A 57,671-nucleotide genomic window follows, 5' to 3' on the forward strand; every position below is an offset into this window, starting at 1 on the left:
TTATGCTTTTGTTCCTGTTGTGGTTTGATGTAAAATGACCAAGACTTTCAACCAAAAGGCTTAATGGGAGTAAACGCCGCGCGTTGTGGTTTGATGTAAAATGACCAAGACTTTCAACAACATTTTAAAAACAAAAGAGTAATTATAAGTTGTGGTTTGATGTAAAATGACCAAGACTTTCAACAACCAGTAAATTGCTGTATGTATCAATCACGTTGTGGTTTGATGTAAAATGACCAAGACTTTCAACACTTTGTTTCTGAATACCCCCAAAGATTATGTTGTGGTTTGATGTAAAATGACCAAGACTTTCAACGATAACGGGAAATGGTCAGGATTCAATGCCGTTGTGGTTTGATGTAAAATGACCAAGACTTTCAACTTCGTTCTTCGTCCTGCTTTAACTTTACAGTTGTGGTTTGATGTAAAATGACCAAGACTTTCAACCAAGATGATGTATTAGATTTAGCAAATTCAGTTGTGGTTTGATGTAAAATGACCAAGACTTTCAACTCCAGCAGCATGTTTTCGCGCGTTCCTATAGTTGTGGTTTGATGTAAAATGACCAAGACTTTCAACTTTACGAAGACTACAATGAGCTTGACAAGCGTTGTGGTTTGATGTAAAATGACCAAGACTTTCAACGAAACGAGAGGGCGCTCTGGGCGTGAAGGGGTTGTGGTTTGATGTAAAATGACCAAGACTTTCAACTGCCTCCAATCACGGGGAGTATCGGGTGTGGTTGTGGTTTGATGTAAAATGACCAAGACTTTCAACTTTGTGGTCAACATTTGGTTCATCCCAAAGTTGTGGTTTGATGTAAAATGACCAAGACTTTCAACAAGGACTCGATCATCCCCGAGTTTGTCGAGTTGTGGTTTGATGTAAAATGACCAAGACTTTCAACATTATACCAATTACATATCCATGCTCTTCAGTTGTGGTTTGATGTAAAATGACCAAGACTTTCAACTTCGTCATACTCTAACAGATGTTCCTTCGTGTTGTGGTTTGATGTAAAATGACCAAGACTTTCAACTCCAGGTTGACAGCCACCTCCTCCGGACTGGTTGTGGTTTGATGTAAAAAAAAACCAGCCTTTATTGAGCTTCGATCACATCGATAGCTTTTTGGACGGAATTAAATCGCTACACGCGCACACTTATGCTGGGCAATAGCGCGTGGGACTTTAAGCTGATTAAAGTGTTTAATTGCAGTGGAATACGTATATTTATAGCTTTCGCGATTTGATGAGCTGTGTCTTTTTAGTTTCAGCCAAAACTGGTTATAGTATAAGACTGGCGTTATCCCGCCTCTGAAAAAACCGTGAAAACGAACTATTGGTGAGCCAGGAAAACAGGTTTTCGAATTTCTGTCGATTTTTATTGCCGAGGGGTTTGCATTTGCCTTGAAAAAATGGAATTAATGACAGGCGAAATGGTAATTTTGAAGTTAACGATTAGCAACTCTTTTAATACAGTACTACCATGGAAAATAATAAACTAACCGGAAAGAATGTTCTTATAACCGCAGGTGCTCAGGGAATTGGTGAGGCAATTACCAGACATTTTATTGCTAGTGGAGCCAATGTTGCCATCCATTATTTTTCCAGTGCTGATACCGCTAACCAATTGATTGAATACGCAACTGCCAAAGGACAAAAAGCGGTCGCTATAAGTGGGGATCTGACAAAAGAATCCGATGCGAATGCAATGGTCGGAAAAGCGGTTGAAGCTTTGGGGAGCCTGGATATCCTGATCAATAACGCAGGTTCGTTGGTTGCGCGTAAAATGCTGAGCGAAATCGATGCTGCATTCTGGTATAAGGTAATGGACATCAACCTTACCTCGATGATGTTTGTCACGCGAGCCGCAACTCCTTTTCTGGTAAAAAATGAAAATAGCAGTATTGTTAATTTGGCATCGCTTGCCGGGCGTAAAGGGGGGCACCCAGGGTCGCTGGCTTATTCTGCCAGCAAGGGAGCTATTCTAACATTCACACGAGCACTATCTGCCGAATTGGGGCCTCAGGGTACACGAGTCAACGCCGTAGCTCCGGGACTCATTCTTGGTACTTCATTTCACAACACTCATACAACAAAAGAATCAGCGGATGCAACAATCGCCGGTATTCCAATTCAGCGAGCAGGCAATGCCGACGATGTAGCGCGAGCGGTTTTATATCTGGCTTCTGAATACGACGGCTTTATTACAGGTGCTACACTCGACATCAACGGCGGAGTTTATAATATGTAGCTCCTCGTTAAATTGGATGTGAATAAACGCTAAACCAACGATAATTGATCGTTATGAAACTGAAAACACAAGGTGCTATTTAGCTCCCTGTGTTTCTGTATTTAATTGTTTAAAAGATAAATTTATGCTAAAGACTCCGGTAATACACCCAACAATTATGGAAGTGCTTGCACGTTCAGGCCATTTTGCACAAGTCGTCATTGCAGACGGAAATTTACCAGTCGGTGCTATGACCGGCCCGAACTCTACCACCGTACATCTCAACTTTCGTCCGGGACTACTGGACGCTCTCACCGTGCTTGAAGGCATTCTGGAAGTCTGTCCTGTTCAAGGTGCAATTGTCATGGAAAAGCCTGCTGAAGCAAACGCAGAGATCCATGATGCTTATAAACAATTATTGGGCGACGTAACCTGGGACGAGATGGAACGCTGGGCTTTCTACGACAAAATCAGAGAACCTGCCACCACATTAATCATACAAACAGGCGAACAGCGTCGTTTCGCTAATTTGATTCTAACCGTCGGTGTCGTGAAAATGGCCGAAGAAAGTAACTTTTAGCGGATCTTTCGGTTCGGTAAAAGTCCAACCGGAACTCAACCGGAGTTAGATATTCCGATTGCTGAATGCGACCTGCAAGATTGTTTTCATTCGTGCCTGAAAATGGCGAATTCGTGCTTAAAATCCTTCAGAACATAAATTGTATTTCTGATTGAGCGTTGGTTGTTGTTCATTTACTATGATTTTAATTTCAACTGATTTTTCAATGTTGATTCAAGCTATAAACGAATGAAAAGAATACAGCTGATAATTGGTGCGATTCTGTGCATAAGCACTCAATTGCAAGCCGAACGAATATATGTAAATGGTAGTGCTCGAGGCAACAATAACGGAAGCTCGTGGCCGAATGCCTACACCGATTTGCAGAAAGCGATCGAAAAAGCTACACCCGGCGATGAAATCTGGGTTGCCAAACACACCTATTATCCTACCGATGGAAATGACAGAACCGCTACTTTCAGACTGAAAGAGAACGTAAGTGTTTATGGTGGTTTTAACGGGACGGAAAAAGAGCTTGTTCAACGAAACTGGGAGTTAAATGCATGCATCCTTAGTGGGAACATTGGCGATAAAACGATAAAAACGGATAATTCGATGCATGTGGTAAGCACGGCCAACAATGCAGTGCTGGATGGCTTCATTGTTGAAGATGGCTATGCGATGGCAGAACGGGGAGCCGGAAGAATGGGTGTTGGTGGTGAAGGAAGGAAAGGGCCGGAGGGCGGAAAGCCTCAAACCCATACCACTCCGGGAAGCATTGCTCAATCGTCGAACACGAACGCGGGAGGTGGGATCTTAAACTTTAAAACCTGTGCTACGATTCGAAATACGGTTGTTCGGAATTGCTCGGCCGGTAAAGGCGGTGGTGTTTATAATATGACCAATACATCTGAACGCCCGGATAACAATTCGCCATCACCGGTGTTTATCAATGTAAAATTCCAAGGCAACTACGCCACGATGCGGGGAGGAGCGATGCAAAACGATATGGGAACCAACCCGGTCCTCATCAATTGCGAATTCACCCAAAACGAGTGTGGTGCTAAAGGTGGAGCGCTTTACAACGATTTTACCTGCTCGCCGATTCTTATCGGCTGTGTTTTTGAAAACAACAAAGCCCATGATGCCGCAGCCATTGGCAACGATGGATCTTCGTCGCCAATTATTGTCGATACCAGGATTGTGAACAATGTTGTCGAATCGCAAGGGGCGGGCTTGTATCAGGGGTCGTACAATGCCAATATGCGAGGAAGAGGAAATATGCCGTTGGTGATTAATTCGGTTGTCAAAAACAATCATTCTACCACCAACGGACTGGATAACATCATTAATTGGGGCGAAGACTGGATCTATTCCTGGAATTCGGAAATTGAGGGTTTCAGTCATTCTATTGATAAGCTGGATGCCAAATATGCCGGATTACTAGAGATCGCTGAGAAGATTAAAACACAAACAGCCGAAGACATTGATCGGCTTTATACCGATAAAGTAAAAGCATACCTGAATATAAATACAACTCCCGGATCCAACGGGAAAGGAGGTCGCCAGGGCTTTGGCACTGATCGTAAACTTAGCAAAACGGCAGAGATTCCTCAGCATGTTGTTTACGTAAAATCGGGCTCTGAAAACGGGAATGGGAAAAGTTGGGAGAATGCTTTCAATTCGCTGCAGGATGCTATTGATAAGGCGTATACAGATGGCGGAGGTGAAGTGTGGGTTGCTGCCGGAACATACAAACCCACCACAAAAGATACCCGTAGCGCGAGTTTCGCGATGAAAAGCGGAGTGGCCGTTTACGGTGGATTTACCGGAGATGAGCAAAACAAAGCGGAGCGTAATTACGAGCGAAACAAAACCATTTTAAGTGGCGACATTGGCTGGGCGGGTCGAATGGAAGACAACAGTTACCATGTAGTTTTAGGTAGCCTAAACTCCATTATTGATGGTTTTACAATTGCTTATGGTTATGCCGATGGCAAATTGATTGATCGATTTGGTGGCGGGCTCTATTGCTGGGGAAACGAGAGTTCCACCATCGTGAAAAACACGGTATTTACAAATAATTATGCCGAAGATGGCGGTGCCGTTTTTTGCTTTGCCGATGTGCTTTCGTATTTCGAAAATGTTCAGTTTGTCAAAAACAAAGCGTTGCTTGGCGGAGCTGCTGCTTTTCGCTTTGGTTCTTCGTGCGAACTGCAAAATTGCTCGTTTAGTGCCAATACCGCGAGCTCGCGGGGTGGTGCAATGGTTATAAATTATGGCTCGAATGTGATTGTTAATCAATCCTCTTTTTCTAATAACGAAACCCATGGCAATGGTGGCGCGATATGGGTCGACGATCAGGCGTCGCAATATGGTGGTACAAGTCCGGTGATTACCGATTGTACCTTTGCCAACAACATAGCCGGTTTTTATGGTGGCGCAATTCACAATTATAACGTGGCCACCACGCAAATAAAAGATTGTCTTTTTAACGGCAACGAAGCGAAATATGGCAACGACATTGCCAATACTCTTCGCTGCCAAGTGAGCATATCGGGTAATAAAAACCCGAACACAGATATTTACGACGACAATGGCGGCAATGGTGAACCAATGGTACGCGCGACCAGTCAGCCCAATAGAACGCTGACACTTGATGATGTCGACTTTAGTGTGACGATAATTGGTTCGGGCAGTCCGGTGTATAACCCTGAACGTTCGCAACCATCGGCACTGGTACAATACAAAGGCACAACGATTTTGGTAGATATGGGAAACGGCACAAAAACACAACTGGAAAAGCTGGGTTTGACAGGTCGGAATTTGCCCGACGCCTTGTTGCTCACTCATCACCACATCGACCACAACGATGAGTTTATCTCGCTGGTACATGATAAGTTGATGACGCGCAACGAATTTTTGGTGGCGGGTCCCTCGCCAATTGATGAAATGACCCAATATGTCGCTAAGTTTTATGCTGAAGATTTGAACTATCGGATGAGTGGTGCAGGACGTACATTTGATGAAAACACCATCAACGCCAACGTTAAAGTATTGGAAGGAGGCGAGCAGTTTGAATACAAAGGCATTAAAATATCGACCATTGAGGTGCCTCACAGCATTAAAACCATTGCCTATCGGTTTGATGTTGATGGCCAGTCGATTGTTATTACAGGCGACCTGACCTATACGCCAGACTTGCAAAAATTGGCGGAAGGCGCCGACATCATGGTCATTGATGGCAAGGTTTCAACAGGACGAACGTCAGGCACCGGCACGGCAAAACGGAATAACTCAGCTTCATCCTCAGTCTTAGCGCATGCATCATTAGCCGATGTCGCTAAAATGGCCGTGGAATCAAATCCAAAAATGATGGTGCTGACCCATTTGGGAAATCAAAAAGCAGACGAAAGTGCTACGAAGGAGAGCTATGCCGAATTAGGATACAAAGGCGAAGTGGTCATCGCTGCTGATTTTCTGACGATTACACCGGATGGCCAACGTTTTATGTTGCAGAAGCAAGATACAACGGGTAAAAGCAATCAGTCAAAAGGTTGGAAAAGTTCCGGAAAGGACGCGAGATCAGGTATTAGGAATCAAAGCACGAACCAACAGGGAACCCCGATGGAACGTTTCGATCGTAACGGCGACAACCGAATTAGCCGGGATGAAGCGCAGGGGCTTATGCTGGAAAACTTCGAGAAAATTGATCTAAATGGCGATGGCTATATTTCTGGCGATGAACTGCTAAACAGAAGAAAAGGCCGATGAAAAGCAGCTTCCTAATTCATCGAATTACGATCTAAATAGGCTTGAAATTTGGCTTTATATTGCTCGCTGACGTTGATGCGAACTTTCCCAAAAACGATCTGTCCGCGTTCAATTAGGCTTATTTTATGAAGGTTGACCAGGTAAGAGCGATGGACGCGCATGAACTTTGCCGGCGACAATTTTTCCTCTACGCTTTTCATGCTTAACAAAGTCATTATGGGGTTGCTGCCTTCAATATGAAATTTTAGATATCCACCCTTACCTTCAATAAAATTGATCTGATCCACAGCTACCCGCACCATTTTAAATCCCGACTTTAGAAACAGATATCGATCGTTCAAACCAGCGTTTTCCTCGTCAACTTTAAATCGTTCGAAGTAGGCTTTCGCTTTATTGGCCGACTTTAAAAAAGTAGCATAATCCAGTGGTTTCAATAGGTAATCCAGCGCTTCCACCTTAAAACCTTCTGCAGCGTATTGGCTATAAGCCGTTGTGAAAATAATTTTAGGAGCGTTCGTCAACGATTTCACAAAATCCATCCCGTTAAGGTTGGGCATTTCTATATCAACAAACATCAAATCAATAGCCTTGTCGTTCAAAAAAACGAGGGCTTCGAGCGCACTCTCAAAAGTACCCACCAATTCAATGAAAGGCGTTTTATCAACGTATAGTTCCAACTGTTGTAAGGCAAGTGGTTCGTCATCAATAGCAATGCACTTAATCATGACCGATTGGGATTTTTAATTGAATATTGAATTGATCTGGCTCGTCTGAAATGCTTAAATCATAAGCGGTTTCGTACAGTAAATGCAATTGTTTTTGAAGATTTTCCAGGCCAATCCCGGTTTTCTGCGCTGTTTCAATTTGAATGTTTTTACTGTTTCGGCTTTTAAAAATAAGATAATCATCAACAATCGTTGCCGAAATTTCAATAAAGGATGGCTTCGAATAATCCACTCCGTATTTAAAGGCATTTTCAACGATCGATACAAACAAAAATGATGGAATCATCCGGTCGCTGTCTTCCACTTGGAAAGCAACGTCGATCCTCACTCTTTTTGAACAACGCAGCCGCATTAAGTTAATATATGAATTTAGAAACCCGAACTCCGCTTTTATGCTTGCTTTTTCCTTGGTTCCTTCGTTGAGCATATGCCGCATCAACTCAGATAGCCGGATCACAGATCTTCCGGCTTTATCGGGATCTATCGCAATTAGAGCATGAATATTATTCAACGTATTCATGAAAAAATGAGGCCCAATTTGGTTTCTCAGAAAAGATAACTCGGTTTGCAAAAGGAGCTTCTTTTGCTCCTCGTGTTGTTTATCTTCTTTTTGTCGTTGTATTAAAAGTTTGATGGTGTTGTTCAATCCAATAATAAGAATCGCCATGATGAGCCGTTCGCCTAACAAATCACTTTTGGCTTTAATTGGTCTACGAGGCAAAACCGATCCATTCGGGTGGTCAAACAGCCAACTGATAAGCAGGTGCATTTGAGTGCTTAGCAAAACGATAACAGTTACCAGCACCGAAACAGAGATCAGGTAGTATACCAGTCGTTTTTTTAGCAGAAGATAAGGCGCAAGAATAGTTGTGTTAATCAGGAAAATAATGATAAAAGGAGTCAAACGAATCCATTCAATATAGATTCGCGACCATCGAAGTTCGCCTAAGTTGCTGAGGATGGAAAACAAGGAACCCGTAAACATGAGAAGCCACATCAGCAAATAGATGATACTTTCGGTTCTGTTAATTTGGTCGATCTTAGTTAACCACTTTCGCATTCTCTGTTGAATTAAATTCCGATTGCTGGAACAATTTTCATGGTCGCTTATTTTACAATTTTTGCGGAACTTACCGTGCCGAACCGGAAGCAGATAATACACCTTCGACAAGATCGCCTGGAATTAGAAGGCATTCGATGTTGTCGGCCAGTAGGTAAGGAATCATTTCGGCAATCGTATCCGACGATCCTACGTGGGTGTCACCAACAACGGCAAAACGCCATGTCTGACAGAACCCAGCTGGCTCAATAAGCAATATAAACAGTGCTATTGCTAAGCCTTTCCTGAATGATTTTTGCACCCTCATTTTAGTTCCTCTATTCGCCTGCAAATAAGCGAACATATTAGACAAACCCGAAATTAAATTGATGTTATCGGTGATTTTGCCAATGAATTGGACGATTATGATAATAATTGTCGGATCTAATCAAGAACGCGATTGTCGGCTATTGCCGCAAAAACGCTGCGGTTACATGCCGCTTTTTTCATTGGGGGAACAAAAATGCTGATGAAAAATCTGGTTTGCATAGGTTCTGTTTCAGAGATTTTGGGTAGTTTTAAATCTCCTAAATAAACCAAAATAGAATCAACCATGACACAACAATCCAAACACTTCGTTTTATACGGATCTCTAAACAGCATACTCTCAACATCTTCTTGATTAGACGATGAGAACTAGTTGTTTCAGAATGTCTTTTCTTGGGACAATAAGAATAAAATAATACCGTCCTGAAACGGATTCAAATAGAATGTTTAATAATGAAAGCGGATAAGGTGATCAGAATGCATTTACCCTATTTTGATCGCTGAAAATGGTTTGATATCCCTTGTTATATGGAAAAAGGTACGATTGTCGCCTTGTGAAACCATAGACAGGTAAATATCACCACCGGCAGAGAAATCAGATGATAGAAAAATGAAACGAAGAGATTTTTTAAAGGTTACAAGCTCCACCACTTTAGCCATGGGGGTTGGGCTGTACGCGTGTACGAATGTATCTAAATTTAAGTTGGATCTTGTTCCCGACAACAAACGACTTCGAATTGGAATAATTGGAGTCGGGGAACGGGGAAACGGAATATTGGAGGTGCTGCAAAATGTACCCGAGTTTAAAGTTGTTGCTATTTGCGATGTTTTTGATTACCGAATGGATGCTGCCGAAAAACGGATTGAAAACGAGGTAAAACGCTATAAGAAATTTGAACATATTCTTGACCACAAACCGCTGGATGCCATTATAATTGCAGTGCCGCTTCACGAGCATTATCGTATTGCGATGGCAGCACTCGATTGTAATCTGCACATCCTTTGCGAAAAGGCTTTAGCCTATAGTATAGCGGAGTGTCAGGAAATCAAGCGCAAAGCAAAAAGTTCTGCCAAACTGTTTCAAATATCGTATCAGTACCAGTTAAATCCGATGTTTCAAACCCTAAAAGAACTGATTGATCGGGGACACGTTGGACAAATAACCCGTATTGATGCTCTTTGGGACAGAAACCACAATTGGCGCCGTAAATTGCCGGATGAATCGTTGGTTCCGGGTGTTGACAGAGCAGAGTTGGAGCGCAGAATAAACTGGCGGATGTATAAAGAATACTCCGGTGGTTTGAATGCCGAATTGGGATCTCATCAGTTTAATATGATCGATAATTTATTGGGATCGCATCCGCTTAAGGTAATGGGAACCGGTGGAATAGATTTTTGGAAGGATGGAAGAGATACATTCGACAATGTGCACATGCTATTTGACTATCCTGACGGTGCTAAAGTCGGATTTCACTCCGGAACAACCAACAAGTACGAGGGCTTTCAACTAAAAATATATGGGAAAAAAGCCACTCTTGTATCGCATAACATGTCGTCGGCTTTTATTTACCCCGAAGATGATTCCCTGGATAAAAACTGGAAAGAAGAAATTGATAGCGTAACAGGCGCATCCATTAAAATTATTGATAACGACAAAAAGCGGAACATTAAGCCAGTAGAGAAAAATATCGCTTATCCGTCTGATAATTTTATGTATAATGCAACATGGTTGTTGTATAAAAACTTCGCTGCGGCAATTAACGGAACCGAAGAACTGAAGCTGGGCATTGAAGATGGCTACCGGAGCGCCATTGCCGTACATATGGCTAATCGGGCGGTACGTCAATCGGAAATAGTAAACTGGCTTCCCGAATACGATGTGTAAGTTTTTTATTGAAAGACACAAATGCGATTGCGTAGCTTTTGGTTATGCTTGAACATGAAATGGTTTATGTTCCTATCAACTAGGAGATGTACAGATCGCTGTTCAAGTTTCGAATTCGTTTGAAATCAATAACGCTGGAGATGGAACAAAAATCAGTTAAAGTCGGACTAACTCAACAGCGCAGAAACAAAAACAGTAATTTTGAGAAACTCAAGGTTGTATTGAGTGTGATTTCAAACCAATAACTTAACTATTTCGGCGTGAAGAAACTCTATCTATCTATCGTCATTTTATTACATAGTATTTATTCTTCCGCGGTGGGCAATATCGTTCCCGGAAACCAAAAAATAGAAAAATTCGTTAGTGAACAAGGTTTTTTTCAAAATACAGTACATGCCATTACGTCCGACAACAACGGGTACTTGTGGATTGCAACGCCCAATGGTTTAGCGCGCTATGATGGTTATTCGTTCGAACATTTTTACCACGATTTTCACAATGCTGAGTCTATTCCCGGCAACAAAGTGAGACATCTTTTAAATGATTCGGCCGGGAGATTGTGGATTGCTACAAATCAGGGTTTGTGTATTTATCATACCGGAAATGAGCAATATGTTCCGTTTACCCATCGCATACTGGACGGAACTTTTATGAAGGAAGATGCTCAGGGGAGAGTGTGGATTGGGAAAGACTCGAAACTGCATATTTTCAATTCTAAACTTGAGATTACAGAGATTGAAAAAAACTGTGTGGTACTTGATTTTCAAAAAGAATTAGAGGGCGAAAAAATTGTCGATATCGAGTTCTATAACGATTCTGTTTTCTTGCTTGCAAGCCCGTCTGGCATTTATCAGGTGACTTTGAACGAGCGTCAACCCGATTCATTTACAGTTCGAAAACTGTCTTTCGATTATATCGGGAATGGGATCTCCAAACTAATCAAAACAGATCAAACGATTTGGGTAGGCACCGATAATGGGATCTATCAAACACTGCTCGAAAATAACCGCTTAACCTCAATCCGACTGTTTTTCAATTCCTCTAAACCGAATCAGGAAGACCAAATCAATGTGCAGACCATATTTTTTGACAAGGAGAAAAATTTATGGATTGGGACCAAACGGAATGGGATTCTGAAATATAATAATGAAACAGAAGGTTTTGTAGCTTACAAATTCGACCCCAAAAACGTATTTGGTTTAACCAGCAACCGGATTAACTGCTTTTATGAAGATGTATTTGGCGTATTGTGGATTGGTACAGCACAAGGAGGATTGAATAAACTCGATAAAAATCAAAAACCTTTTCAAAACTATACACACAACCCATATGATAACGAATCGCTATCGAGCAACTTGATTAACGATATCATTGAGGACAAAAAAGGGCATATCTGGATTTCATTTTTCGACAACCTAATTTGTCGATCGAATAATGAAATAGATATAACTGAAGGACACCGCATTCAATTTACAAGGCAGGATAATCAGCTTGGGAAATTAAGAAACAGTGTTGTTGTCAGGCTTTTCCAGGATTTAAAAGGCTATTGGTGGATTGGATGCCTTGATGGCTTGTACTTCTATGATGAAACCAACGATAAGTTGAGAAAAGTACAACTAAAATCAACCGACGGAATTTTCACAACGCAGGGAAATCGCGTTATCGAGCAAATTAATTCCAATCAGATTTTAATTGGTGGTTCGCATGTTTATTTACTCGATGAACCTTGGAATTGGATATTAGATGATAAACCGGTTCCGGTAGGTGACAGTCTTTTTGATATTGGAGAAAATAATTCAGTGATAGCTTTTAAAAAGGATGATTTTGGAAATTTGTGGTTTGGGACACAGAATGGAATTTATCGGGTTTTAGAGCAGGATAAAAAGTTTGTTGTCATGAATCATCTACATTCCGACTCAGAAGACGATAAGCTTAGGCTCAGTCATAATTTCATTTTTTGTGTCCATTATAGCTCGGGTAAAACGATTTGGATTGGAGCATTTGGTGGTGGGTTGATGAAATTGGATTTGAATGAATCGGGAGATCCGAAGGAGATTAGAACCTACCATAAGAATGATGGTTTGCCCGATGAGGTTGTTTACGGGATTCTGGAAGATGACGACGGAAAATTATGGATGAGTACTGATATGGGGATTTGCCGTTTAGATCCGGTTTCAGGAAAATTCGATGTTTACGATGTGAGCGATGGAATTATGAACAATAATTTTCGTCAGTCGTCCTTTTTTAAAACAAAGACCGGATTAATGCTGATGGGCGGTTTGAATGGATTAACTGTTTTCAATCCGAAACAAATTACGAAAAACGAGATTCTTCCTAAGGTTTTGATTTCCAGATTGAAAATCAATGATCAACAAATAGTCGCCGGAGAAGAATTTAATAAGGAAGTTATTTTAACTAATTCGATTACAGACACCCGGAAATTGGTTCTAGACTATCAGAACAGAAATATTTCCCTAGACATTGTCGTACAGCACTATTCAACTCCTAAGAAAAACCGTTTGTCGTACATGTTGGAAGGAGTGAATGCCAATTGGATTGAATTTGGTGGCGGAAAAACAACAGCAACCTATACTAATTTGAATGCCGGAACCTATCGCTTTCTTTACAAAGGTACGAATGGCGATGGTATTTGGACCGCAAACACTGGAGAGCTGATAATCCGTGTGTTGGCTCCCTGGTATTTCCGATGGTGGAGTCTGACAATTTGGGCTGCTTTCGTTTTATTGGTGATTTACGGGGTGTTCATGTACTTAGTTAGGTTAGAAAAATTGAAGCAGAACCTAAAATTCGAACAGTTGGACAAGGAGCGGATTCACGAAATGGATCAAGCCAAATTGCGTTTCTTTACAAATATTACGCACGACTTTAAAACGCCGCTTTCACTAATTATCGGACCGCTAGAGAAAATCGCTGACCGCTATCAGCGCAAAGAGGATCAGAAATATGTCTCGATCATTCAAAGTAATATTTCGCGCCTTCAAAAGCTAATTGAACAACTTATTTCATACCGGAAAGCCGAAACGGGGCACTTGGATTTGAAATATACGAATACAAGCTTAGGGAATTTCATTTATCCGCTATTAGAAGCTTTTGAGGAAAATGCAAAGCGAACGAATGTGAACTTCTTTTATAAAGTGAATTCTCCCAACCGGCTGGTGACCATTGATATTGACAGTACCGAACGCATATTGATGAATCTGTTTTCCAATGCTGTTAAATTTACCGGGCAAGATGGAGAAGTTAGTATTGAAGCTGGTTTTCGGGAAGTTGAGAATACTGAGGTTTTGTATATTGAGGTGAGTGATACCGGAATTGGAATTCCGCAGGCACAACTTGAAAAAATATTCGATCGCTTTTATCGGGCTGTCGATGATCGTGGAAGCTGGAGAGGAACCGGAATTGGTCTGGCTTTATGCAAATCGCTGGTTGAATTGATGAAAGGCAAAATAGCGGTGGAGAGTATTCCGGGCGAAAAAACGGTCTTTAAAATTGATTTGCCGTTCGATATTGTGGCAAAGGCAGATGCAGATGCAGGTGAGGATATGATCAAACACCGGAAGATTGTTACAGATTGGATGCCGTCGGAATTGAGTGAATTCCAGGAAAGTGATGGAGATAGTTCGCTACCTTCTATTTTGATAATTGATGATGAACAAGATGTACGTTCATTTTTACACGAAGCGTTTAGCAGTAACTACAAAGTTACTCTTGCTGTTGATGGAGAAGAGGGATTAAAAAAGTTAGCCGAGTGTGACCCTCTTTTGGTTATTTCCGATGTCATGATGCCAAAACTAAGTGGGTATGAGCTTTGTGAGAAAATAAAATCAGATCCTAAAACCTGCCACATTCCTGTTATTTTACTGACAGCTTTGGATGATGATGCCAAGATGATTGAAGGACTGGAACTGGGAGCTGACGACTACATTAAAAAACCATTTTCGATAAAACACCTGGAGATTCGGGTAAAGAAACTCATTGAAAGCAAAAAACGGATTCTTGAATACTTCGCCAATAGTCGTGTTATCCCCGCAGAAGATCTGGGAATGCCGGAAAGAGACCGTCATTTCTTGCAGTGCATTATTGCGCTAATTGAAACCAATATGTCCGATTCAACCTTTGGGGTTGAAGAATTGGCAAAATCAGCCGGGATGAGCTCAACACACCTGTACCGAAGACTAAAGCAGCTAACGGGGCAAGTTCCGAATGTTTATCTGCGGAATTTTCGTTTGCAAAAAGCGGCCGAGCTGCTGAAATCGAACAAAGATATTAACGCCGTAGAAGTGATGTATGAAATTGGAATAGAATCACCATCCTACTTATCAACTGCTTTCAAAAAGTTGCATGGCGTGTCTCCTTCCGAATTCCAAAAAAGGAGCTAGTGCTACTTGAACTGATTCAAGTAGAAGAGCATTTTTTAGTCTTTTGCCCAATGCGCATTGTGGTTGAAGCTTTAAAATGCACTTTTGTCGGCAGGGCTTTTGGCAGTAAAATTTTATTTTTCGAATCTCGCAAAGTAGGATGCGATGATTTATTTTTTGCATTTCTTATAGTCCGGACGTGATTGCGTAATATAATCACCAAAATATTTCGTGAACCAATTTGTGTTGGTATGCTTTTCGTGACAAATCGTAAGAATGTGCCGCTCCATTGGAAATTTTCTCGCTCGTTTTAGTATCTCAAAAGTCGATCGGCCTAATTAGCAAAATATTAATAGGTTACGTTGTTTTGTGTTGTTGGCGGAAGTCTCTCCAGTACTGTTCTTTTGGTAAATTTAAAAGTAAAATGCGTTGAGCTTAATATGTTTGATTTGAGCAATGATGGGCTTTAATGAGCTTATAAACAGGTAGTAATACTTTCTCTATTCATGTGTTCGATTGAAGCAAGCATTTTATTTTTTTGAGAAATAGAGAATTCGTGTGTTCGATTAGTTTTGGTAGCATCTAATTAAACAAGCATTCATCGAGTTTACGAACGAAGATCAAACCTAATTGATTTCATTATGAAAAAAATCGTTACAATTTTTTTATGGTTTATTTCTGTTTCCGTTTTTGCACAAACGCAAAACATTACAGGGAGAGTAATCGACTCTGCGGGAGAACCACTCCCAGGGGCAACAATCGTTGTTAAAGGTGCGACTACGGGTACAACTACCGATATTGATGGTAATTACAAATTACCCAATGTATCAGTTGAAAGTATTTTAGTTTTCTCTTTTGTGGGAATGGTCTCGCAGGAAATTAAAGTCGGAAACCGATCAACAATTTCAGTAACACTGGTTGCCGATGCGATTGGACTTGACGAGGTTGTTGCTATCGGATATGGAACTGTCAGAAAAAAAGATTTGACAGGTTCAGTATCAACGGTTGATACAAAAGACGATAGACTTCTTTATAAAGTACAAATAAATTGAGCGATATGAAATATTTGATGCGATTAGCAATTTCCTTCCTCCCGGTGGCTCTGGTTGCCCTGGAAAGCACAGGGCAAAAGCCCAACATTATTTACCTGATGGCCGATGACCAGAATGTTTTATCGGTTGGATGCTATGGTAACAGTGAAGTCAAAACCCCCAATATGGACAAAATAGGGAATCAAGGGATTATTTTTGCGAGACATTACAATACCACGGCGATTTGCATGGCCAGTCGGGCAACCGTTTTTACAGGGATGTACGAATACAAAACGGGAACTAATTTCGACCATGGAGATATGAAGCCGGAAGTTTGGAAAAAGTCCTATCCTGTGCTTCTTCGGGAAGCTGGTTATCTAACTGCTTTTGCCGGGAAATTTGGTTTCGAAGTGGAAGAACTGGGTTTATGCGAGGACGATTTTGATATTTGGGGAGGTGCGCCGGGACAATCTGGATATGTTACGAAGAAGAATAGCTCGATGGCTAAATATGCTGAGGATTATCCCCATTCAACTTTGTCGTATGGTGCATTTGGGCAGGACGTAATACGTGAGGCTGTAAAGCAAAATAAACCTTTTTGTTTGTCCATAAGTTTCAAAGCGCCTCACCGCCCTGTACAGCCTGATCCAAAATTTGACGATGTGTATGCCGGAAAGACCTTCACCAAGCCAGCGAATTTTGGTCGCGAAGCTGGTGAACACATGTCAGCGCAAAGCAAGCAGGGAAGGCAATACGCACGTTTCCATGAATGGCACTACGATACCGATTACGACGGTGTGATGGCTAAATATTATCAGCTTGTTTATGGGATCGATGTCGCGGTTGGAATGATAATGGAAGAGCTGGAGAAACAGGGGATTGCCGACAATACAGTTATTATTTATACGAGCGACAATGGTTATATCTGTGGTTCGCACGGATATGCTTCAAAAGTACTTCCCATGGAAGAGGCATCGCGTGCCCCTTTAATGATCTACGATCCGAGAAGCGCCAGTGCTGGTAAAAAGCTGACATGTGCGGCGCTTACCGGAAATATCGATTTCGCACCAACAATTCTCGATTTGGCAGGTGTGCCAATTCCTGAAAACATGGATGGGGAAAGTATGGTTCCACTTTTAAGAAAGCCTAAAAAAGATATTCACGAACAGTTAGCATTTATCAATGCATGGGGAGTTGTGCCCACTCAAAGCCTTACTTGCCTTACAAAAGACTGGAAATATACATATTGGTGGTATGGCGATTCAGAAATGAAGCCAACCGAAGAATTGTATAATTTGAAAAGTGATCCTTTAGAGATGAAAAATCTTGCAAAAGATCCAAAATCATTTTCAACGCTCAAAACCATGCGTGCTAAATACGATGCCGAATTAGAGCGATGGAAACAAGAAACCGTGAGTTATAACAACTATCAGCAATACACGACCTTGTTTGATCGTACGATTCCATGGGAACAAAAAAACTTCACGAAAAGCAAAAATACAGATGAATCAAATCATTAAAATAAAATTGGTTTTCCTTGCCTTAATTGCATTCACAAGCCTACAGGCACAGGAGCAAAAAAGTGAACCTAATATCATCTTCATCTTTGCCGATGATTGGGGCTATGGCGACCTTAGTTGTCATGGAAGTTCTTTTGTAAAAACACCAAACCTCGATAAAATGGCAAGCCAAGGCATGGACTTTGCCAATTTTACAGTGAATAGTCCGGTGTGCTCTCCCAGTCGGGTTGCAGTAATGACCGGACAGTTTCCGGCGCGGCAATGTATTCATCAGCATTTTCAGGGGGTCGGTGCGCACATAAAGAGAGGTATGCCCGATTGGCTGGATGTGGATGGAATGTCGTTGCCGCTAGAATTGCAGAAGGCCGGTTATGTTACAGGTCACTTTGGAAAATGGCATCTTGGTTCAGATACAGGAATGCCTACTGAAGATCAATACGGATATGATGAATACGCTACATTCAATGGATCAGGAACCATTGAAATCCCCAAGGCTGGTTCTGTTGGTGTCGATTATGCTGAAAAGTTTATAAACAAGCATAAAGATCAGCCGTTTTTTGTCAACTTATGGCTTCACGAGGCTCATTTAAACCACTATCCACAAGAGCGGTTTATGAAGCAATTTAGTTATTTAGACGAGCAGGAGCGGGTGTAGCATCCGTAATTGCCGAAGGCGATGAAGCGGTAGGTCGAATTTTAAACCTGCTGAAGGAACTAAATATCGACGAAAACACCTTGGTCGTTTTTTCGACCGAATGCTGCCGGTAAACCAGACAACTCAGCTAAAAATCTTCCTGAAAATATTTTATTCAACCTGAAAACCGACATCAGTGAAAAAGAAAATTTGGCAGAAAGGTATCCTGAAAAAGTGAAGGAATTAAAGGAGTTGCTTATCAAGCAGATTAATGACGGAAGAAGCACTCCGGGTAAGGTTCAAAAGAATGATGAAATCGCTTTTCCATGGGTGCAGGCAGCGTTTGCCGTAGAACCTAACTAAAACAAAAAGTTATTATGGATACATCCTGTTATATTGTACATCACATGACCAGAATTAAAACTTTAATATTCGTCGTTTTTATACTTATCGGACAATTGAGTTATTCTCAAAATCCAATTCTTAGGGATAGCGAGCCTGGTTTTTTATATGTGTGCGATCCTTCTGCGGAGGTATTTAACGGCAAAGTTTATCTCTATTGTTCGCACGATCAGCCCGACGCTGTTAATTATGAATCGATGAAGGATTATGAGATTCTCGAGTCGTCGGATTTGGTAAATTGGATAAATCATGGCGTGGTACTGGATCCCCAACTGGATCCTGGGTTTGAATATGCCCATTCGAACATGAATGCGCCCGATGCTGCCTATAAAGATGGCTGGTACTATTGGTATTTCCCATGCGATATAACTGAAGTCGGTGTGGCAAAAAGCCGCACTCCCGTTGGACCTTGGGAATCTGCGGTTAATACGGAGATTACAAAGATTTTTGATCCCACAGTATTCGTCGACGACGACGGACAAGCATATATTTATGGCAACGATCATTGGGTAGATATTGGTGAACCAGGTCGTTTTATGATGGGTGCTAAACTAAAAGACAATATGGTGGAATTAGAAGGGCCATGGGTTCGGTTGACTAAAGAAGATGTTAACGAAGCGGTTCATGTATTTAAACGTAACGGTATATACTATTTCAATGCCCGGGTTGGTAAAGAAACAAAATATTGGATGGCCGATTCTCCATTGCCCCAGTATGCAGAATTAAAAGGAGTCCTTGCGCCTGATTCTCCACAGTCACCTAACCATGTTTCAGCAATTGAGTTTAACAATGAGTGGTATCTCTTTTATCATCGTGGCGATGTGAACAATGGAAGTGGATGCAAACGCTCGGCCTGGCAAATAACAGGAAGAGCAAATAAAATCGTGGTGAAATATATTTGAATCAGGAGATCAATCGAGAAAGCTTTCCCTGGTGCGAATAGCCGGGTCTGTAAAAACGGCATTCCATGTAATTTCGTAATTAGAGCCATTTATCGATCCTCATTTTCAATACTATGCACGAATCGAGCATGAAAACGACCGTTTAGAGAAAAGTGATAAACAGATTTTAAGTACCTTCAACATTATAATCAAACCACTAATTTTGAAGAATACGATTACTCGATTAGCCTTTTGGGCCGTGTTTGTTTTGTTATGGCAAATCTCGTTTTCTGAAACATTGAAGTTCGAGCATTTTTCGAACAAAGACGGTTTTAATCAGAATACGATCAACGCTATTGTAGACGATAAATATGGATTTTTATGGTTTGGCACACCTAACGGTTTGATTCAATATGACGGGTATGATTTTATTAATTTCAATCACGATCCGCTAAATGAAAATAGTATTTCCAACAATTATGTGCAGAGCCTCTTCACTGATTCGGATGGAAATCTATGGATTGGAACCTGGGCTGGAATTAATGTCTATATTCCGCGTATAGAGCGAATCATTAGGGTGCCGGCTTATCCCAATCTGGTGGTTAACCAAATAACTGCCGATTCCGATGGCCTCGTCTGGATTTCGGGAACAAATGCGCTTTTTACTTGTCGTCTGAATAATGTCGACAACACGATTTCTTTTGACGTTTCTGATAACTTATTCAAAGCTGAACCGAGTATTTTACCAAATTCTGAAATCTGTTTCATTGATCGAAATCGAATTCTTTCCTTTAACGAACGTGGATTGTTTACCGTTAAATTTGAAACAGATGCTTCAACCGGAAATGTTAGCTTAACCTCCGTTCACAATTATTCGGAACTTGCTAATTTGGAAATAAAGGCGATTCATAAAGCCGACAATCTATTTTGGATTGGAACAAATAGCGGTCTGTATAAAATCATTATAGACGGAGAACGGCTTCGAATTATGGAGAAATTTGAGCTGACCACCTGGGATAATCGAGTTATATCGGATTTGGACGTACTTTCTATTTTCGAAGACCAAGAAGGGAATGTTTGGATCGGTTCTATCGACGAGGGGATTTTCAAATATAACTACCAAACAGATAGTTTCGAGAACTATGGTTACAATCCGAAGGATGAAACCGGAATTAGTAACCCGCGCATCAACTGTTTTTTTCAGGACCGTTTTGGCGTTTTATGGATAGGTACAGCGCAAGGAGGCATAAATAAACTGGATGTCAGACAAAAGCAGTTTATAAGTTACTTCAATAACCCATACCATGCCGCTTCAATCTCGGGTAACCTAATCAACAGCATTTTAGAAGATAGCAAAGGATATCTATGGGTTGCAAATTACAAAGAACCGATTTGTAGAAGTATTGCACCGGTAGACGTGAATAATATCGGACAACTAAATTTCGAGTGTGCTGAAGGCCAGTGCAATAAAGAACGAAATAACGTTGTTAGTGTAATTTACGAAGACCGTAAAGGATTTATTTGGTTTGGCGGGAACAAGTCGGTTTACGTTTTTAATCCGGGTACAAAACAATGTAAAAAGGTTGAATTTGAAGAGGATGGAGTGAATTTTTCGTTGACTTCCTGTCGGGTTATTAATCAAATTAACTCAAACACCGTTTTGTTGGGTGGGAACAGCGTGTTGCTCGTTAAAAACCCTTGGGATCAATTTCAGAAGTCGAACAATCCGATATTTAACATCAGCGATGTTTTTGGAGAGCTGGGACTGATTCAGGCTTTTGTAAAAGACCGATTCAACAGGCTGTGGTTTGGTTCTAACAACGGTTTATTTTTATGCGACATTAACGATGATAAAATCACTGCCAATAAAGGGTATTCATCTGATGAAGGTTCTGATATTAAGCTGAGCCACAATAATATTTTTTCACTTTATGAAGATCGTAAAGGCCAAATTTGGGTCGGTACCTTTGGTGGAGGATTAAACAAAATAACCCTGGATAATGAGGGCTTACCACTGCATGTTGAGCATTTCAGAAAAAATGGAATTTTACCCGACGATGCGGTGTATGGAATTTTGCAGGAAGATGACCAACATCTTTGGTTGAGTACAGACATGGGCTTGTGCCGGATGAATATCGTTGAAAATAAAATCGACTTGTTTGACGTACGAGATGGTCTGATTAATAACAACTTCAGGCAGGGCGCTTACCACAAGGGCAAATCAGGATACTTCTATTTTGGTGGCTTAAACGGACTGACCATATTTAAGCCCGAAAACATAAAATTAAACGATGTGTTGCCCAATTCGCTGATTTCGGGGGTTGATATTAACCATAGTTCAATAAAAATCGGTGACGAAGTAAACGGCAAAATCATATTAAATAAATCGGTTTTCGAGACCAATGAAATTACAATAAAGCATCAGGCTAAAATTGTTAGCTTCCATATTGCGACTCAGCACAATGCAGCTCCCCGAAAGAACAAAATAGCCTACATGCTCGAAGGTTTTAATAACGACTGGATGGAAAGCCGCGACGGAAAAACAACCATTACCTATACCAACCTGCCCGCCGGTGAGTATATCTTGCGTATAAAAAGTGCAAATGGCGATGGTCTGTGGAATACTGAAAGCCGTGACCTGAAAATTACTGTTCTGCCTCCATGGTATCAAACGATCTGGGCTATTATGGCATTTATTTTTGTGTTTATTGCCCTTATTATTGGCGTGGTGGTTTATTTTATAAATCACGAAAAATTGAAACAGCGACTAAATTATGAGCAAATCGACAAACGTCGCATTGATAGCATCAACCAGGCAAAACTTCGGTTTTTCACCGATATATCTCACGAATTCAGAACACCTTTAACACTAATCTCGGGCCCGCTCGAACACCTTATACAGCGTAATACCGACAAGGAAAATGTCCGCGATTTAACCTTGATTCAAAACAATGCCAAGCGGCTTTTAAGGCTTGTCGACCAGCTGGTAACCTTTCGGAAAGCTGAGCAGGGATATTTAACGCTCAATCAAACTAACGTTACGCTAAGTGATTTTATTTACCCCACAACCGAGGCTTTCGAAGATTATGCGATTCAAAAAAATATCAACTTCTTTTATAAAATAAACTCTCCGAATGAAGAGGTGGTAATTGATGTTGAAAAAACCGAGCGGATTATTTTTAACCTGCTTTCCAATTCATTCAGGCATACCCCGGCACATGGCAACATCAGCATCGAAACCGATGTCGTATTGCCGGCCGGACAAAAGATGATAAGCATTAAAGTTATTGATACCGGCAGAGGTATTCCAAAAGATAAACAAGAACGAATATTTGACCGTTTCTACCAGCTCGAAAGACGAAATGAAAATGTGGGAGGTACAGGAATTGGTCTTGCGTTTTGCAAGTCGCTTATCGATTTAATGGGGGGGACAATTACTGTTGAAAGTGAGCCTGATAACCGAACTTGTTTTACGATCCTAATTCCATCGAAAGCAATTGAAGATAAGAATGCAAAAATGACATTAGGCGCTCAATCATTTATCAAAGACTGGATTCCGACCCAAAGCAATGGCGCCGAACTCACAATTGCTGCATCGAACGATGAAACAAAGGAATCAACGGTCGTTATTGTGGACGATGAAGTTGATGTTCGTGATTTTTTATTGAATTTATTTAGCGAAAAGTATTCCGTAATTCTGGCCGAAAATGGGGTGGATGGGTTGAATAAAATAAGGCAATACAACCCCGATTTAATAGTAAGCGACGTGATGATGCCCGAAATGAATGGCTTTGTACTTTGCGAAACAATAAAATCAGACCCTGAATTGTGCCATATGCCGGTAGTTTTGCTGACGGCATTGGATGACACGGAAAACCAGATAAAAGGTCTTGAATTTAGGGCCGACGATTATATTGGCAAACCGTTTTCACCAAGACATCTCGCAATCCGGGTTGAACAACTGATTGAGAACAAGAAGCGTTTAAAGGAATATTTTTCAAAAAACAGTGATATTCCTGACAAAACCATACAGATTTCTACCCGCGATAAGGATTTCTTGAACCAGGTGGTTTCTGCCATCGAAAATAACCTTTCCGACTCAAGCTTTGGAGTGGAAGAGTTGGCCAATGAAATCGGATTGAGTCCATCGCAGTTTTATCGTCGGTTAAAACAATTAACCGGTCAAATACCAAATGTGTATTTGCGTAACTATCGGTTACAAAGGGCTGCCGAACTCCTGAAAAGTAACGAAGGCCTTAACGTAGCCGAAGTCATGTATCAAATTGGCATCGAATCGAATTCATATTTCTCAACATCGTTTAAAAAGCTACATGGTGCTTCTCCTTCTGAATTTATAAAGCGGCACATTTCGTAGGAAAAAAAATGTTAGGCGTTAAGTGTCTGACTCTTGGTTTTTTTCTTGCACACTATTTCAGCAAATAATTGCCCGAATTGAGAAAGCTGTTTGCCCATATTTTGGCGTTTTTTGTAGTGGTTATAATTTATAGAAAGTAATTCTTACTTCAGGGCAAAACGAATAAGGTCGTATATAGAGCTCTGGGGTAGCTTTTCAACGAAGACAAACTAGACCACTTATGAAATTCATTTTCTCATTCTTAGTATTTTCCGGATTCTTGTTTTTTCTATCGTGTGAAAACGATAACGCTGAAAAGCAACTCTTACAAACCATTGAAGACTACGAAAATGCTTGGGCTGCCGGCGATTTTTTAACCGTAGAATCGTTTTTTGCCGATAGTGCCAAGCGGCTTCATACCGAACCTTATGTTTGGGACAGAAAAGAGATTAAGCGATATTTTGAAGAACGCGCAGCACAAAAACAACCCAATACAACTCCGCCTAAAAAAAATGACTGGAAAAAAGACCGCGAATACCTCGAAATTCGTGTGGAATGCAACATTGCCTACGATGTATTTACCACCGAAAAATTTAAGGCATTGCATATTTGGGAAAAGCAGAACGACGGTTCCTGGAAGATTATTTACGACATGGGAATGTTGAATTATCCCTGCGAAAATTAAATTGATATAAACTTCTCCAACTAAACCGAATGACAAAATTATCTCAACTTGTTCTGTTTATATTATTCGTAGCATGGATTTCATGCCAAGCAAAAAACGAGGAGACTTTTGCTCCTATAACAAATGGGGTAGTGCCTCAAACTGTCGATGAACTATGGGCTGACTTCGACCCAAGAGCAGAGTCACTCGATACTGAAATCCTTTTTGAATGGGAAGAAGATGGAGTGATATTGCAAGTATTACGTTATCGGATTGGCCTATTTAAAGGGCAGAAAGCCAAAATTGCCGCCATTTACGGATATCCCAAAGGAGCTGTTAATCTTCCAGGCTTGTTGCAAATTCATGGAGGAGGACAATACGCCGATTATAGGCCGGTGCTTACAAATGCGAAAAGGGGGTATGCAACCTTGTCGATTTCGTGGGCAGGGCGGATAAACGCCCCCGATTACAAGGTTACACCCGATGAAGTGAAATTGTTTTGGGAAAACGATACAGCCAATGCCAATTATAAATTAACAACCGATTGGGGCGCACTTGACGCTTACCATGCGCCTTGCCGAAATGCAGCGAATAATTTTGCTTCCGTTGAAGCTAACTCATGGACACTCGACTCCATTGAGTCACCACGAAATAACAGTTGGTTTCTGGCTTCTGTTGCAGCTCGGCGAGGTTTAACTTTTTTAGAGCAACAGCCACAAGTTAACCCCGATAAATTGGGTGTATACGGGCATTCCATGGGAGGAAAACTTACTGTGTTGACAGCTATTGATCCAAGAGTGAAAGCTGCGGCTCCATCGTGCGGAGGAATTAGCAATAACGATAATGAAAATGCTCTTTACCAAAAAACCATCGCCGATAATGTTTATTTGCAAAAGATAAATTGCCCTATCATTTTCTTGAGCCCAACCAATGATTTTCACGGGCATTTGCAAGATGTTCCCAAAGCCATCGACTTGATTAAAACCAACGATTGGCGTGTGGTTAGTTCTCCGCACCAAAGTCATCAGGATCATGGAAATTTTGAGGTAACCGGCCTGCTTTGGTTCGACCAGTATTTGAAAGGTGAATTCACATACCCGGAAACACCAAAGACAGAAATGGCACTAAAAACTCAAAGTGGTATCCCTTCGTTTTCAGTTATTCCGGATTCATCAAAAGAAATTTTGGAGGTGGAAATCTATTATACGCAACAGGCTGACTTTGTAGATGATGTTCCGGAAAGGGAACACCGGAAAAGTCGCTTCTGGCACTATTCAAAACCAACAAGAAATGATAAAGTTTGGACGGCAGAACTGCCCCTGATCGATAAGGAAAGCACACTATGGGCTTATGCTAATGTGCGTTACAAGTTAGATGTTCCGGTTACCGGGGCAGGCTACTATTACAGGATTTATACCGTAGATAATTTCAATCTATCAACTCCAATCGAAATTGCAACTTCTGAGCAATTACAGGCAGCTGGGACTATTGTAACTGAAAAGCCATCGCTATTAATCGAGGGTTTTGAAGCCAACTGGCAAAAAGACTGGTTCGCCTACAAACCCGAAAAATGGGAGCTGGCAACGCATAAAATATATTCCAGGAAATGGAAAGCTCCGGAAAACGCCATGCTGGAATTTAGTATTCGATCGGTTAACCCAAACGCGTTGGTCGTTAGCTCTAATTCTTACGCAACAGAAATTCAACTAAAAGGAGGGAATGAATGGCAAAAAATCACGGTACCTGCAAAGAGTCTTAAAAATGCACTCGGCGAGGCTTTAACAGATTGGTCTCTTGCTACTGAACTAAAATTTAGTGCCAACGAAAGTTTCAGGGAAAAGGCCGATGGACAGAACCAGGATATGGAATTGGGTACCGAATGGAAAGGTGAGAAACCTGAGTTCAGAAACTTGAGATGGATAAAAAAATAACCTATAAAAACAATCGAATAAAATGAGACATTTATTTTTTGTATTGGTACTGCTTATTGTTGGTGCAGTTGTCAATGGGCAGACGATTAAAATAGACGGTGATACTCCCTGGGTAATCAGCGAGGCAGACTATGAAAACATACCCATTCAAAAAGCAATACGCGATGCCGAGCGCGATTGGTACAAAGTCTTTGGTTATCCACCTGTGATATTCAAAAACAAACCCGCTTCCAGTTGGGATGGACCTGTGGTCGTGTTGGGATCAGCCCAAAACACCAAAGAGTTGCTTGAGAGTCAAGTGCCCGGCGGGAACGAACAATATCATATTTCGGTCGATAAAGTAGCAGGGGGAAATAAAGCCGTACTAGCCGTAGGTTCAGACACAAGGGGAACTATTTATGCCATTTATACTTTTTGTGAAGAGGTGCTTGGAATTGACCCCATGTATATTTTCACTGACCACAAACCGACAAAGCAAACTGAAATTGTTTTGAATGCAGACTTTGACATCCGTTCTAAAAAACCAACGTTCGAATATCGGGGATGGTTTATAAACGATGAGGAGCTGCACGATGGAATGCACCGCGACCCGCTGGGAGGCAATGTTATTTCAATGGAGTGGATGGACAAAATCCTCGAAACGTTGTTGCGTTGTAAGTGTAATATGATTGCGCCGGAATCGGCTCCATACTCCGATGCAACGGTTTACGAACTCTGCAAACGCCGCGATGTAGTAATTACCTTTCACCATATCCTTCCCGTTGGTCTGAACATGATGGACTGGCCCCAAGGAGTACCATTTTCGTACATCACACACAAAGATATTTTGGAAGATGCCTGGCGTAAATCAGCGAAAGTTTTGGCAGACAAGAAGGTGGCCTGGACAATTGGTTTTCGGGGTGAATCCGATGGAGCATTTTGGAATAGCGACCCGGCCGCGCCAACCGATGATCAGGGGCGAGCCAACGTAATTTCAGAGGCCATGCACAAACAAGTGGAAATCATTCGCGAAGTGGACCCCGATGCAACGATAATAGCCGCTCTTTGGAATGAACTGGGTGAGTTTTACAACAAAGGAATTCTAAAAGTTCCTGCCGGCGTTTGTAAAATGTTTGTCGACGACGGTCGTGGTTTTATGCGCGATAAAGGCGATGGCTCGGACCTTGACCCGGGCGATGGACTTTATTACCATGTAATGATGCAGATGCTAACACAAAACCGCACCACCGAAGCGGTTCCTCCTGCACGCATTTACAGCGAACTAAAAAGATACGTTGACAGAGGAGCAACAAAATATGCCATAATAAATGTAAGTGGAATTCGCCCGGCAGCTATGTCGGTTGAAGCGATAAGCGATTTCATGTGGGATGCTGAATCGGTTTTAAACAAAGCACCTGAAGAAGCAATGGAAGAATATCTCCTTGATTGGTATGCCAAAGAATTTTCGCCCGAGCTGGCACAAACGCTAACAGACTTGCGCCTGAAATATTACGATATTCCGTACATGCGCGACAAAATGCCCGTGCAAGGTCGCTGGCGTGGTGCACGAGCGGAGCATTTGTTACTGTTTCTTACTCAGAGTCTGCTACAAAATATTACGCTTGCCTTGGACGAGGGTAAGAGTCTCGATGATGTGAAGGAGCAATTAGAGGCAGGAAGACGATACATTAGTTTAGACATGGCACGCGAGCCTCTTGCCGGAAACGCAGAATTTTTCCCCGAACTTTGGGACGAAACATTAGCCTGTGCAAAAGAAATTCCTCAGGAACGTCAGGACTACTACCAATTCCATTTTACCTATCAGGTAGCAGTTCATATGTATTCCAGTAAAATGCTGACCATTGTGTGCGATGCTTACGAAGCTTTTGAGAAAAACAATGATGCCCGGGCCTTTGCTCTGCAGATGGAAGAAGCGCTGGGATTAATGGAACGAATTATAGCAGAGGCTCATAGGGCTGAATATGGTATTTGGGATACGATGTTTATGCATGTTCGTTTAATGGATTTGTTTAAAACACGTTTGATGCTGAAAGCTACCATCGCAAAAATTAACAACCAACCTTTTACCAACGAAAGTAGAGGATATTGGGGTGGTTCATTCTGGGGTGCAGCTCAAGAGTACATGCAGCATGGCGATGGAACATTCCCGTATTTTTATAAAAACTCCGGATCTGGGTTGAATGTATTAGAAGAAAAGAATCAATAGAAACACGCATAAATCATGAAGAACCTAACATTAACACTTTTTCTGCTTGTTTTTGCAACAGTTGCAAACAGCCAACAAAACACAAGTGTATTCAATATAAAGAATTTTGGGGCGAAAGGGGATAGTATCACTAATGATACCAAAGCCATACAGACAGCCATTGATGCCTGTACCGAAGCCGGAGGTGGAAAGGTGTGGGTTCCGGCCGGAGATTATGTTATTGCACCTATTCACCTTAAAAGTAATGTTACCTTTTCCCTGGATTATGGCGCAAGTTTGCTGGGAAGCCAGAACATAGACGACTATAAAACGGATAACATGATTCCATCACGTGAAGGAAACAGCGAATGCCTTATTTATGCGGGTAATGCTTCTAATATTACTTTGGAAGGTTTGGGAACGATTGATGGACGCGGAACACCTGAGGCATTTCCCCGATTTGCAGGTCCGGGAGGCAAAGACAACCGTCCTCGTCTGGTACGGATTGAAAACTGTAAAAATGTAACCTTTTCGGGATTAACCTACCGTCGGCCGGCATTTTGGGGAATACATCTTGTTGATTGCAAAAAACTTCATATAAACGGGGTGAAAATTGACTTTAGAAACAACGGTGCTAACAATGATGGTTTAGACATAGATGGCTGCGAAGATGTGTTGGTTGAAAACTGCGACATCAATTCAGGTGACGATGCTATTTGTTTGAAGAGCTCGCTAAATCCGTGCAAGGATTTTATTGTGCGAAACTGCATTGTATCAAGTCACACAGCGCCCTTAAAATTTGGCACATCATCAAGTGGTGGTTTCATCAATATTAAAGTAGAGAACTGCTATTTTTACGATTGCCCAATGGGGGCTATAAAACTCCAAATAGTTGATGGTGGCACAATGGAAAACATTGACATCAGTCGTATTAAAGTTGTAAATGGAGGTTCCCCTATTTTTATCCGCCTGGGAAACCGAGGTAGGATTTATACTGCTAACACCTATACCGGCACAGATAATATTAATGGTGTGAAACCGGAAGGTGCACCGGTTGGCTCGGTAAAAAACATCCGTATCAGCGATGTTGTTGCCGAGGTAAACTTTCCTGATCGGGAACAAGATAAAAAAGCGAGTTATAAAAATGCCGATTACAAGACCGAAGAATTGACTGAGCGCGAAAAAGCGCAAGCCGGACCCATAATGATAGCCGGAATCCCGGGGCATTACATCGAAAATGTAACGCTCGAAAACATTAGCATTTCATATCCCGGCGAAGGAACAAAAGCAGAAGCTAACGCAGTTGTTGCCGAAGACATAAATCGTTATCCCGAGCAGTATTTCTTTGGAGTTTTACCGGCTTGGGGGGCCTACATCAGGCATGCAAAAAACATTCAGTTTAAAAATGTAAAAATGACTTCCCGCAAACCCGATGCCCGCGAAATGATTGTGCTGGTAAATGTCGATGGCTTTGTGAATGAATAAAAGCCCCTCCCAGCCTCCCCAAAGGGAGAAGTAGGAAATAGATATGTAAAAAATTAGATACAAGAAATTGAAAACCACTCCAGTTCTCCCCCTTCGGGGGAGTTAGAGGGGGCTTAATTACAAAATATGAAACCAATAAAAACCTTAAGCTTATTACTGGTGGCACTTTTGGGGGTAAGCCAGTTAATTGCCCAAACCAACGAAGCCAAACATGTCGATTATTCCGTAAGAACTCCAATTCCACGACGGAATTTAAAACTCGATCCTTCAGGTATTATTTATTACGTTGCAAAAAATGGGAACGACCAAAATCCTGGCTCAAAAGAACAACCTTTTCTAACCATTCAAAAGTACGCCGAAATTGCCCAACCCGGCGATGTGGTTTTGGTGCGCGAAGGAACATATCGCGAAACCATTCAGCCTAAAAACGGTGGACGAACAGGTGACCCAATTCGATATGCTGTGTATCCGGGCGAGAAAGTAACCATTAGTGGCACTGAAATAATTGATGTGGAATGGAAAAAGTTCAAAGGTCCCATTTACCAGGCGAGAGTTGATTTAGAAAATGTGGAGCAACTTTTTGTTGATGGCGAAATGATGATTGAAGCACGCTGGCCCAACATGACTTTTGAGCAGATTTGGGAACGCGACTCGTGGGCAAAATCGGATAAAGGAAGTGCATACGAAAGTATGGTTGACCCGGAATTGGCCAAAACCAATATTGATTGGACAGGTGCCATTGCAACTTTGAATGTAGCCCACCAGTTTCATACCTGGACACGCAAAGTAAGCAAACACGTAAAAGGTGGCGATACCTTTGAGTATGTGGGCAACATGGGAAAACTTTCAGGTACAATCGGTATTCCATGGCATTGGGAAAACGATTATTATTACCTTTCAGGAAAACTGGAAGCGCTCGACATCGCAACCGAATGGTTTTACGATGCTGAAAATAAAATGCTTTATTTGTGGACTCCCGATGGCAAAAGTCCGGAGAAACATACGGTTGAGGTAAAAGCTCGCGAAAATGGATTTGTGGTGGAAAACTTAAACGAAATTCATCTCATTGGTTTTAACTTTTTAGCCTGTACTTTTCAGTTTAAAAATACAGTACACAGCGTGGTTGACGATTGCCATTTGCTTTTTCCAACCTACCGAAGAGAATTGGGTGACGAAGGAACCGGCGATCCAATTACCGGTATGACCGGCTCGCATAACCTGATTCAAAATACAACACTGGGATATACTCCTTTAAGTGGACTGGCCATGGAAGGCGGCTACAACACTTTAAGAAATAACCTAATCCACGATGTTTGCTGGAATGGCTCACTGCGTTACCCGGCCATAAAAATGTCGGCAGGCGATACACCCAACAACCAGTGGAATCCGACAGTTGTATGCGGAAATACTGTTTATAATGCGGGAAGTGCAGGCATTGGTTTTCGCCACCAATGTTACATTGTTGAATACAACTATGTGCACCACTGCGGAATGATGAGCCACGATGTGGCCGCCATTTATACCAGTGGTTCCAGCATTGCCGGAAGTACTGTTCGGTACAACTGGGTGCACAACTGCCATCCCGAAATTGAAAATGGGCAAAACATTGGGCTTGGAATCCGTGCCGACGACCAGTGCCGCAACATGACCGTTCACCACAATGTAGTATGGGATGTGGGTCTCGATGCAATTGTTATGAAAGGAGAATACCATAAAGTTTACAACAATACCACTTTTCATACCCAGCCTGAATTTGAGTTTGCCAATTCCATACGAATGGATACTGAACCAGAACCTTACAAAGCATGGCGAATGGATTCACCTTTATTTAACGAGCAGAATGCTCATTCACTAGTATTTAACAATGTAACAGGCTTAATTCGTGCCGAGCATAAAAAATCAACGCCTTTGGTAAATGCAAGCAATGTTGTGCATAATCAGTTAAATTATAGTCCTGACTTAAAGGATATTAAAAACTTCGATTTTCGCCCGGTCGATAATTCAACTCTTATTGATGGCGGTATAGCAATGCCAGGTTTAACCGATCATTTTGAAGGCGATGCTCCTGATATTGGCGCCTATGAACATGGAGGAGTAAATTGGGTGCCGGGTTATCAGCCGCAAAAGGCCCTGTTTTATCTTAATCGTAAAGCCTATGATAAGTTAACCGACTGACTTTAAATAATTTCAAATATTGTTATGTGGATTATTAGTGTTTTAATAATTGTATTGCAGTTTGTTGTAAATACCGTTGAGGTTCCTCAAAGTTTTACCAAGCAGCCCAACGTAATTTTCGTTTTTGCCGACGACCAGTGTTCCAATTCACTAAGTATGAAAGGCGACGCGGTTATTCAAACTCTAACTATTGATAAGCTGGTTTTAATTTGAAGGAAGATCCAAGGGAATAAAATAATTTAGCGCGAAATTCAAAATAACAAACCATTCATGAACGTTACCGCGAAAGATGTGCCGAGTTGCGCGTTGGTTTGGAGAAGTGAGGAATGCAAAATAAGGTGCTGAAGTAAAGTTTTCACTTTTTTCTGTTCTTTTCGTTTTTAGGTATGATTAAAGCAAAAAGTTGACAGATTAGAGAATTAAACCCTGTTGTTTTTCATCAATATTTGTTGGGTAAAACCAATAAACCTAATTTGAAATGGGAAGAACAACTCTATTTGCCTTATTTTTCTTCCAAAGTCTGATCTTCCAACTTTCAGCACAAGAAAATCCCCCAAGTTATAAGCATGGTTTAACGATGATAACTCCCGCTACCCAGTGGCGCGAAGCCTTGCCATCGGGAAACGGTACCATTGGCGCTTTAGTTTATGGAAATATTCACCAGGAACGGGTGTTGTTTAATCATAATGAACTTTGGTATGGTGGTCGTGTGGATGAAATTCCCGATATGTCAGCAGAGCTTCCCGTAGTGCGAAAATTAATGCTTGAAGGGAATTATCTGGCGGCAAATGATCATTATACCAATACCTTACGGGAGACGGGATTTAAAGGGCAAAATGCACGTTACCATCCCGCATTCGATTTGGTTTTGACTACCGATTGCAAATTTCTGTTTGAAGATTATTCCAGAACAGTAGATTTTGAAAGCGGCGAAATTGATGTGAAATGGCGCGATGACGACACCCGTTTTTCGAGGCGATTATTTGTTTCCATTCCCGATAATATTTCGGTAATGTCGATAACTGCTGATAAACCAAAGTCGGTAAGTGGTGAGCTTACAATCGATATTCATGATTTAAAAGATGCAATTGAGCAAAACGGGGCTCTTTTCGACCCTGGATTTACTTTTGAAACAGTGGTTGACAACAACTTTGTAATTTTTAAAGCCGATGGATCGGATGGAGGGGAGTTTGGTGGCGTAGTTCGGGTAATTGTGAAAAATGGTCAAACGGAAGCGCATAACAAAACGGTTAAAGGAGGTAGTAGGTCGATCACTTATCAGGAGGCCGACGAGGTTTTGTTGATCGTGGGCTTTTATGCCAACGAAGAAAGCGATCGTGCTGTTTCCAGGTTGAAAAAGGAGCTCTCTTCTTTTGACGGTGATTACAACACGTTGTTTAATCGGCATAAACCATTGCAAAGCAAACGATTTAATACCGCAAGTATCACCTTAAATCCGGGTGGGAAAAATGATACACCCAATGAATATTTGTTGTTGGATGCTTACCAGAATCCTGCCTCGCCCGAGTTAATGCAAAAACTGTTTAACTATGGTCGTTACCTTTTAATTTCAAGTAGTCGTGCCGCAGGTTATCCCGCAAATCTTCAGGGAATTTGGAATGGCGATTACCGCCCGCCCTGGAGCTCGTTGTACGGCATCAATGAAAACCTGGAAATGAATTATTGGCAGGCACTTCCCGGAAATCTGCAGGAGTCAATGATGGCATTTTTTGATTATTTCGATTCGAAAATAGCCGACTTCCGCTACAATGCCAAACAGCTTTGGGGCTGCCGTGGAATTTATGTTCCACCGTTTATGTCGCCTGAATCAGGAATTTTGCGAATTACAGCCCCACACGTGATCAATTGGACCGATGCAGCTGGTTGGCTGGCCTCGTTCTATTACGATTATTATTTGTTTACAGGCGATGAGGTATTTTTAAGAGAGCGAGCCATTCCTTTTATGAAAGAAGTAGCCTTGTTTTATGAGGACTTTATTGTAAAAGGTGAAGACGGTAAGAATATGTTTTTGCCATCGCAATCGCCCGAAAACCAACCTGCCGATAAAACCATTATCGATCCTGAAACCGGAAGGGAAAAACGAATTAAAGTTCAGATAAATTCAACCATAGCTGTGGCCATTTCAAAAGAAGTTTTCAGCAATTTGATTGAAGCTTGCGAGTTGCTTGATATTGAGAAAGCAGGAGTAAAGCGCTGGAAACAATTTGTGAAAGATATGCCGGAATATGAAATTAACGAAGATGGCGCTTTGAAAGAATGGTTGCATCCCGATTTTAACGATAACTACGAACACCGCCACCAATCGCATATTTATCCATTATTTCCGGGTAATGAAATTGCTGAAGAATCGAATCCTGAGCTGTATGAAGCAACTAAAGTGGCTATTGATAAACGACTGGTAATTGGATTGCAGTCGCAAACCGGGTGGTCGCTGGCGCACATGGCAAATGTGTACGCACGCCTTGGCGATGGCGAAAAAGCCAAGGAAGCCTTAAATATTCTTTCGCGATGTTGCCTGGGACAGAACTTTTTTACCTACCACAACGACTGGCGTGCCATGGGGGCTACAATGCCTTTTTACTGGGGACATTCTGCTCCATTTCAAATGGACGCAAATTTTGGAATTAGTGCTGCTGTTATCGAAATGTTGTGTGGCTCAACTTCAAATATGATCCGGGTTTTGCCTGCGCTTCCTGACGAATGGAAAAGTGGAGAATTCAACGACTTGCTTACCCGAACAGGTGTGAAATTGTCGGCAAAATGGGATCTGGATAAAAATGAAATTGAACTTACACTGCGAGCTGAAAGAGATACCGATTTTGATTTGAAATTTGCTGGTGAACCGGAAATATTGGAATGCAGTAATCCACAAAGTGTAAAGGATTCTGAGTTCGGTGAAAATTATCGCTCGCTAGTAATGAAAAAGGAGCAGGATTTGAGTTTGAAATTGAAACTTAAAAAATAGCCATACGATGGAAAATAACAAAGCTCAGAAGAACAGACTAATCGTAAGAGAACTTTCAATTATTCTTGTTCTCACATTGGTCGTTGGATTTTCAAATGCTGAAACAAAAAGTAATCAACCCAATATCATTTTAATTCTAACCGATGATCAGGGGTATGGCGATTGCGGACGACATGGGCATCCATTGTTGAAAACACCAAACATGGACCGATTGTACGACGAGAGTGTCCGCTTCGATAATTTTTATGTCAGTCCATCGTGCTCGCCAACCCGGGCCTCGCTTTTAACCGGTATGCATGAGTTTAGAAATGGGGTGACCCATACAATAAATCCAAGGGAGCACCTGAATATTGATGCTACAATAATTCCTCAATTGTTAAAACCGGTTGGATACAAAACAGGCTTTATTGGGAAATGGCACAATGGAGGAGACAAAGGTTACTCACCAGAGGACAGAGGCTTTGATTTTGTTCCTCAAGTCCCGGGTAATGGGCAGGATTTTACCAAACATACTTTTCGGGATGGAGTTCATCGCGAAGCCTTTCGCGAAGACATTTATTTTGATGTGGCCATGCAGTACATGGAAGAAAATCAGGGCGATCCTTTTTTCCTTTATCTGGCAACTTTTGCACCTCACACACCACTTGTTGCGCCCGAAGAAGATATTGCTCCTTATCGGGTTGAAGGAGTAACCGAAGCACAGGCAACTTATTTAGGCGAAATTGCCAATATTGATAAGAATCTCGGAAAACTTTTAAACTTCCTGGAAGAAAAGGAGATGGAAGAAAACACCATCATCATTTTCATGAACGACAATGGCGTAACCATGGGGTTGGATGTCTACAATGCCGATATGCGGGGGTGTAAATGCACGATCTGGCACGGTGGCTCGCGTGCTATGTCGTTTTGGCGATGGCCTGAAAAATGGCTGCCACATACTGTCGATAATCTTACTGCACATCTCGATGTTTTACCAACCCTGTGTGAAATTACAGGCGCTGATATTCCGAAAGACATTCAAACTAAACTGGACGGTTTTAGCTTGGTGCCATTGCTGGAAACAGCGGAACCAATGGATTGGCATAACGACCGACTAGTATTTCAACATGTGGCACGCTGGCCTGCAGGAATGGCTTTGGCGCATAAATATGCCATGTGTGGGGTGCGGCAAGGACATTATTTGCTGCTCAGAAGTCGGCATTGCGACACTGACCCCTGCCTCAAACAATTAAGCCAGTGTACTTTCCTGCGAAAAACAGAAGCCGGTGCAACGTCGGAAACCTACACCGATGGGAATGCACAATTTCATTGGGGCGTTAGTGCCAAAGACCGCTGGGCTTTGTACGACACTAAAAACGATCCCGGCTGCACCGAAGATCTTTATTTCGATGAATATGAGCTGGCCTTAAAACTTGGGGCTGCTTACGATTCGTGGTGGGACGAAGTTTTTCCAACCATGATTGAACTTGGTGGAGATGTAGGTAAGTTCAGACCGGTTGAGAGTTATGTGAAGAATAAATAGAAAGAAGCAGGCTGAAAGCCTAAAAAATACTAAATCAATAATCATGACTAAACGTTTAGAAATCAGTATAATACTGGGTGTTTTGATGTTTTTTGTTGGGCTCCTACCATCTCACAAAACCTGTGCCCAGCAACTTCCAAAAAAGGTTTATCAAAATCAAAGCGACTATTCCTTCATGTGGTGGGAAAAAACCATCAAAACAGGGAACCAGGTTTTTGCTATAAAAACAAGCAACTATTCGTTGGAATTTGACAACCTGGATCTCAGCATTCTGAATCTCAGCATTAACAAAGACCAAAAATCGGAAGAAATGGCGCTCCGAGAAACCAATGCTCAAAGTTTCCCGGAAAAGATCCCCTGCGAACTAAATTTTGGCTTACATCGGAGAGGATACCAGTTTATGGTCGAAACCGGTTCGGGGAGTGTGCATGATTGTCAGCTTATTGAAACCGGTAAGTATTTTCAACGCAGGTTTATAAACCGGTTGCCCCAACCCGGAATGGCAAACTGTGGTGAATATAACAGCGGACTTGAAATCTCTTCCTGGCCCGACCGACTGTCTTTTGTGCTCAAGGCAATTCCCGAGTCAGACCTTAATGATGTTGGAGCTGAAATGAACCTTATATTTCCCGCGAACTACCGTGTTGAACTTAGCGAGGGGGACATTAAGGCGATAAAAGACCCTTCCGATGGCAGCGGATTTATTTTTCTTAAAACAAAGGATGCTAACAGTATATCGCTTGATGGAACAACGGTTAAGGTGCTTTTGGATCCAGGGTTCCATTGGGCCTCGGGATTGGAAAAAAACATCGGATTGATTATTTATCCCGTAGCCGAAAACATTGATTCCAAGCTTGCTGAAATTATTGAACAGGAACAGCAACCACTACTTGTAACTGCCAAACAGATTGCTCCTAAAAATATTCCTCTACAGGTAGAATACGACCAGGATAAAGGCTGGCACCAAATCCGATTACGGAATGATGTGGTTGAAAGTAATGATCCCGTATCAGATCCAAATGAAGGAAATCCGGGGCCAAATTCAATAGAAAATAACAAAAGGATGGAACGAGTAAACTTTACGGTTTCTAACCCTTCTTCGTTTGAGAAGACGCTTCGCCTTAATTTTGAAAAAGGAAGGTTGATGCCCGGTGGTGATGGTGTTTTTGGCACCCCCGGAATATCTGCTGTTTTAAGAGATCCGGACGGCAATCCAATTGGCATTCCTGTGCAATTGTCGAAAAACTGGCATGGTGGCGGCCGCACTTCAGGGGGCGAATATTTCAAGGGTACCTGGTTTCATGGTTATTCTGTTCTTACAATCCCGGCCAACAGCAGCCTTTCGCTTGAATACACCAGCGTGAACTCTTTATGGGGAGGTGTACCTGCCGCATCGCATGCACAGCTTTGCCTAGTTGGCTGGGGCTACAACCAGCAATGGGACCAGTCAGCAATTGGTGCCTGGGGCGAGAATATTACCTATGAGCCGGATTTACATCAGGCACATGCCCCGGTTCTTGATTTTAGAGGTTTGTTTCTACTTAACCCGGCAGGGAAAAAGTGGGGCTGGACAGGTAATATTGGCGGAGCTGATTTTTTCAATTACACCAAAACAGATGGAAAACGCAGCTGGCACAGCCGGATAAGGACGCAATACAAACGGTATTCGCCAAATATGACTGAAGTTACTTATGCCGGCACCATGGACGATAATTCAATGGATTTTGAATATACTACCAGTGTGATACGTTCAGACGACATTACACGGGGAATCTATAAAATAAAACTAAAGGTGCTGAAGGAAACGACGTTTAACGATTTTGTGTTTTTTCAGGCTGCTGCTGCATCATATCATCAAACTCGTTCAAAAACGTTGGCATGGGGAAATGATACAGGTTTGAAAAAGGAATGGAAAGCAACTATTGGAGGAGTTCCGGGATACGTTTCAGAAAGGACAGAGATTGAAGGGGAAGTTCCTTGGTTTTCGTTTACCGATTCAAAAAACACCTATAGGTGGCAGGAAAAACAGTTTTTATCGGCAAACCGCGGATTTGTTATCAGAAACTGGAAAGCCAGAATAGCGGGAAAAGAGGATACGCCTCCATGGTTTGCCGAATACAATACTTCGGGTGGAAATTTTGGAGCCCCAAGCGGATTAATTAATATTCTGCCTCCTGAAGGCTGCACAACCTTTAAAGAGGGCGATTACGTTGAAGCTGAAATAGATTTGTTTATTTTACCGCAGAAAGCCGCAGATTATTATGGCCCCAATCAGAATTTCGCGGAAGCAATGTCGGAAAAAGCCGATACCTGGGCTTTGGTTTATCGCGAGGCAGTCGGTAATGATACTGAAGTTGAAGTCACAACCGGGGCTCTTGTTGATGATTATCCTATTCAGATAAAAGCAGATAACGATAAAGCCCGGTTTACAGTTACAGGTGGTTTGGGCTATGTTCCCCTTACCATTAGTCATGTGTCAACTTATCTCAATCCCCAATTATTCAGGAAAGTAAAAGGCAGATGGCAAAAAGTCGACCAGCAGGTTTATGGGAATGATTTTTGGCAAACGGAGTATAATCCACAAAACGGTACCTGGGATATTACTTATAACATTAACTTAGATACGCCAAACAATGAACGGCAAACGGCAGAATTTAAGTTTGGACGATGAACAGAGAAGAATCATCTCCTTTAACACGATAAAATGCTTGTTCCGCATTCTGCCGGATTTATTTCGACTGAGTAAAGAATTGCACAGTACATTAAGCGTAAAGCGGTACACGAAGAGTATTGTTGTTAATGGATTATCCGCCAGTATGCTTAAGTGATCTGTTGCAATTGTCCAACTGTGATGCAAATCAGGGATTTATCCTCAGCTGTTTGACAATAGTCCTGATTAAAAAGCTTTACCAGTGATAAACACGCTAAAATTGATATGATGAAACGAGCTCGTCTTTTTGTAGTCCTTTTTATTGGAATCGTGGGGTTTGGCTCCATCCATCCGGCGAATGCGGGCAAATGGAAGCCTGATCCCGGCTTTGCCTCATTGTTCAACGGGAAAGATCTTTCTGGTTGGTGTTTTAGGACAAAAACCGGGAAAGATGAAATGAAAGCAGGCGTAATTGTTGCACGCTTTGATGGACAAACCGAATCTAACGACAATGGCCGCTATTCAGCAAAAAAAGGGATATTAACCGTCAACTTTCCAAAGGGAACGGAACGTTTGATTTCTCAATTGTATACGGTTGATGAATTCCCTGATAATTTTATTTTGAAACTCGAATTCCGCGCCTCGAAAAACGCTGACAGTGGTATTTTCATTCGCAAACCACAGCTACAGTGTCGCGATTACCTTGTGGCCGGGCCCTACAAGGAACTGAAGCATTATAAACCGCAAGACTGGAATCTGATTGAGGTTACTGTGACAGATGGCATTGCCCGTTGCACATGTAATGGCGAAGTACTGGAATCTGAACTCAAACTTCCGGAAACGGGACCTATTGGTTTGGAAGGTGATCGGGGGCAGATGGAATACCGTCACATTCAAATTAAAAAGCTTCCGTAGCCTGAGCCGGTGTCAAAATTTGAGTCGGTTGTCGGGTTGCCTGCATTGCCTACGAAAAAGTTAAAATCGTTCGTTTCCATCAATTTAAATAGTTATGAAAGTTCTCTTAGTGCTCGCCTTGTTTATTCTTGATTGTGCAGTCACCAATCCATCGTATTCCGAAAATCGAAAAGACGATAGCATTCGGTTGTTGATTGTCGATGGCTTTTCGAACCACGACTGGGAGCATACGACCCGTTCCATCGTACAAATTCTGGATCAGTATGGCGAAATTAAAACAGAGATATCCACGTCGCCAAACAGCTCTGATTCTGTGGCGCAATTGGAAAGCTGGAAACCCGACTTTTTTGCATACGATGTAGTTCTTCTAAATTGTAACGATTTGGGAAAACCTGTTCGATGGAGTGAAACAACACGACATAATCTTGAAAACTTTGTCTCTGAAGGTGGCGGTTTGTATATTTTTCATTCAGCAAACAATGCTTTTGAAGATTGGGGCGAATATAACCGCATGATTGGAATGGGTTGGCGTAAGAAGGACTTTGTCAAAGCCATTACTATTGAGGATAACCAGAGCCTGAAAATAATTGCCCCCGGCGAAGGTGAGGATACAAGCCATGGAAAGAGAATCAATGCTCTGACGACCCGAATCGGTGACCATCCGATTCAGGAGGGACTGCCCCGGAGGTGGATCTATGCTGATATCGAAGTATATACCTATGCGCGCGGCCCCATTGAAAATGTCACAGTTTTAAGCTATGCCAAAGATGAAAAGTATGGATTAAATTTTCCGGTTGAATGGGTGATTGAGTACGGCAACGGAAGGGTGTACAACTCATCGCTGGGCCATTGCTGGAAAGACCAGGAAAATCCGGAAGGATTGCGCTGCGCGGCTTTTCAAACTGAAATGGTTCGCGCCATTCAATGGTTAGCAAAGCGAAAAATCGACACCCGCTTGCCAGCCGATTTCCCGGGAGTTTCTTCTGTTTCACTAAGAGATAATCTTGACAATTAGATTGTCCTGAATTAAATATATCGTTAGTCAGAATACCAAACAAACGCACCTTATGATTCTAAAAATAAACGTTCTGCTTGTCTTGTCGCTTTGGGTTTATTGGGGCTTTTCACAGAACGCGACTCAATGGCGGGGATTGAATTCTGAAGGCAAGTACCCGGCCCCTTCGCTATTGAATGAGTGGCCTGAAAACGGACCTGAAATTATCTGGCATTTTGATGATTTAGGCAAAGGGTTTTCCTCTCCTGCATTTGCGAACGGATTAATCTATTGCACCGGAATGATTGACTCTACCGGTTATCTGTTTGTAATCAACGAAAATGGCACTTTAAACAAAAAACTAGCCTACGGTGAAGAATGGACTGTGAATTATCCGGGTTCAAGGGCGACTCCAACTATTGCCGGACATCTGGCTTATGTGTCAAGTAGTTTGGGTAATCTCTATTGTTTTAACCTTGATGAAGACCGGATTGTCTGGAAAAAGGAATTGACTTCTGATTTTGGGGCTGAAAATATCAGGAACGGATTTACCGAAACTCCGGTGATTGAGGACGATGTGGTATATTTTACACCCGGTGGAACCGAATTCAATATTGTAGCTTTAAACCGGATGAATGGTGATCTGATATGGAAAAGCCCGGGAACCGGTAAGATTTCGGCCTACTGCACCCCGAAATTGGTGACGTTGGATGAACGTCAGGTATTTGTTACACACACGAAGGGGGAACTAATCGCGGTCGATACAAAAGACGGCGCTTATCTATGGAGCTATCCGGACTCAAACACAGTGGATATTCATCCCAACACCCCAATAATTCAGGATCAGGCAATTTTAAGTCTTAGCGGCTATGGAACGGGCTGTGTAAAGTTAGCGTTGAGTGACGATGGTTCTTCGGTATCGAACGTTTGGAGCAGCACGAAAATGGACAACCAGATGGGCGGCGCTATGATTGTCGATGGCTTTGTGTATGGCTCCGGCCATAGGTCGCGCGGTTGGTTTTGTCTTGATTGGCAAACAGGCGAAGAAAAATGGAACTCCAGAGAATTGCTGGATGGGGTAATTATCATGGTCGCTAATAAATTTATTTTGTATACCGAACGTGGTGATCTAGTGTTGGCAAAGCCAAATCCTGAAAAACTGGAGATAATCTCAAAAGCAAAAGTGGAACTTGGCTCTGACATGCACTGGGCACATCCGGTGGTGCACAATGGCATTTTGTATGTTCGTCACGGACATTCTTTGATCGCCTATAAAATATCCGCCTGATTCCGCTCGAAATAGCATCCTTACGTACTTGCGATACACTTTTCACACGGCGGATAAATAGGATTTTCTCGAATTGGAGATCAATTTTTTTATTGAAAAACAACTAACTAACGAATAAAACGAATCAAATGAAGAGGACTGGACCTTTCGTATTTCTACCGCTAAGTTTAATCGGGGAAATACAAACCAATGATGGATCGGAATACTGGCCAGAGTTGAAATGGATAAATGAATAAATAGATCTAAGATAAAAAGTTAAGATATGATCAATTGGAAAAAATTACAAAATGGCTCCGATATCAGGGGCGTTGCATTGGATGGTGTTGAAGGAGAAACAGTGAATTTAACACCAGAAGTTGCCGAAATACTCGGGAAAGCATTCGTCCAGTGGTTAAAAAATACGATCCGAATAAATGAACTCTCCGTTGCGGTCGGTACTGATTCGCGGATCTCAGGCCCGGTTTTAAAGGCTGCCTTTTTAAAGGGGATGACCGAAGCCGGAGCGAAAGTATTCGACTGCGGTATTGCTTCAACTCCCGCAATGTTTATGACAACCGTTTCCGGCAATCAATCAATTACTGCAGGTGTAATGATAACTGCCAGTCATTTACCATTTAACCGGAACGGATTTAAGTTTTTTACAAGCAGGGGAGGGCTTGATAAGAACGATATTTCTAAAATTCTGGGAATTGCCGAAGAGGCTGATTATTCAACAACTAATAGTGTTGCGCCCGTAAGTTCGTGGAATTTTATCGATGAGTACTCTTCTTTTCTTGTGAATTATATTCGAAAACAAGCGAACATTCAACCAAATTACGAAAGACCACTTCAGGGCTTAAAAATTATTGTAGATGCCGGAAACGGGGCGGGTGGTTTTTTTGCATCGAAAGTACTCGATCAGTTGGGGGCCGATACTCGTGGAAGCCAGTTTCTCGATCCGGATGGAAACTTCCCGAACCATGTGCCAAATCCGGAGGATGAAGAGGCGATGCAATCCATTTGCGACGCAGTTATTCGCGAGAATGCCGACCTTGGAGTAATTTTCGATACCGATGTTGACCGATCGGCAATTGTTGACGCCAAAGGGAATCCGGTGAACAGAAATGCTTTGATTGCGCTGATTTCAGCAGTAATTCTGAAGGAGCATCCAGGTAGTACAATTGTTACTGATTCTATCACATCGGAAGGCTTGACGGCATTTATCGAAAAAGAACTAAAAGGGATACACCTCCGGTTTAAGCGCGGGTATAAAAACGTGATAAATGAATCGATTCGTTTAAATGAGGAAGGAGAAGAAAGTTGGTTAGCTATCGAAACCTCAGGTCATGCTGCTTTAAAGGAAAACTATTTTCTCGACGACGGTGCGTATCTGGTGGCTAAATTGTTGGTTGAAATGGCTAAGCTAAACGCTGATGGCAAAAACCTGACAGACTTGATTGAAAAATTGAAACAACCCAACGAAAGCAAAGAGTTCCGCTTTTCGATATCGAACGATGATTTTTTAAGCTATGGAAACCGGGTTTTGGAAGAGTTGAAGGAAAAGGTTGCCCAGCTAAACGGATGGACCATTGTAGAGCCAAACTTCGAAGGAGTAAGGGTTTCATGTGCTGCTGAAAAAGGATGGTTTTTATTACGCATGTCCTTGCACGATCCGGTAATGCCGTTGAATATTGAATCGGATATTCAGGGTGGAGTTGAAGCAATTAAAAACAAGCTCGCTGAACTTTTAAACGATTTTACAGGCCTGGATAACAGTGTATTGAGATAGGCAAGTTCCGGAACAGGAGCGGGGTGCAAATAGAGTAATGCTAACAATGGAGGTTCCCGATCATTTTCAATCGGAACAAAAACCTCCTTAAATCCGATTGATAACCTATGAGAACAGCAATAGTTACAGGAGCCAGCAAAGGAATAGGCAAGGCCATTGCACTGAAACTGGCATCGCTAAGCTACACGTTGGTCGTTGTTGGCCGTAGTAACGAGCAGCTTACAGCGGTCAAAAATACAATAGAAAAAATGGGCGTGCCATGTCTGGCTTTAGCTCTCGATCTACGTAATGAAAATACCCCTGAGTTAATCGTACAGGAGACCATTAAAAAATTTGGGCGCATTGATTTGTTGGTAAACAATGCCGGGATGGCACTTTCATCGTCGATCTCAGAAACCGACATGGCAACCTGGAATGCTCTGTTTGAGGTCAACGCCCGCGCTCCTTTCTTTTTATGTAAATCGGCCGTTCCTGCTCTGAAAAAAAGTGATCATCCGATAATTATAAATATCAGTTCGGTGGTTGGTTTTAAGGGTTATGCGGGGCAGGCGGCTTACGCATCATCAAAACATGCCCTGGCAGGCTTTACGAAAGTGCTGGCTAAAGAAGTGCAGTCCGATGGGATTAGAGTCCACCTTATTTCGCCTGGAGGTGTAAATACTGAAATGGTTCAGGAGATGCGCCCCGACATCAATATCGAAGAATTGATACAAACCGAAGAGATTGCCGAATTGGTGCAGTTCCTGGTTACCCGAAAAGGGAACGGAACAATCGATCATTTTTATATTCGTCGACAGAGCGGCTTGGCTTTCGACTAAGCACCTTATGAGGGCTTGAAATTAATAAGTCGCAATTAATGGAATCTCCTGTCTATTCAATCTGTTCGTTGAAAAACTTCTGCCGATTTATTCCAAAATAAGTTTGAAAGAAACAATGCTCGAATCGAGCAAGAATTGTCGTATGTGCTTGTTAGTGAGATGGAAGCGTTTGTGCTAATCGTGTGCATTGAATAAGCAAAACAATGCTTGAATAGAGAAAGTGTTTTAATTCTTATTAGCCAATATTTGTATTGATGAAGAATGAGAATGCTAGCTATAAACCTTGTGGAACCAACTAATTAATCAAACTTAACTCACTACTTATGAAAAAAATCCTAACTGTTTTTTTATGGGTTATTAGTGTATCTGTATTTGCACAAACGCAGAATATTACAGGTAAAATAACCGACGCTTCGGGTGTACCACTCCCCGGAGTAACGATAGTTGAAAAGGGAACAACCAATGGGGGAGTTACTGATATCGATGGTAACTATTCCGTAAAAGGCCTATCAAACAAATCTATTTTGGTTTACTCCTTTGTGGGTATGACCTCACAGGAAATTGAAGTTGGCAACCAAACTGTAATTATGGTTACAATGGTTTCCGATGCAATTGGAATCGAAGAGGTGGTTGCCATTGGTTATGGTACGCGTACTAAAGCAAACCTTACAGGTGCTATCGGATCGCTTTCCGGCGACGATATGGTTAAAAGTCCTGCAGCAAACGTTATTCAAAGTTTAGCCGGTCAGGTATCGGGTGTGGTAATTAATACACGCTCTGGTCAACCAGGTGCTGAAAATACGGAAATGTATATTAGAGGTAAAGCAACCCTGAGTGGTTCAAATTCGCCTTTGGTACTTATTGATGGTGTCGGAGGCGATTTGGCGCGTCTTAACCCCGATGATATTGAATCGATTTCGGTATTAAAAGATGCATCAGCTGCCATTTACGGGGTAAACGCTTCAAATGGTGTAATATTGGTTACCACCAAACGCGGTAGCGGCTTGGGAGCCCAGGTAACGGCAAAAGCAACCTGGTCGGTATCGCAACCTACCAAAAAAGTAAACTTTACGGATAATTACCAAACGGCGCTGGCTATAAACGAATATAATTCAAACAAAGGTATAGCCACTGTTTACTCACAGGAAGATCTGGACCATTGGAAAAACGGAACCGATCCTATTGGCCATCCTACACAAGACTGGTATGACTATACCTATAAAGACTGGGCACCCCAGAAACGATACTCAGCGACCGTGAGTGGAGGGACAGAAAAAGTGAAATATTATGTTTCGGGTGATTTTTTAGATCAGAATTCGAATTACGAAAGAGGCGACGCGGTTTACAATAAACAATACCAGGTACGTTCTAATCTCGATTTTCAGGCAACCGATAACCTAAAACTGTCGTTAGATGTGTATGGGATTGTAAAAGACCGAAGTGCAGAGCGTTTTGGTGCCGGCCATACCATGCTGGCAGCAAAAGGAATGGGCCCCGAAATTACCATCTTTTATGAAGAAGACGGCTTGGTAGGCCCCGGGGAGAAAGGAAAGAACCCAATGATTATGGGCTCGAAAGAAGTGGGGTACAATGCTACTTATCAGGATAACTATCAGGGAATTTTCCGTTTCGACTATAAAATGGATTATTTGACAAAAGGGTTGTATACTGATGGTTGGGTTAAATATGGCGCAAATCATTCAAAACAATCATTTTGGGAAAATTCGTGGAATGTCTGGTCTTACAATGAAAATACAGGAACCTACGAAGCAATTGCAGGTGGTGAAACCGATACAGACCCATTTTTAGAAAAAACATTTACCGAGAGTTTTAGTGAATCGATGCATGCCAAATTAGGTTATATCCGCGATTTTGGCGACCACAGTGTCGATGCTTTTGTGGCTATTGAGTCAGGCGAAGGAAAATGGGAACAGCTTTATGGTTATAGGGGCGATTATCCTACCAATGCTTTGCAAACCATTAATGCTGGTGATGAATCAACCGACGCCAACTCGGGTTATGCAACAGAAAGTGGTTCCGTTAACTATTTTGGACGTTTAAACTATGCCTATAAAGGCAAATACCTGATTGATTTAACTTATCGGGTCGATGGTTCATATAAATACGCTCCCGGTTATCGCTTCGGTTATTTCCCCGGAGTTTCGGCAGCATGGCGTATTTCCGAAGAAGAATTTTTTAAGGGGGTAGGTTTTATAAATTATGCAAAATTGCGTGGTTCATGGGGTAAAATGGGTAACAACACCGCAGAAGCGTTCCAATACCTGGCAACCTACGGAGCAACAAGTGCAAAAGACCAAAAGGCCTACCTCGGAGAAAGTGGTACACCGGCATCATCATTTTATGTTTCAACTTATCCGAACAAAGAGTTAACATGGGAGGTGCAAAGTACTTTTGATGTTGGATTAGATTTGCAATTTTTTGATGGCTTATTGGATTTTACCAGTGACTATTTCTACAGTAACCGTGACCAGATTGCCATTACCAGAAATGCTTCGCTACCCGATTATTATGGAATTCCACTTCCTCAGGAAAATCTTGGAAAAGTTAACAGTTGGGGATTTGACGCCAGTTTAGGTTACCATAAACAGTTTAACAGCGATTGGTTCTTCTCGGCAATGGGGACTTTCACTTTTGCCCGTAACGAAGTCGAATATATGGACGAAGCAGCAGGAGTTGAAGAATGGCAGAAAAAGGAAGGGCACTCGGTTGACGTGCTGTTTGGAGAAGAAGATTATAATTCATACGACGGTAGTTACAATACAAGACTGCTTTATGTCGCCGATGGTATTTTCCAAAACCAAGCTGAAATAGATGCTTATCCACACTTTGAAGGAACAGAACCCGGCGATATAAAATATATCGACTACAACGATGATGATGCCATTACACCTGCCGACAGGGTGCGTTTTGATAAACCCATAACACCAGAAATTGTCTTTGGTCTAAGTTTAACAGGAAAATACAAAAATATTGATTTAACAGCTCGTTTTCAGGGGCAAGCCCGCTCGTGGCGTTTTATTCAGCCTTATGCCATTCGTAGCGATGAAGAGTTTTTCTTAAATCGCTGGCAGGAAGAAGGAGACAATGTATATCCTCGCATATATTACAAAATGGGAACATCGTCGAACGGAAACGATGTGAATGATAAACGCTCTACTTTCTGGCTGGAAGATGCTTCGTTTGTACGTTTAAAAACCCTTGAATTAGGATATAATCTTCCTTCACGTTTATGCGAAAAAATAGAAGTTGACGAATTGAGGCTTTTTGTAAACGGAGAAAACCTATTCTGTATTGATGGAATTAAAATTAGTCGCGATGTAGAGCTGAATAACTGGGGTGACTACCCGATCCTTCGAATTGTAAGTGCAGGGGTTAGTCTAAAATTTTAATTGAAAAGTAAAATAAGATGAAAAAAATAGCATTAATATTCGTTTTACTGACAACGGTTTTATTTTCCTGTCAGGATGTGCTCGACAAAGAACCACTGGATGGTATGTCTGATGTAGCTATGTGGGGAGGAGAGGCAACAACACAAGCCTATGTGAATTCGGCCTATGTGGCTGTTACCTATTTCTGGAATCACCCAACCTTGTATCGAAGTATTCCCTGGGGGCCATTTTATTCCGAAGGATGCGACGAAGGTTTTGCCCATCTCGGTATAGGAGGAGGAACTTATATTGCTACAGGCGAACTGTCTCCTTCAACCAGTCTCGACCTTAGCTCATGGAAAAGGATGTATTATTACGTTCAGCACATCAACACATTTTTTGATAATGATGAGGCTGGCCGATTGGTTGGCGACGAAGCAACAATTAACCGTTGGAGAGGTGATATGCACTTTATTAGGGCTTGGATCTATTCTCGCCTGACAGATAGCTACGGAGGCGTTGTTTTAAGTAAAACAGCTTATACCGCCGAAGATATTGAGATCGATGATGTAAGGGCATCGTATGACGAGTGTGTTGATTTTATGATTGAAGACTTGGATCAGGCAATTGCTTTGCTGCCGGAATCACTTTCTACTGGTGAAATTGGAAAAGCAACAAAAGGGATCGCAATGGCTTTAAAGGCACGTGTGCTTTTACATGCTGCCAGCGAACTGCATAACCCAAGTCACGATAACACCAAATGGCAGGATGCCAGCGATGCTGCAATTGCTGTAATTAACTCTGGCTATTACAGTTTGTATCATCCGGAAAATTACAACGACATCTTCTTCGACTTCCAAAGCGAAGGAAATACAGAAACCATTCTTTCACGTCACGTAAGCGCTGCCGATGCAAGTATGCTGTTCTGGTACAATTTTCCAACAACCATGTTTGGGCCGGTAAGCTGGAAAGGCTGGGGTATTGGAACTCCAACCCAGGCAATTGTTGATGCCTTTGAAATGGCCGATGGAACACCATATGACCGCGCTGTACACGGACAAAATCCGTATGAAAATCGTGAACCACGGTTTTATGCCAACATTTTATTCGACGGAGCCGAATTTAGCAGCACCATTCCTCGTATCCCATCTGTAGCGGATATAGGTACAAAAGTACAAACCGGCCGATACGTGTATACTCCTGGCGATACTATTTTAGGGTACGACCGTTTTGGTGGTGCACTTCAGGAAAAGGGAAATGCTACGCGTACCGGTTATTACATCAAAAAATTTGTATGGGAAGATGCCGATGAAATATTTGAAAAAGACCACATGCAAGTCATCTTTTTACGTTTATCGGAAATGTATTTGAATTATGCGGAAGCTCAGGTAGAGCTAGGAAATGGTGGTGAAGCAGCCAAATTTTTAAAACCGCTTCGCGACCGTGTTGGTCTGCCCACACCAGATGTGGTAACCATCGATGATGTGCGCCACGAGCGTAGGGTAGAGTTGGCTTTTGAAGGAAACCGCTTTTTCGATGTTCGTCGGTGGAAAATTCTGGACCAAACCTTTGTTGACCAGGAAAAAACGGAATTAGTAATTGATTATACAGGAGCAGAACCGGTTAAAAAATTCAGCTATGTTCAGTTACAGGAACGTAACTACAACCCAGCTTATTATTACCTGCCAATTCCAGCTTCTGAAATTGAGAAAAATCCGAATCTGGAACAAAACCCAGGATATAACTAGTATGATGTAATTTACAATGATAGACATCGATGAATAGTTTGTTTAGCTTAAGAAAAGCGTGTGAAAATATTCACGCGCTTTTTCCTAAGCTAGTTTAGTTATGATAAGTAAGGTTGAACTTCATATAAAATAGTGAGCATTGTTGGTATTATACGAATGCGCTTTTATTGGAAACAAGATTTGTCTAACAAAGATTCATCTACTACTATTTTTTAGTGCACCTGCTTCCATATTTGCTTCTGAAAAAGGAAAACAAAAACCAACCATTGTAGTTGTAAAAACCGACGACCAGGGAATTGGCGATCCGGCATGCATGGGAAATCGCCGCGTAAAAACGCCAAACCTCGATAAGAGTTATACCGTGCATCCGGCTTACTATGAATACATCGAAAAACTTTAATTAATCGCGAAATGAAAAACTTCTCAATGTTTCTGGTTCTTTTGTTGTTTATCGTCTTTTCGGCTTGCACCAATAGTAAAACAATTGAACTGTACGTTTCAGTTGAAGGGAACAATGCTGCTAGTGGAAATATCAAAGAACCTCTGGCAACGCTTCCTGCTGCAGTTCAAAAAATAAGAGACCTTAGAAAAGATGGAAATACCAATCCTGCAATTATTTACCTTAGGGAAGGTCGCCATCAATTAAACAAAGCGTTGGTTCTTGGAATTGACGATGGAAGAACCCCGGGAGATAAACAAGTCGAGTTGGATAGGTATGGTGCTGGAGAAAGTACTGAAACTCCTTATCTTACGATTACTGCTTATCCGGGAGAGTCTCCTGTTTTAAGTGCGGGGACAGCAGTTGACGGTTGGGAATTAGCGACAGAAGGGGTAACTGAACTGCCCGAGGAGGCAACAGGTAACGTTTGGGTTGCCAACATGCCTAAGAGCCTGAATAGCTTTTATACCCTATACGACTCAGAAGGGCGTTTAAAACGAGCGAGAGGAAAGGGTTTTGTGCCAACGAAAACAGGTGACAAAAAAACCTTGTTTTTTCCTGAAGGGGCTTTGAAAAACTGGGACAACTTGGAAGATGTTGAGGTTAATATCAGACCAAACCGGGCATGGATGATTAATATGCTTCCGCTTGCGTCGGTTGACGAAGTTAACCGTATCGCCAAAACAGGAGTTTCTGCAACCTATGATCTAGGGAAGTTGCCAGCTTGGGTCCATACAAAGGATGGAACGCAAGCCTGGGTTGAAAATGTGATAGAAGCCTTGGATGAACCGGGAGAGTGGGTTGTAAATACAAAAACACGTAAAATTTATTTGTGGCCAGCTAATCCCGCAAAAGATGGTTCGCCTCAAGGTATTTTAGCACCTTCAACCAGTGAATTAATTCGTGTAGAGGGCGAAATTAATTATGATGGGCCGGAAGATAAACCGGTTAAAGGAATTGCCATTTCGGGTATTACTTTCACACATGCTGACCGCTGGGGCTGGACAAACGATGACACCAGACTTGGTTGGGGCATGCAGCACGACTGGGATTTATTCGACCGGCCAACAGCCCTGATTCGTTTTCGTGGAGCCGAAGACTGTTCCGTAACCGATTGCAACTTCCAAAACTCCGGAGGAACGGGGATCCGTTTGGATTTACATGCTCAGCGTAACCGCATTGAGAATTGTGAATTTGCTCATTTAGGAGAGGCCGGAATAATACTTGCTGGCTATGGAACAGGTACGAAAGATGTTAATCACCACAATGATATTCGTAATAATCACATCCATCATTTTAGCGAAATTACATGGCATTCGCCGGGAATTTGGGCATGGCAAAGTGGTCATAACCACATTGCTCATAATTATGTACACCATAGTGGGTATGCAGCAGTAATCATTACAAACAGGGTTGAACCCGACAGACCCTTAAATGGTGAAGGAGGTAGAACTGTTCGGCATGCTGAAATTCCGCAATCTGTAATAGACAATACAAAAGAAACCTATGAAAGCTGGAAGGAGCGAGAGAAGTACATTCATGCTCGCCATAATTTATTCGAATACAACGAAATAAGCCACACCGTTCAGTTACTTTCTGATGGAAATGGTATTTATGTTTCAGGCGCGGGTACGGGTAACATTATCCGTTACAACTACCTACACGATAATCTGGAGCACAGCTTTCCTTCCTGCATCCGGTGTGATGATGATCAGCATGAAACACTCATTTATGGAAATGTTCTTTACAACAACTATGGTTTTAGTGCAGGAATCGTTTCAAAAGGAAGAAATGATATTGTAAATAACTTCATTGTTGCCCCCGGAACTAAACCAACATGGGGGTATATCAGCTATGAATGGGTGAAGGTTACCGATTCAAAGTCGCAGCACAACATTATTATTTCGCATTCCGATGGAGGGAATGCTCAGGGAGAAAGACCAATCGCCAGAAGTGAGGATGGTGACCCCAATATGGATGAAACCAACATGGATTTCAACCTTTATTATCATGCCACCAATCCCGATTGGGTAAATGATCACCTGGCAAGAATGCGGAGCGCTGGAAACGAAAAAAACAGTCTTTTTGGCGACCCTCTGTTTACCGACCCGGCCAATGGCGATTTCAGTTTTAAAGAAGGAAGTCCGGCACCAAAGTTAGGAATTGAAGAACTTGATGTTTCGAAAATGGGACTCCTTCATAAAAACTAATTGCGATATAATGAATTAACTAAACCTAAAACAATGAACAACTCAACTTTGAAGACAACCTTAATCCTGTTGCTTATAGTCGCCGGACTATTTCTTGTCGCTTGCCAAAATCAAAAAAGTAAAGATGGCTATGCCGACTCAGTAACCAAAATTCCAGGCAATATCGATTTCGGGAAAACGGATTCTTCTGCTTATACGCCCGAAATACGGGCAAATATGAAAAAATTGTACGACGATAAATTTGGCCTTTTTGTGCATTGGGGACCTTATGCGCAGTTGGAAGGAAAGTGGGATGGCAAAGAAGTATCGGCCGAATGGATTATGCGAAGAGGTGAAATCCCTATTAAAGATTATGAAAGGGAGGCTGCCGGTAAGTTTAAACCCAAAAAATTTAATGCAGGAAATTTGGTTGATATTGCCGAAAATGCAGGGATGAAGTTTATTGTGATTACTGCCAAACACCACGATGGTTTTGCCATGTACAAATCGGCGCACCCATACAATATTGTCGACTTTGCAAATTTTGGACGCGATGTCTTGAAAGAGCTGGCAGATGAATGTGCAGAGCGGGACATGAAACTGGGGTTCTACTACTCGCAAAGCCAGGATTGGCACGAAGAGGGTGGCTATGGCAATAACTGGGACTTTGAAGGACTTGACAGGCCACAAGACAAATTTGATGCTTATTTCAACGAAAAGGCGGTAATGCAAGTGAATGAGTTAACACGTAATTACGGCGATATTTTTATGATTTGGTTTGATACACCAACTCAAATGAGCGACGAAAATTGCCGGCAAATGATGGATGTGGTAAAAGAAAATCAACCGGGGGCATTGGTAAATTCGCGCCTCGGTAACGGTTATGGTCATTTCGATGTTTCTATTGATAACGGGAAAACACCAAGTGTGAGTAAGGCAACCTGGTTAGCCGACTTAAAAGTTCCGTGGCAAACACACGAATCGGTAACTACAGGCGGGTGGGGTTACACATCTTATGGCAGCGAAAACGACCGTTCGGCTGAATACACCGATTTTATTTACAGCCTCTGTCGCATTGTTGGTAGCGGAGGAGTTTATTTGCTGAATGTGGCTCCTCGTCCCGATGGAACCATTCCCGAATCGCAGGTAAACAGTATTACTGCCATTGGCGATTGGTTGAAAATTAATGGAGAAGCTATTTACGGAGCCGACCCAAGTCCGCTGAAATTTCCACCTTTTGCAATTACCAGCAAACCGGGTAAAGTTTACCTTCATTTAAACAATATTGAGGATAATACGGCTGAGCTGAATGGATTACTATCGAAAGTAAACAAAGCCTATTGTTTGGCCGATGAATCGCAACAAGCGCTTTCGTTTACGCAGAAGAACGAGAGATTGACGGTTACAATTCCTGAAAAATTAAAACAGCCAAGGGTAACTGTGGTGGTACTCGAACTAAATGACGAACAGGCGAGAGTAGTTGACGAAACTTTACAACAAGCAAAAGATGGTAGCATAAAACTTCCGGTTGCAAAATGCGAATTTGCTACCCGACGAATTGGCTATGATTACGAGGAACAAACGACTCATGCGTGGGGTGGAAAATCCAACCAGGGTTTAATCTGGACGGTAAACATTACTAAGCCAGGCTCATTCAAAGTAATTAGCGAAGACAATGGGCACGACAAACTAAGCTACGAATTAATTACTCCTACCGATACGCTCGAAGTGTTTCCAAAAGGTAGTGTAGAGAAGATAACTAAAAAAGCACAACAAGGTAGTATTGAAATTGTAAACTCAGGAACCATTATTATAAAAGCTTATCCGAAGCAAACCATTGAATGGTGGAATGAATTCAAGTTAAAAGGGATTGAATTGGTGCCTGCAAAAAAATAACAACTTAAACCAACTAAGAATGAAAAAGAGTTGTCAACTTATTTACTTAATTATCCTTGTTTTTATTGTAAGCTCATGTAAAAAAGCCAACAATCAAAACATCGATTTTAATGTTGATTTTGAAAAATTTATTTCTCGCCACGATATGGTTTGGGATCGCACACCCGATTGTTGGCAGGTAGCCCCATACACCGGAAACGGCAATGTGGGTTTTCTTTTATATCAAATAGAAGGAGAATCGAAAAAAAATATTTCGCTGCATGTGGGCAGGCACGATTATTACGACCACCGTTTGCCGTATGAAGGTGAACAGATGCTTTGGATTTATCGAACACGACTTCCGCTTGGTCATTTTAACTTCGAATCGAAAGGTGAAATCACCGGAGCCGACTTGCGTTTGAGTTTGTGGAATGCCGAATTAACCGGTACCATTACAACAACGCAAGGCGCGTACAAAGTACATGCTTTAACACATACCCATACCGATGTTATCTATTTTGAAACCGATGCTCAACAAGGCGAATCGGTTAAAATTACCTGGCATCCCGAAGTGCCTTATTCTCCGGTGCGAAGGCAATTGAACGAGGGGAAAGGACCCAACGCTCCTAACTGGGACCGCATGCGTAATGCGCCATATCCACTTCCGCCCGAACACATTTTAAGCGAAAAGGATGGAATTAATTATTGTTATCAGGAATTATTCGATGGCCGTGGCGAAACCACAACTGCCTGGGAAATCAACGGCGAATCTTCTGGAAAACAAGTAATGACAACCAGTATTCACCACAGCTTTCCGGAGCACAACAGTAAGAAAGTGGTGACAAAAAACCTGGAGGAAGCACGGCAAATGTTAACTGATGAAAGTTTTTTTGCCAGTCATAGAAAGTGGTGGAACGATTATTACCCGCAAAGTTTTCTTTCTGTTAACGATGCCGAGAAAGAATCTTTTTACTGGATTCAGATGTACAAGTTTGCTTCGGCTACTCGCGGCAACGGGCCATTTTTAGACCTGATGGGCCCATGGTACAACCACACATTCTGGCCCATGGTGTGGGGCGATTTAAATGTGCAGCTAATTTACTGGACACACCTTACTGCTAATCGTTTGGAGGCAGGTGAGTCGATTGTGAAAAATGTAGATAAATACAAAGAAACGCTGCTGAAAAATGCTCCTGAACATTGGGAGGATTGTGCAACCCTTGGCGCTTTATTTCCACAAGATATGGATTCCGAGAATGCCTTCCCCGATATGTTGGTTTGGCTCTTGCACGATTACTGGTTGCATTGCGAATATGCAGGCGACCGCCAACGAATGCGCGATGGCTTATTCCCGATTTTACGACAAGCCGTTAATTCGTACTTGCAATATTTCAAAGAAAATCCGCTTGATGAAGGAGATGGAAAAATTCATATAAAAAACAGCTGGTCGCCCGAGTATCCCGGAGGACACGGACAAGACATAAATTTTACCATTGCACTCATTCGCTGGAGTTGTCAAACCTTAGTCAACCTGAACGAGGAATTTAATTTGAACGATTCTTTGCAAAGCGAGTGGCAGAATATCTTGGATAACTTGGTTGATTTTCAGATTGATGAGAATGGCCTGCGTATTGGAAAAGATATCGCTTTTGAAAAACCACACCGGCATTATTCGCATTTGTTGGCCTTTTATCCTTTAGCAGTTCTAACACCTGATAATGAACAAGAAAAAGAATTGCTTAAAACCTCGGTTGATCATTGGTTAAAAGTTACGCAAAGCGGAATTAAAGTAGATGCGATGCCGGTAACCGGATACACTTGTACCGGTGCAGCATCGATGTATGCCTGGCTGGCTGATGGCGAGAAAGCTTACGAATATTTAGACATGTTTATAAAACATCCGGGAGTAGCCCCAACAACCATGTATGCCGAGGTGTGGTTTAATCCGGTTATTGAAAGTCCGCTTTCGTATGCCACTGCAATGCACGAAATGTTGTTACAAAGTTGGGGCGGAACAATCCGGGTTTTTGCCGGCGTTCCTGATAAGTGGAGCGATATCGCTTTCAAAGATTTGCGTACTCAGGGAGCTTTTTTGGTGAGTGCCACAAAGAAAGCTGGAGAAACACAATTTGTGGCCATCGAAAGTTTGGCCGGAAATCCTTGTATTGTTCAATGTGACATTGAAAATCCGAAGATTTATATTAATGGGAAAATGGAAAATTCCCGCATTCATAAAAATAATAAGCGTTTGTACGAAATTGACCTGAAAAAGGGAGAAAAGGTAATTTTTACACCTGTTGAACTCAATAAAGCCAATTTAAGTATTGAAGCCATTGAGTTTGGCAAAGAGAGCTATAATCTTTTTGGCCTCAGCAAAAAAACAGAAAACCTTCCGGGACACAAACATTATTATATTGATCAAACGGGTAAAAAGTGGCAACAACCTTCTGATAATTAATTAACTATTTAGATGATAAAACTTTAAGATATGAAAAAACTGATCCTTGCTTTAGTATTGTTTATTAGTGCGTTTTCTGCACAATCTCAGAAAAATTACCTTGAAGAATCGAACGAAGATTTTAGCCGGCGAATGAAGTGGTTTACCGATTCTGAATATGGAATGTTTATTCATTTTGGTTTGTATAGTCAGCTTGGAGGTATTTACAACGGAAATGATGAAGGCCGCTATGCTGAATGGATTCAGGCCAATCAGCAAATTCCAAAGTCGGACTATGTGAAATTGATAGAAACCTGGACACCCAAAAATTTCGATGCCGATAAAATTGCAAAACTGGCTAAAAAAGCCGGTATGAAATACCTGGTTATTACCACCAAACATCACGAAGGTTTTTGTTTGTGGGACTCGGAATATACCGATTACGATATTGCCAACTCGCCCATGAAAG

At 41.9% G+C, this 57,671-nt stretch carries 35 protein-coding genes and 1 CRISPR repeat array (1 of these 36 running past the window's edge); of the genes, 32 read left to right on the forward strand and 3 right to left on the reverse strand.

What is annotated here, in order from left to right:
* The first annotated feature begins 16 nt into the window (after window positions 1–16).
* Window positions 17–1,105: direct repeats of the CRISPR family, unit length 36 nt; unit sequence GTTGTGGTTTGATGTAAAATGACCAAGACTTTCAAC.
* 382 nt (window positions 1,106–1,487) lie between these two features.
* The 3 genes from ABZD21_RS01135 to ABZD21_RS01145 all read left to right on the forward strand — a co-directional run bounded on the left by ABZD21_RS01135 (window position 1,488) and on the right by ABZD21_RS01145 (window position 6,567).
* Window positions 1,488–2,255 (forward strand): SDR family NAD(P)-dependent oxidoreductase, encoded by a 768-nt coding sequence (locus ABZD21_RS01135; RefSeq protein WP_372772222.1) that lies wholly within the window; start codon window positions 1,488–1,490, stop codon window positions 2,253–2,255.
* Between the two features lie 124 nt (window positions 2,256–2,379).
* Window positions 2,380–2,814, forward strand: coding sequence for an RbsD/FucU domain-containing protein (locus ABZD21_RS01140; protein WP_372772224.1), 435 nt, complete (start codon window positions 2,380–2,382; stop codon window positions 2,812–2,814).
* Between the two features lie 228 nt (window positions 2,815–3,042).
* On the forward strand, window positions 3,043–6,567 hold the full coding sequence (locus tag ABZD21_RS01145) for an MBL fold metallo-hydrolase (RefSeq protein WP_372772225.1): 3,525 nt from the start codon (window positions 3,043–3,045) through the stop codon (window positions 6,565–6,567).
* Between the two features lie 11 nt (window positions 6,568–6,578).
* On the opposite strand, the gene ABZD21_RS01150 is transcribed toward ABZD21_RS01145, so the two are convergent.
* From ABZD21_RS01150 to ABZD21_RS01160, 3 genes are all read right to left on the reverse strand, one after another.
* Window positions 6,579–7,292: a LytR/AlgR family response regulator transcription factor gene (locus ABZD21_RS01150; RefSeq protein ID WP_372772226.1), complete on the reverse strand. Its 714-nt coding sequence runs from the start codon at window positions 7,290–7,292 to the stop codon at window positions 6,579–6,581.
* Window positions 7,285–8,352, reverse strand: a complete 1,068-nt coding sequence (locus ABZD21_RS01155; RefSeq protein WP_372772228.1) for a sensor histidine kinase — start codon at window positions 8,350–8,352, stop codon at window positions 7,285–7,287. The genes ABZD21_RS01150 and ABZD21_RS01155 overlap by 8 nt, the downstream gene beginning before the upstream one ends.
* Before the next feature lie 70 nt (window positions 8,353–8,422).
* Entirely contained in the window at window positions 8,423–8,659 is a 237-nt protein-coding gene (locus ABZD21_RS01160) for a hypothetical protein (protein WP_372772229.1), read from the reverse strand.
* A gap of 609 nt (window positions 8,660–9,268) precedes the next feature.
* Here ABZD21_RS01160 and ABZD21_RS01165 point away from each other — a divergent pair.
* From ABZD21_RS01165 to ABZD21_RS01305, 29 genes are all read left to right on the forward strand, one after another.
* Complete coding sequence (locus ABZD21_RS01165; RefSeq protein WP_372772231.1) at window positions 9,269–10,543, forward strand: Gfo/Idh/MocA family protein; 1,275 nt, start codon at window positions 9,269–9,271, stop codon at window positions 10,541–10,543.
* Window positions 10,544–10,803: 260 nt separating this feature from the next.
* Entirely contained in the window at window positions 10,804–14,943 is a 4,140-nt protein-coding gene (locus ABZD21_RS01170) for a two-component regulator propeller domain-containing protein (protein ID WP_372772233.1), read from the forward strand.
* A 620-nt stretch (window positions 14,944–15,563) separates the two neighbouring features.
* Complete coding sequence (locus ABZD21_RS01175) at window positions 15,564–15,974, forward strand: carboxypeptidase-like regulatory domain-containing protein (RefSeq protein ID WP_372772235.1); 411 nt, start codon at window positions 15,564–15,566, stop codon at window positions 15,972–15,974.
* A gap of 5 nt (window positions 15,975–15,979) precedes the next feature.
* Entirely contained in the window at window positions 15,980–17,473 is a 1,494-nt protein-coding gene (locus tag ABZD21_RS01180; RefSeq protein WP_372772237.1) for a sulfatase, read from the forward strand.
* On the forward strand, window positions 17,457–18,128 hold the full coding sequence (locus ABZD21_RS01185) for a sulfatase (protein ID WP_372772239.1): 672 nt from the start codon (window positions 17,457–17,459) through the stop codon (window positions 18,126–18,128). Before ABZD21_RS01180 ends, ABZD21_RS01185 begins: the two co-directional genes overlap by 17 nt.
* Before the next feature lie 189 nt (window positions 18,129–18,317).
* The gene (locus tag ABZD21_RS01190; RefSeq protein ID WP_372772240.1) at window positions 18,318–18,470 is read left to right on the forward strand and encodes a hypothetical protein; all 153 of its coding nucleotides are present in this window, start codon (window positions 18,318–18,320) and stop codon (window positions 18,468–18,470) included.
* A 44-nt stretch (window positions 18,471–18,514) separates the two neighbouring features.
* Window positions 18,515–19,411 (forward strand): family 43 glycosylhydrolase, encoded by an 897-nt coding sequence (locus ABZD21_RS01195; protein WP_372772242.1) that lies wholly within the window; start codon window positions 18,515–18,517, stop codon window positions 19,409–19,411.
* A 202-nt stretch (window positions 19,412–19,613) separates the two neighbouring features.
* Window positions 19,614–23,765 (forward strand): two-component regulator propeller domain-containing protein, encoded by a 4,152-nt coding sequence (locus tag ABZD21_RS01200; protein ID WP_372772243.1) that lies wholly within the window; start codon window positions 19,614–19,616, stop codon window positions 23,763–23,765.
* A 220-nt stretch (window positions 23,766–23,985) separates the two neighbouring features.
* Window positions 23,986–24,429, forward strand: a complete 444-nt coding sequence (locus ABZD21_RS01205) for a hypothetical protein (protein WP_372772245.1) — start codon at window positions 23,986–23,988, stop codon at window positions 24,427–24,429.
* A 29-nt stretch (window positions 24,430–24,458) separates the two neighbouring features.
* Window positions 24,459–26,339 (forward strand): dienelactone hydrolase family protein, encoded by a 1,881-nt coding sequence (locus ABZD21_RS01210; protein WP_372772247.1) that lies wholly within the window; start codon window positions 24,459–24,461, stop codon window positions 26,337–26,339.
* Window positions 26,340–26,361: 22 nt separating this feature from the next.
* Window positions 26,362–28,545, forward strand: coding sequence for a glycosyl hydrolase 115 family protein (locus ABZD21_RS01215; RefSeq protein ID WP_372772249.1), 2,184 nt, complete (start codon window positions 26,362–26,364; stop codon window positions 28,543–28,545).
* 15 nt (window positions 28,546–28,560) lie between these two features.
* Window positions 28,561–30,009, forward strand: coding sequence for a glycoside hydrolase family 28 protein (locus ABZD21_RS01220; RefSeq protein WP_372772250.1), 1,449 nt, complete (start codon window positions 28,561–28,563; stop codon window positions 30,007–30,009).
* Window positions 30,010–30,135: 126 nt separating this feature from the next.
* Entirely contained in the window at window positions 30,136–32,184 is a 2,049-nt protein-coding gene (locus ABZD21_RS01225; protein WP_372772251.1) for a right-handed parallel beta-helix repeat-containing protein, read from the forward strand.
* 24 nt (window positions 32,185–32,208) lie between these two features.
* Window positions 32,209–32,397, forward strand: coding sequence for a hypothetical protein (locus ABZD21_RS01230; RefSeq protein WP_372772253.1), 189 nt, complete (start codon window positions 32,209–32,211; stop codon window positions 32,395–32,397).
* A gap of 265 nt (window positions 32,398–32,662) precedes the next feature.
* Window positions 32,663–35,170 (forward strand): glycoside hydrolase N-terminal domain-containing protein, encoded by a 2,508-nt coding sequence (locus ABZD21_RS01235; RefSeq protein WP_372772254.1) that lies wholly within the window; start codon window positions 32,663–32,665, stop codon window positions 35,168–35,170.
* A 7-nt stretch (window positions 35,171–35,177) separates the two neighbouring features.
* Window positions 35,178–36,692: a sulfatase-like hydrolase/transferase gene (locus ABZD21_RS01240; protein ID WP_372772256.1), complete on the forward strand. Its 1,515-nt coding sequence runs from the start codon at window positions 35,178–35,180 to the stop codon at window positions 36,690–36,692.
* A gap of 43 nt (window positions 36,693–36,735) precedes the next feature.
* Window positions 36,736–39,363 carry a hypothetical protein gene (locus ABZD21_RS01245; protein ID WP_372772258.1) on the forward strand — a complete coding sequence of 876 codons (2,628 nt, stop codon included), beginning with the start codon at window positions 36,736–36,738 and terminating at the stop codon, window positions 39,361–39,363.
* Between the two features lie 264 nt (window positions 39,364–39,627).
* On the forward strand, window positions 39,628–40,257 hold the full coding sequence (locus ABZD21_RS01250; protein WP_372772260.1) for a DUF1080 domain-containing protein: 630 nt from the start codon (window positions 39,628–39,630) through the stop codon (window positions 40,255–40,257).
* A 94-nt stretch (window positions 40,258–40,351) separates the two neighbouring features.
* Entirely contained in the window at window positions 40,352–41,272 is a 921-nt protein-coding gene (locus tag ABZD21_RS01255; protein WP_372772262.1) for a ThuA domain-containing protein, read from the forward strand.
* 52 nt (window positions 41,273–41,324) lie between these two features.
* Entirely contained in the window at window positions 41,325–42,539 is a 1,215-nt protein-coding gene (locus ABZD21_RS01260; protein WP_372772264.1) for a PQQ-binding-like beta-propeller repeat protein, read from the forward strand.
* A 262-nt stretch (window positions 42,540–42,801) separates the two neighbouring features.
* Window positions 42,802–44,307: a phosphoglucomutase gene (locus tag ABZD21_RS01265; RefSeq protein WP_372772266.1), complete on the forward strand. Its 1,506-nt coding sequence runs from the start codon at window positions 42,802–42,804 to the stop codon at window positions 44,305–44,307.
* A gap of 107 nt (window positions 44,308–44,414) precedes the next feature.
* A complete protein-coding gene (locus ABZD21_RS01270; RefSeq protein ID WP_372772268.1) occupies window positions 44,415–45,125 on the forward strand; it encodes an SDR family NAD(P)-dependent oxidoreductase in 711 nt (236 codons plus the stop codon).
* 323 nt (window positions 45,126–45,448) lie between these two features.
* Window positions 45,449–48,535, forward strand: coding sequence for a SusC/RagA family TonB-linked outer membrane protein (locus ABZD21_RS01275; protein WP_372772270.1), 3,087 nt, complete (start codon window positions 45,449–45,451; stop codon window positions 48,533–48,535).
* 17 nt (window positions 48,536–48,552) lie between these two features.
* Entirely contained in the window at window positions 48,553–50,262 is a 1,710-nt protein-coding gene (locus ABZD21_RS01280; RefSeq protein ID WP_372772272.1) for a RagB/SusD family nutrient uptake outer membrane protein, read from the forward strand.
* Window positions 50,263–50,401: 139 nt separating this feature from the next.
* Window positions 50,402–50,662 (forward strand): hypothetical protein, encoded by a 261-nt coding sequence (locus tag ABZD21_RS01285; RefSeq protein WP_372772274.1) that lies wholly within the window; start codon window positions 50,402–50,404, stop codon window positions 50,660–50,662.
* 11 nt (window positions 50,663–50,673) lie between these two features.
* The gene (locus ABZD21_RS01290) at window positions 50,674–52,911 is read left to right on the forward strand and encodes a right-handed parallel beta-helix repeat-containing protein (RefSeq protein WP_372772275.1); all 2,238 of its coding nucleotides are present in this window, start codon (window positions 50,674–50,676) and stop codon (window positions 52,909–52,911) included.
* 33 nt (window positions 52,912–52,944) lie between these two features.
* On the forward strand, window positions 52,945–54,786 hold the full coding sequence (locus ABZD21_RS01295; protein WP_372772277.1) for an alpha-L-fucosidase: 1,842 nt from the start codon (window positions 52,945–52,947) through the stop codon (window positions 54,784–54,786).
* 19 nt (window positions 54,787–54,805) lie between these two features.
* On the forward strand, window positions 54,806–57,223 hold the full coding sequence (locus ABZD21_RS01300; protein WP_372772278.1) for a glycoside hydrolase family 95-like protein: 2,418 nt from the start codon (window positions 54,806–54,808) through the stop codon (window positions 57,221–57,223).
* A 30-nt stretch (window positions 57,224–57,253) separates the two neighbouring features.
* Window positions 57,254–57,671 carry the 5' end (the start) of an alpha-L-fucosidase gene (locus ABZD21_RS01305; protein ID WP_372772280.1) on the forward strand. 638 nt of this gene lie beyond the right edge of the window, so 418 of the gene's 1,056 nt are visible here — the first part of the coding sequence; its start codon is at window positions 57,254–57,256; its stop codon lies beyond the right edge, outside the window.

Source organism: Mangrovibacterium sp., from assembly GCF_041596335.1.
GTDB lineage: Bacteria > Bacteroidota > Bacteroidia > Bacteroidales > Prolixibacteraceae > Mangrovibacterium.

Coding starts and splice junctions, on each gene's coding strand:
- ABZD21_RS01135 (WP_372772222.1), top strand. CDS start 1,488: ATGGAAAATAATAAACTAACCGGAAAGAATGTTCTTATAACCGCAGGT.
- ABZD21_RS01140 (WP_372772224.1), top strand. CDS start 2,380: ATGCTAAAGACTCCGGTAATACACCCAACAATTATGGAAGTGCTTGCA.
- ABZD21_RS01145 (WP_372772225.1), top strand. CDS start 3,043: ATGAAAAGAATACAGCTGATAATTGGTGCGATTCTGTGCATAAGCACT.
- ABZD21_RS01150 (WP_372772226.1), bottom strand. CDS start 7,292: ATGATTAAGTGCATTGCTATTGATGACGAACCACTTGCCTTACAACAG.
- ABZD21_RS01155 (WP_372772228.1), bottom strand. CDS start 8,352: ATGCGAAAGTGGTTAACTAAGATCGACCAAATTAACAGAACCGAAAGT.
- ABZD21_RS01160 (WP_372772229.1), bottom strand. CDS start 8,659: ATGAGGGTGCAAAAATCATTCAGGAAAGGCTTAGCAATAGCACTGTTT.
- ABZD21_RS01165 (WP_372772231.1), top strand. CDS start 9,269: ATGAAACGAAGAGATTTTTTAAAGGTTACAAGCTCCACCACTTTAGCC.
- ABZD21_RS01175 (WP_372772235.1), top strand. CDS start 15,564: ATGAAAAAAATCGTTACAATTTTTTTATGGTTTATTTCTGTTTCCGTT.
- ABZD21_RS01180 (WP_372772237.1), top strand. CDS start 15,980: ATGAAATATTTGATGCGATTAGCAATTTCCTTCCTCCCGGTGGCTCTG.
- ABZD21_RS01185 (WP_372772239.1), top strand. CDS start 17,457: ATGAATCAAATCATTAAAATAAAATTGGTTTTCCTTGCCTTAATTGCA.
- ABZD21_RS01195 (WP_372772242.1), top strand. CDS start 18,515: ATGACCAGAATTAAAACTTTAATATTCGTCGTTTTTATACTTATCGGA.
- ABZD21_RS01205 (WP_372772245.1), top strand. CDS start 23,986: ATGAAATTCATTTTCTCATTCTTAGTATTTTCCGGATTCTTGTTTTTT.
- ABZD21_RS01210 (WP_372772247.1), top strand. CDS start 24,459: ATGACAAAATTATCTCAACTTGTTCTGTTTATATTATTCGTAGCATGG.
- ABZD21_RS01215 (WP_372772249.1), top strand. CDS start 26,362: ATGAGACATTTATTTTTTGTATTGGTACTGCTTATTGTTGGTGCAGTT.
- ABZD21_RS01220 (WP_372772250.1), top strand. CDS start 28,561: ATGAAGAACCTAACATTAACACTTTTTCTGCTTGTTTTTGCAACAGTT.
- ABZD21_RS01225 (WP_372772251.1), top strand. CDS start 30,136: ATGAAACCAATAAAAACCTTAAGCTTATTACTGGTGGCACTTTTGGGG.
- ABZD21_RS01230 (WP_372772253.1), top strand. CDS start 32,209: ATGTGGATTATTAGTGTTTTAATAATTGTATTGCAGTTTGTTGTAAAT.
- ABZD21_RS01235 (WP_372772254.1), top strand. CDS start 32,663: ATGGGAAGAACAACTCTATTTGCCTTATTTTTCTTCCAAAGTCTGATC.
- ABZD21_RS01240 (WP_372772256.1), top strand. CDS start 35,178: ATGGAAAATAACAAAGCTCAGAAGAACAGACTAATCGTAAGAGAACTT.
- ABZD21_RS01245 (WP_372772258.1), top strand. CDS start 36,736: ATGACTAAACGTTTAGAAATCAGTATAATACTGGGTGTTTTGATGTTT.
- ABZD21_RS01250 (WP_372772260.1), top strand. CDS start 39,628: ATGATGAAACGAGCTCGTCTTTTTGTAGTCCTTTTTATTGGAATCGTG.
- ABZD21_RS01255 (WP_372772262.1), top strand. CDS start 40,352: ATGAAAGTTCTCTTAGTGCTCGCCTTGTTTATTCTTGATTGTGCAGTC.
- ABZD21_RS01260 (WP_372772264.1), top strand. CDS start 41,325: ATGATTCTAAAAATAAACGTTCTGCTTGTCTTGTCGCTTTGGGTTTAT.
- ABZD21_RS01265 (WP_372772266.1), top strand. CDS start 42,802: ATGATCAATTGGAAAAAATTACAAAATGGCTCCGATATCAGGGGCGTT.
- ABZD21_RS01270 (WP_372772268.1), top strand. CDS start 44,415: ATGAGAACAGCAATAGTTACAGGAGCCAGCAAAGGAATAGGCAAGGCC.
- ABZD21_RS01275 (WP_372772270.1), top strand. CDS start 45,449: ATGAAAAAAATCCTAACTGTTTTTTTATGGGTTATTAGTGTATCTGTA.
- ABZD21_RS01280 (WP_372772272.1), top strand. CDS start 48,553: ATGAAAAAAATAGCATTAATATTCGTTTTACTGACAACGGTTTTATTT.
- ABZD21_RS01290 (WP_372772275.1), top strand. CDS start 50,674: ATGAAAAACTTCTCAATGTTTCTGGTTCTTTTGTTGTTTATCGTCTTT.
- ABZD21_RS01295 (WP_372772277.1), top strand. CDS start 52,945: ATGAACAACTCAACTTTGAAGACAACCTTAATCCTGTTGCTTATAGTC.
- ABZD21_RS01300 (WP_372772278.1), top strand. CDS start 54,806: ATGAAAAAGAGTTGTCAACTTATTTACTTAATTATCCTTGTTTTTATT.